This is a genomic window from Rurimicrobium arvi, assembly GCF_039540495.1.
In the GTDB taxonomy this organism is placed as follows: domain Bacteria; phylum Bacteroidota; class Bacteroidia; order Chitinophagales; family Chitinophagaceae; genus Rurimicrobium; species Rurimicrobium arvi.
Genome location: NZ_BAABEZ010000022.1, coordinates 1253437 through 1311107, shown reverse-complemented (window position 1 = coordinate 1311107; position 57671 = coordinate 1253437). Strand labels below are relative to the sequence as shown.

Sequence of the window (57671 nt, the reverse complement as noted above, 5' to 3'; positions counted from 1 at the left end):
AGCCTGTGCCACCGCTTGCTGTAGTGTACCAGAGCAGGGACGTTCCTGTCGCAGTAAGCGCGCTTGTTATGTCGTCTTTACAATAAATTACCGGACTAACCACGGCAGGTGCCGCAGGTACGGTATTTATATTTACAGTGATTGACGTACGAGGTCCTTCGCAGCCGTCGGCGCTCGTCTGACTTACATAATAAGTAGTCGTTCCAGCCGTTGCGGTAGAAGGTGTGGGAGCAGTGGTTGTTGCGGTTCCCCCGCTTGCCACGGTATACCATTTCAGTGAAGTGCCCGATGCGGACAGGGCGCTTGCTGTAGCGCCAACGCAATAATTTACCGGGCTCGTTGCAGTTGGTGCAGCAGGCAGTGCATTTACCGTAACAGTGATCGCTGTGCGCGGTCCTTCACAACCATTGCTGTTTGTCTGGCTTACATAGAAAATTGTTGTTCCCGCGGTTGCGGTGGATGGAGTAAGTGCTACAGTTGCGCCTGTTCCGCCGGTGGCGGTTGTATACCATCTCAGAGAGGTGCCGGTAGCACTGAGCGACGAAGGTCCTGCTCCCACGCAATAGGTGATGCTTGCGGATGGTACGGTTGGCGCCGCAGGCAACGCATTTACATTTACGATAAGCATGGCACGGCCACTTTCTCCGCATCCGCCTGTCGACACTGTCTGAGTGACATAAAATGTATCTGAATGAGCGGTGGTGGTGGAAGGCGTCGGAGCAGTCGCGGATCCTGTACCTCCGGTAGCCGAAGTGTACCAGCGTAAACTGGTGCCGGTAGCCGTGACAGCGCTCGCGGTCTCTCCCACGCAATAATTCACCGGACTTGAGACGGTAGGTGCCGGAGTAGCTGTGGCCACGTTTACCGTAATAGACGCCCGGGGACTTTCGCATCCGCTTACAGTTTGCGTTACATAATAAGTGTTGCTGCCGGCACTTGCTGTAGAAGGTGTAGGTGCGGCAGAAGATCCGGTACCTCCACTTGAAGCAGTGTACCAAAGCAGGCTGCTGCCTGTGGCTGTAAGTGCAGTGGCAGTAGCGCCCACGCAATAAGTTACCGGTGTGGTAACTGTCGGTGCAACGGGGATAGCGTTAATGTTTACAGTAATGGAATCCCTGGGGCTTTCACAGCCAAAGCTGCTTGTCTGGGAAACATAATATTTTAAAGTTGTGATGGTACTTGTTGAGGGTGTCGGTGCGGTTGTTGATCCGGTACCGCCTGTAGCTGCAGTGTACCATTTCAGGGAGGTGCCTGTAGCAGTCAATGCTGTGGCGGTTGCTCCGATACAATAGTTGACAGGTGTTGTAAATGTTGGCCTGGCAGGTATCGGATTAATCGTAACGGATATGGAAGCTCTGGGGCTTTCGCCGCAGCCATACTGAGAGGTTGCACTTACCCAATAAGTTGTGGTGCCCGTGGTGGCAGAGCTGGGTGTCGGTGCGGTCAGGCTACCGGTACCACCTGTAGCCGTCGTGTACCATTTGATCGTGTCGCCCGCAGTAACTGATGCCGTCAGCGTAGCGGTGCTGGCGCCCTGGCAATAGTTGACTGTACTGGTTACGGTGGGAGCCGATGGGGTTGCATGTACCATAACCACAATGGGTGCACGGAGACTGGGACAGGCCGCGGTGTCGGTCTGACTTACATAATAAGTTGTGTTTCCGGCTGTGGCTGTCGACGGAGTGGGTGCTGTGCTGCTGCCCGTGCCGCCATAAGGTACTGTGTACCATACCAGGCCGGTTCCGGTAGCCGTTAAAGGAGTTGCTGTTGCGCCTACACAATAATGGATAGGATTTACTACCGTTGGTGCTGCCGGAGCCGGATTAATAGTTACTACGATAGCGGAGCGCTCACTTTCACATCCATAAGCATTGGTCTGGCTTACATAGTAGGTGAAAGTGCCTGTCGCGTGGGTGCTGGGTGTTGGCGCTGAACTTGAACCCGTACCGCCTGTGCGGCTGGTATACCATTTAAGAGAGGTGCCGGTGGCAGATAGTGCAGATGCGGTGGGATCCCCCTGACAATAAGTGACCGGACTGACTACTGTCGGGCTGTCCGGCTTTGGAGTGACATTCACCGTAATTGACGATCTCGGGCTTTCACAGCCGTAAGTATTGCTCTGGCTTACGTAGTAAACCGTTGTGCCGGCAGTCGAAGTGGAAGGTGTCGGAGCGGTCAGAGAACCGACTCCGCCCGATGCGGAAGTATACCAGGTAAGTGAAGTTCCGGTAGCTGTGAGCGCCGAAGCGGTTGCTCCCAAACAATAATTGACCGGCGAGCTTACAGCCGGAGCAGTTGGTAAAGGATTCACTGTTACGGTAATGGCTGCACGAGGGCCTTCACATCCGTCGGCGGAAGTCTGACTTACATAATAAGTGGTAGTGCCCGCACTTGCGGTGGATGGTGTTGGCGCTGTGGTTGATCCGGTGCCCCCTGTAGCCGCAGTGTACCATTTCAGGGAAGTTCCTGTGGCGGTAAGGGCAGATGCGGTTGCACCCGCACAATAGGTTACAGGGCTGGTCACTGAAGGCGCAGCCGGTAAAGGATTTACGGTTACGGTAATGGCCGTGCGCGGACTTTCACAGCCCGAGCTGGTCTGGCTTACATAATATGTTGTAGTACCGGAACTGGCCGTGGAGGGTGTAGGTGCAGTGGTTGAACCTGTACCTCCTGTAGCTGTTGTGTACCATTTGAGGGATGTTCCGGTAGCGGATAATGCGGTAGCCGTTGCTCCCTGGCAATAAGCGATGGAGCTTGAACTTACTGTCGGTGCAGCGGGCACTGCATTCACGGTTACGGTAATGGCTGTGCGTGGGCTTTCGCAACCTGCTGCGGAAGTCTGACTTACATAGTAAGTGGTACTGCCCGTTGCAGATGTGGAGGGGGTGGGAGCGGTTGAAGAACCCGTACCGCCAGTCGCGGCAGTGTACCAGAGCAGGGAAGTTCCAGTGGCAGTGAGCGCGCTGGCCGTGGCTCCGGCGCAATAGGTTACGGGGCTCACAGAAGGAGCGGCCGGGATTGCGTTGATGTTTACAACAATCGATGCCCTCAGGCCTTCGCAACCCGTGCTGTTTGTCTGACTTACGTAATAGGTTGTGGTGCCGGCGGTGGTTGTGGAAGGTGTTGGTGCTGTGATCGATGCTGTACCTCCGGTAGCTGTCGTGTACCACTTCAGAGATGTTCCGGTGGCACTCAATGCGGTTGCCGTAGCTCCCACACAATAATTAACCGGCGAGCTCACTGTCGGTAATCCGGGTGAAGCATTAACATTGACGGTGATAGACGCCCTGTCGCTCTCGCAACCTGTGGAAGATGATGTCTGGCTTACATAGTAGATGGTGCTGCCGGTGGCGCTTGTAGAGGGCGTGATGGCGGTTGAAGAACCCGTGCCACCTGTAGCGCTGGTGTACCATTTCAATGAGGTACCTGTAGCTGTAAGTGCACTTGCTGTGGCATACTGGCAATAGTCAAGCGGGCTGCTGACTGTTGGTGCGGAAGGTTTTGCATTTACGGTTACCGAAATGCCCGCCCTCGGGCCTTCGCCGCAACTGTTTGTCTGACTTACATAATAAGTTGTCGAGCCGGCGCTTGCAGTGGACGGTATAGGAGCGGTTGAGGAACCGGTACCGCCAGTCGCGGCAGTATACCATAACAGTGAAGTTCCGGTCGCGGTTAAAGCAGTGGCGGGTACTCCTTCACAAAGGTTCACCGGGGAGCTTACCGTTGGAGCTGCCGGGTAAGAATTAATTGTTACCACTATTGCAGCTCTGGGGCTTTCACAGCCGGAACTGTTCGTCTGGCTTACATAATAAGTTGTGGAGCCGGCTGTGGTGGTGGAGGGTGTGGGAGCAGACGTTGAGCCTGTTCCTCCGGTTGCCGCGGTGTACCATTTCAGGGAAGAACCTGTCGCACTTAATGCGGAAGCCGTTGCCCCCACGCAATAAGTAACCGGTGTTGTTACCGTTGGTGTCGCAGGTAACGCATTCACCGTTACAGAGATCGAGTCGCGGGGACCCTCGCAACCGTAAGGGGATACTGCGGCCACATAATATTTGGTTGTTCCGGCTGTGGCTGTGGAAGGCGTAGGGGCGGCAGGAGATCCGGTACCGCCTGTGGCGCTGGTGTACCATCTCAGAGAACTTCCGCCTGTTGCTGATAATGCTGTGGCGGTTGCGCCTACGCAATAGCTGACAGGAGTAGTTACTGTTGGTTTTACGTCATAGTTGCATATGAAACGGATACGGTGGTTTTCGCGATCGGCGACATACAGGTTACCCCCGCCATCTGACGTCAGTCCGGAGGGATAGTTCAGATTGGCTGCCGTTGCCAGGCCTCCGTCTCCGCTATATCCGGCAGTGCCTGTTCCGGCCATGGTGGATATAACTCCGGTTGCCGCGCGCACACGGCGGATACGGTGGCTGTACTGCACGGCAATGTAGATATTGCCGGAATCATCCACGTCCACATCTACGGGATAATTCAGGTTTGCCGAAGTGGCCGATCCTCCGTCTCCGCTGAAACCGGATGTACCGCTTCCTGCCACTGTTGAGATATAGCCTGTGGAGGCAGTGATCTTGCGGATAACGTGGTTGAATAAGTCGGCAACGAAAATATTCCCGGATGCATCCACGCGGAGGCCCGCCGGGTTCTTCAGTGTCGCGGAAGTAGCCGCGCCGCCGTCTCCGGAATAGCCGTAAGTGCCCGTTCCGGCAACCGTAGAGATATTTCCCGTTGACGCTGTTATTTTACGGATGCGCTGATTGTACTGATCGGAGATGTAGACATTACCCGAACCATCGACAGCTACAGCCACAGGGTTGTTCAGCTGAGCGGAACTCGCTGCGGAGCCATCCCCGCTGAATCCAGCGGTACCCGTTCCGGCAATGGTGGTGATCACTCCGGTGGAAGCCGTTACTTTGCGAACCCGCTGGTTTGCCTGATCGGCGATATAGACGTTTCCTGAACCATCTACGGCTATTCCAGCCGGATAATACAGCTTGGCAGAAGTGGCTGCGCCGCCGTCACCGCTGTACCCGGAGGTACTGGATCCTGCGATCGTGGTAATAACCCCGGTGCTGACTGTAACTTTTCGTATCCGGTGATTTCCCTGGTCAGAGATATAGATATTGCCGGAAGCGTCTTTCGCTACGCTAACAGGCTGTGCTAGTTCCGCAAGTGTTGCGGCGGCGCCATCCCCGCTGAAACTGGAGGTCCCCACACCGGCTACGGTGTTGATAGTTTGGGCTCGTGCAGTTAATGTGATGTTCAGCAGTAGACATAGCAAGGCGATCTTCCTCATAGGAAAGTAGCTTTGAATCATATACAGTTATTGGTTTGGTATCCCAAAGATAACTATAGAATATTACATTCATAGCTTTGATAATAGAAACTTTACAATCAGGGATATATCAAATAACCAATTTTTTATTGAATGGAATCATAACAAAAAAACAGAAGCCACTCAGTTGATTGAGTGGCTTCTGCTTAGATACTTGTGCTATTTATTGATTACTCTTCGCGATGCGGGTAATCTGAACTATATTTTTGTTTTCGTCAAGTATGCTCAGGAAGTATATTCCGTCGCTCAGATCGGTAATATCACACCGATTTGCGTTCACTTCACGGATGATTTTGCCGGTAAGATCGCTGATACGGAGGCTTACCGATGCGGCGGCATCCACGCGAACCAATCCGGTTGTCGGGTTAGGATACACCCTGATCTGATTGTCTGTGCTGAAATTGCTTACAGAGCTTGGTTTCTCGATCGTTACGGTATCAGATAATTCTGAACATCCGTAGATATTGTCAACTTCCACATGGAAATTACCATAGCCCGTTGCTACATAAGTGCGGCTGTTGGCACCGATGATCATCGAACCATCTTTAAACCACTGATAATAGCTGTAGCCGCTTGGTACGGATAAAGTCGGGCTTGCGTTGGTGATGGTCGGTTTCGCAGGTTTTGCATAGAAAGAAACGACAGCATCGCCGGTGTTGTAGATACAGCCATAGGTATTCGTAACCACTACTCCGTAAGTTCCGGAGCTTGTTACGCCTTTAGAATCATCTGAAGGTGTGGAAGGGAATACCGGAACACCGTCTTTATACCAGTCGAACGTATAGCCTGCAAAACGAGGGGACACATTCAGCAGAACGGTGTTTCCTTCACATACCGAAATAACGGAAGGAGTAAGCACCGGGCGTGGTGACGGATCTTCCTGAGCATACAGCTCTGCATAGTTTTTACAACCGTAGATATCTGTTACTTCAACACCTGTAAAACCGGTTGTGCCTACGGCGTAAGTTGCACTGATAGCTCCCGGAACATCTGTTCCTTCTGTCTGCCACTGGTAAGAAACTGCAGTTGGAGCGGTTGCTTCAAAAGTGATTGTTTTACCGGGACAGAAGATCAGTCCTGATGTGGCAAGCGATGCTACAGACACTACAGGGGATGGCTGTACATTTACCTGGATCGATGCGCGTGAACCTTCGCATGATCCGGTTGCAGCAGAAGATGTCTGACTTACGTAGTAATAATAAGTGCCTGTGCTTGCTGTAGCAGGAGAAGGAGAGATAGTCGCTCCGGTTCCGCCGGTTGCCGCACTGTACCAGAGCAGGCTTGTACCTGTAGCCGACAAAGATGGGGCAGGAACACCAACACAAAGATCGATAGGGCTGGTGACTACCGGTTTGTCCGGACGTGCATTAACGGTTACCGCGATTGCCGTACGACCGCTTTCACAACCACCCGCTGAAGCGGCCAAGGATTGTGACACATAATAGGTAGTAGTACCTACAGCAGCAGTTGCAGGAGTGGGGGCAGCTGAAAGCAGTGTGCCCGCAGTTGCATCATCATACCATTTCAGGTTGGAGCCGGATGCAGTTAAAACGCTGCTTGGGCCGTCCACACACAGGTTGATGCTGGAAGCAGGCACTGTAGGAGCAGAAGGGAAAGAATTTACTGTTACCGCAATACTTGCGCGGGGACCTTCGCAGGAACCAACGCTTGGGTCTGAAGTCTGGGAAACATAATAAGTTGTGGTTCCGGATCCGCTGGTGGAAGGGGTTGGAGCTGTTGTGCTCGCTGTGCCACCTGTAGCGGCCGTATACCATTGTAAAGAAGTTCCGGTTGCGCTCAGAGTAGTTGCCGTTGCGCCTACACAGTACACAATGGATGAAGTAACTGTCGGTGCGGTCGGTAAAGGATTGATCACAACATCAATTTGTGTTCTGGGTCCTTCGCAGAATCCGGGACCATCTTCTGTCTGGGCAACAAAATAAGAAGTTGTACCCGCTGAAGCTGTGGAAGGTGTTGGAGCGGTAGTGGAGGCTGTTCCGCCTGTAGCCACCGTATACCATTTCAGGGAAGATCCTGTAGCAGCGAGTGCAGTGGCAGTCGCTCCTTTACAATAGCTGAGACTCGTAGTTGCTACCGGAGCAGGAATCGTCGGCTCAATCACGTTTATGGTCATAGCCGCACGCGGGCTTTCGCATGTCGGTTCGAAGCTTGTCTGACTTACGTAGTAAGTAGTGAACCCGGCAGTGGCGGTAGAAGGAGTGGGTGCCGCAGTGAGCACAGTGCCGCCGCTTGCATCGGTATACCATTTCAGATTTGTTCCGTTTGCAGTGAGGGCACTTGCGGTAGCCGCTTTACACAGGTAGGTAGTGTCTCTCACCAGCGGTGCGGAAGGGTCGCAGATCATGCGCAACACGTTTGCATTGAAATCACTCAGGAACAGATTGCCGTTCATGAACGCAATGTCATAGGGACGGCGGAATGTAGCCAGTTCAGGATCTCCTCCGTCGCCGGAGTAGCCTGCAGTTCCGGTACCGGCAACTGTGCTGATATAACCGGAAGCATCTACTTTACGTACAAAACGTCCTACTGCTTCAACGATGTATAGATTACCGGAAGCGTCAAAAGCAAGACCTGTCGGTTGACGGATTTTGGCAGCCGTTGCAAGTCCTCCGTCTCCGTCACTTGCCGCAGCACCTGTTCCTGCGTATGTGTACACATTGCCGGAACTCATTTCTATCTTACGCACACGATTACCGTTCTGCTCAGCGATGTAAAGATTACCGGAGGCATCAAAAGCCATCTCAGCAGGACGGCGGATCTTCGCGTTGACCGCGAGATTGCTGTCACCTGCGCTGGACGCAGTACCATCGCCGATCACTGTGGAAATGGTGCCTGATGTGTTGATTTTTCTTACGCGATTACCTGTTCCTTCGGCGATATAAATATTTCCCGAAGCATCTACAATGATACCGGTAGGACCATTCAGCGTAGCTGATGTAGCGGCAGAACCGTCGCCGGTGCTGCTCGCGGTGCCATCACCTGCGATAGTGGAGATCACACCCGAGGTGTTGATCTTGCGAACGCGGTTGCCCGCAGTTTCCACCACATACATGTTACCCGAGCCGTCAAAAGCAATTCCGGCAGGCCCGTTCAGGGATGCAGCAGAAGCAGCAGAACCGTCACCGGTGCTTCCCGCAGTACCCGTGCCCACAACAGTGGAGATGACGCGGGTGCTGACGTCCACTTTGCGGACTACGTTTTCCAGGTTGTCTGTGAAGTATAGATTTCCGGCTGCATCCAGCGTAATGCTGTAAGGGCTGTTCAGCTTGGCGCTTGTTGCAGCTCCACCATCTCCCGAATAACCGGACGCTCCTGTCCCGGCGATGGTGTAAATAGTTTGAGCGGTTACTTTGTGAGTACCGCAAATTCCGGCGGCGCAGAGCACGCCGGTAAGCAATAGCTTCCGCATAAAGTACTTTTTTGTTTTCAAAATGAATTGTTTAGACACAAGTGCCAAAACGTTGGGTTTGGCGCCGCAAAGGTCACCTATTTATATTAGACGATCAAACTTTTTAAAAAGTTTGTAATTTTTTAACCTATTCAGTTATAATTCGTAAGGTACTTGCCATAAAAAAAGCCGCGTCCCTTTACAGACGCGGCTTTCATTGTCAGAAAAAAATCTATTGCGTAATCTTATTTATTTTATCAATAGAGATCAATTGACGGTTTTCGTCAAATATGCGTAAAATATATGTTGCGTCCGGAAGATTCACCAGATTGATAGAGCTGGCATTTTCCTGATAGATCATACGTCTTCCCATCATATCTGAAAGTTCGGCATTTACTTTCACCGGCGACTCGATCTGTAACATACCGCTTGTTGGGTTAGGGTACACTCTGATCGATTTATCGGTTCCTGCAATTTGCTGAACGGAAGTATTCGTGACATTCAGCGTATCGGAATACGCGAGACATCCGTTCGCATCAGTTACCTGTGCATGGTATTTTCCGTCACTCGTGTACGTGTAATGATCTGCGATAGCACTGAAGATCGGAGATCCGTTCCGGTACCACTGGTAATGGATATAACCGCTGGTCGGTGTAAGGGACAACGTCGTTCCGGATGCTACGATAAGCGGTTTCACAGGTTTCGGATACAGATATACGGTGGCTGTATTCGTTGTATTCACGCATCCGTAAAGATTGGTAACGGTAACTTTATAGGTTCCGGCCTGATTTACAATACGGGTGTTGGACTTAGGTGTAGCGGGCGTCATAGAAACCCCATCCTGAATCCAGTCGAATACAAATCCTGTGTAACCCGGATGACAATACAACAGTGTAGATCCTTCTTCACAGATATAAGCTTCTGTCGGGGACATCGTCGGGAGGGTGGTGGTATCCGGTTGTACAAATACCGTTGCTTCACCTTTACATCCGTAGATGCTTGTCACTACCACTTTAAAGTTGTTTTTCGTTCCGGCAGCGAGCGTATCGTAAGTTGCTCCTGTCAGCGCCGTGCTTTCGCGGTACCATTGGTAAGTTACCGTTGCGGAAGCTGTAGCTTTCAGGGTGACTGTTTTGCCTGCGCAATAGAAGAAGCCCGGCAGATCCTTCGGAGTGATTGTTACTGTTGGCAGCGGTTGTACCACAACGGCAATTACCGCACGCGATCCTTCACACCCTACGGATGAGGTCTGGCTTACGTAGTAATTGGTTGTTCCGAGAACAGTTGTTGAAGGAACCGGCGCAGTTGTACTACCTGTACCACCGGTAGCGGATGTGTACCATTTAAGATTTGTACCTGTTGCGGTGAGTGCACCGGCAACGGAACCCTGACAGAGGTTCAGCGGTGAAGTTACGGTCGGTGCAGCTGGCAGTGGGTTCACCACTACGCTGATGCTTGCTTTCTGACTTTCACAACCGGTGCTCGGGTCGGTCTGGGTTACGTAATAAACAGTGGTTCCGGTCGGGCTTGTTGCCGGTGTAGGTGCTGTACTGCTACCTGTTCCGGTAAGCGACGTATACCAGAGTAATCCGGTGCCTGTAGCCGTAAGTGCGGAAGAAGAACCTCCGAGACACAGATTCACAGGGCTTGTCACCGTTGGAGTGGCAGGCAGCGGGTTTACGGTAACCGTGATCGTTGATCTCGGACCTTCACAGCCGAATGTGTTTTTCAGAGATACATAATAGCTTGTGGTGCCCGCCGTTGCAGTTGAAGGAACCGGTGTGGTAACGGAGCCTGTTCCGCCCGTGGCAACGGTGTACCATTTCAGTGTGTCGCTCACCGATACTTTGGATGCGCTCAGCGTTGTTGCTGTTGCATTCTGGCAATAGATCACCGGAGTGGTTACAGAAGGAGCGGAAGGTGTTGGATTCACGTTTACGGAAAGTGCCGCTCTGAGTGTTCCTTCACAGCCGTACTGGGATTTCGCCGATACATAATATACGGTGGTACCCGTGGTTGCTGTTGCGGGAACCGGTGCGGTACTGCTTCCGGTGCCACCTGTTGCGGTGGTGTACCAGTAAAGCGTATCCGTAGCACTTGGTTTGGTTGCCGTTAATGCAACTGCAGTTGTTCCCTGGCAATAAGTTACGGGACTCACCACGGTCGGAGCAACAGGGAGTGAATTGATCGTTACGGTGATTGCCGCTCTGCTTCCTTCACAACCCGAAGCATTGGTCTGACTAACGTAATAGATAGTCGTGCCGGCAACGGTTGTGGATGGGGTAGGTGCGGTTGTGCTACCAGTTCCGCCTGCGGCAAATGAGTACCATTTGAGACTCGTTCCGGTTGCGGTAAGGGCTGCTGTTGCACCACCGATACACAGATTCACCGGTGTGGTGACGGTGGGTGCAGCCGGAGTTGCATTTACGGTAACGGTTAGCGCCACTCTCGGACTTTCGCAGCGATTCGTATTACGCTCGCTTACGTAGTACGTGGTGGTACCGGCGCTGGCAGTAGACGGAGTCGGTGCCGTTGTAGTGCCTGTACCTCCGGTGGCAGCCGTGTACCAGTAGAGCGTATCTGTTGTTGCAGCTCTGGTAGCTGTAAGTGCCACTGCTGTAGCTCCCTGACAGTAAGTGACAGCAGAAACGGTCGGGCTCGACGGTTTGGCGTTCACCACCACATTCAGTGACGCGCGGTTGCTTTCGCAGTTCGCGGTTGATTTCTCACTCACATAATAAGTAGTGCTTCCTGCCGCTGACGTAACAGGTGTAGGTGCTGTAACTGATCCCGTACCGCCGGTGGCAGCGGTGTACCACAACAGGGTATCTGTACTGCCGGATTTGGTAGCGGTAAGTGCCGTAGCTGCATCGTCCTGGCAATAAGTAACCGGAGAGGATACTGTAGGATTGCCTGGTTTCGCGTTCACCACCACACTGATGGAAGAGCGGCTGCCCTCACAACCTGCTGCCGATTTCACGCTCACCCAATAATTGGTGGTGCCGGCGGAAGCAGTGGAAGGAGTCGGTGTGAAGTAGCTGGCAGTGCCGCCTGTTGCTGCGCCATACCAAAGCAGCGTATCTGTGGCACCTTTAGAGGCAGTCAGAACTGCAGAAGATGATCCCTGGCAATAAGTGATCGGTGTGGTTACGGTTGGTGCAGCGGGGATCGGATTAACGGTTACCACAGTTCCGCTTGATGTGCGGCTGCAACCCAGTGAGTTGGTTGCCGTAACTGTGTACGTGCCTCCTGTTTTTACTTTGATCTGGTCTGCAGTGTCGCTTGTAGACCAGGAATAGGTATAAGAGAAGGCTCCTACTGGTGTATAGTTGAGCGCCACGCTGCTGGAATAACCGAGTGTTCCTGAGAGCATACCGGTTGCAACATGTCCCGCAGGAACCCAGATGGTACCGGAAGTCCATGGAGAGAATGCTCCGTAGATGCTGGTCAGCGTGGTAGGCGAAGATGTAGGATCACCCGCGCTGCTGATGTAGGACAGTGTTTGTCCCTGAGCCTGTATGCCGCTAAGGTAATATCCTCCGGAGAAGCCGGTCTGAGCAGCGTTCAGTCCCACCAGGAATGTACCGGAGCTGAATGAGTAAGGGCCGTTCGGTCCTCCACCCAGTCCGCCGTTCAGTGCAGTGGAATCGAATCCTGAACCAATGACTCCGTAGCGGTTGATCGGAACGCAGATAAATTTAAATCCGTCAAGGATGTCACCCGTACGGCCGTTGTATCCGGCGATCGCATAACCGCTCGGGCAGTTGCACGATTTTGTGCCGTCGCTCTGACCGTATGCCGTATAGAAGGCAGTAGTACCTGCAGCCATATTCACTTTCGCACTCACTTTGAGGGTCACGGAATCTCCGTTACAGAAAGTAGTGGAACTGAGCGGGCTGATGATTACGCTGTCCGGGCGCGGATTGATATTGGTCTGTATCTGTGTGCGGGCTCCTTCGCAACCATACACATTCACCTGTGAAACGTAATAATAAGTGACACCTGTGCTCGCCGTGGAAGGTGTAGGAGCAGTTGTGCTCGCTGTACCGCCTGAAGCTGCCGTGTACCACTTCAGCGTATCGGTGGCTGAAGTTTTTGTAGCCGAAAGCGCAGAAGCTGTTGCAGCGTTACAGAAGTTGACAGGAGAAGTAACCGTCGGCGCGGTTGGCAATGGGTTTACCGTAACAGCAATCGCTGTACGACCGCTTTCGCATGATCCGGAAGCGTCTGCCGACTGGCTTACATAGTAAGTGGTTGTTCCGGTTGCCGCAGTGGATGGGGTAGGGGCTGTTGTGCTTGCCGTACCACCTGTGGCCACTGTGTACCAGCGGAGATTAGTGCCACTTGCCGTCAATGCACTTGCTGTTGCACCAATACAATAGTTGATTGTTGCCGTAGCAGAGGGTGCAGTCATTGCACTGTAAACAGTTGCGGTGAGGGTAGCCCTCGGGCTTTCGCATCCGCTTACGGTCTGGCTTACATAATAGTTGGTAGATCCGGCCGTAGCGGTGGATGGAGTTGGAGCTGTAGCGCTTCCTGATCCTCCGGTTGCTGCGGTATACCACAGCAAACCTGTCCCTGTAGCCGTCAGTGCGCTTGCAGAGAAGCCGAGGCAATAGGTAACAGGGCTGGATACTGAAGGCATAGACGGAACACTGTTAACCGTTACCGCGATGGTAGCACGCGAACCTTCACAACCGCTTACGGTCTGGCTTACATAGTAGTTTGTTGTTCCTGCTGAAGCCGTGGATGGAGTAGGGGCTGTGGCGCTTCCTGTTCCGCCTGTGGCAACGCTGTACCACAAAAGTCCTGATCCGGTTGCGCTCAATGCCGTTGCGGTTGCGCCGGCACAGTAAGTAACAGGGCTTGTTACTGAAGGCGCGGCTGGCAGACTGTTTACAGTGACCGCAATATTTGCGCGCGGACTTTCACATCCGCTTACAGTTTGGCTTACATAATAGTTGGTCGTTCCGGCAGATACTGTGGATGGTGTCGGGGCGGTTGTCGCACCCGATCCTCCGGTGGCTGCGGTATACCAGAGCAAACCGGTGCCGCTTGCTGTAAGTGCAGACGGAGTAGCTCCGGCGCAGTAAGTAACAGGAGATGAAACCGTTGGTGCAGACGGAATACTGTTGACGTTAACTGTGATGGAAGCACGTGGGCTTTCACATCCGCTCACCGTCTGACTCACATAATAAGTAGTGGTTCCGGCAGAAGCAGTGGAAGGAGTTGGAGCGGTAGCGCTTCCCGTTCCTCCGGTTGCCGCACTGTACCAAAGCAATCCCGTACCTGTTGCCGTAAGTGCAGATGATGAAGCACCAACGCAATAATTCACAGGACTGGATACGGTAGGAGCCGCAACAGAAGATACTACATTTACGGTGATCGTTGCTCTCGGGCTTTCGCAACCGCTTACTGTCTGACTGACATAATAATTAGTTGATCCTATTGCCGCAGTGGACGGAGTTGGTGCTGTAGTGCTTCCCGAACCTCCGGTTGCTGCACTGTACCAAAGTAATCCCGTTCCGGTTGCCGTAAGCGCAGATGCAGTGCTGCTGAGGCAGAGCGCTACCGGACTGGTAACGGTAGGAGCAGACGGAATTGCATTTACATTTACCACAATTGCAGCGCGCGGGCTTTCGCAACCGCCTGTTGTCTGCGAAACATAATAAGTTGTTGAACCGGCTGTTGCAGTGGATGGAGTGGGAGCCGTACTGCTTCCAACGCCGCCCGAAGCACTTGTGTACCAAAGCAGGCTGGTGCCTGTTGCAGAAAGCGCAGATGCAGAAGCTCCGGCACAATACGCAACGGGAGAAGTAACTGCAGGTGCTGCAGGAGCGGTAGTTATATTCACAACGATAGCCTTGCGATCGCTTTCACACGTTGCAGAGGCATCTCCGGATTGTGTTACATAATAGGTAGTCGAACCTGCAGACGCCGTAGACGGTGTCGGAGCAGTGCTGCTTCCGGTACCGCCTGTGGCGGCTGTGTACCATTTCAGGTTGGATCCTGTAGCTGTAAGCGCCGTAGCGGTGGCACCGGCACAATAAGCAATAGGAGTGGTAGCGGTAGGAGTATCAGATACTACATAGATACCATAATCTTCTGCCTGTCCGTAAGTGTAAGGACCACAGGCATAATCGCTGGGTGTGGCTCCGGAATATACAGAAACCACGCGCATACGCAGATAAGTACATGTGGTAATGGAGCTGGGAATCGTGATCGATCCGCTATGCACTTCAGATGTTGTCGTTCCGTTGTGGCTGAACACCTGTTCGCCTGCATCCGAGAAGTCGCCATCGTTATTCATGTCAATAAACGCGCGTACATTTTGCACGTTTACAGCGGTAGTTACATTCAACGTGTAGGAACTGCCTTTTTTCACCGTGGTCTGCTGGTTGTAGGCATGGTCTACATATCCTGCATTTTCCAGGTAGCTGTCGCCCGTCCACACTTTCATGCCGTTAAACTCCACAACAACCGGTCCGATATTAACGGCAAGTGTTCCAACGGAAGGAATACAGGCAGCCGTGGCGATCGTTCCGGATGGAGCGGTAAGTCCGAGAGACGTTTTATAACCGACACGTTCATTATCCAGTGTATTCAGTACCCTTGTTCTCTGACCCGCAGTAAAGCGGTTGGGAGGACAAGTGGTATAGTCCATGATGTTATACTGCGTGTTGTTGTAAGAGAGCCCTGTACAGGAGTTCACGTCTGTGGGCGGACACCAGGTGGAAGGAAAGGCAGAGCTTTCGCGGATATGCGGTTCCGTATCACACACCAGGTCGCCTGTAGTAGAGCAGGAAGTAGTAGAAGGACAGGTCGTCCCTCCGGCATCACCTTCAAAAGTATGGTACAGGCTGAACGCATGTCCGAATTCATGAGAAACGGTAGTGCTTCCCGATTTGATCTGGGACGCGGCAACGATCATACCATCAATGTAAGGGGTGCCTGGGAAATAAGCGAATCCAGCAATCCCGCCCGTGGAATACAGGTCATTACCGTCGATCTTATTAACAGAGTATACATTGTAATAATCCGCCGGAGGCCATCTGCTGAGCGCCATAATGTTTTGCGGATCCACACCTGTGGTTGTTGCTGCATTCGCACCATATGCGGTGTAGCCCGAAAGCGAGCTGCCGTTCACGCGAACAATACCATTCGTGGAAGCGCCGGTAGGAGATCTTTTTGCAAGAACGAATTTTAGCGGAATGCGGCATCCTCCATGCGCAGTGTCGGGGAAAGGACTCTGAGCAGCATATGCGTTATTCATGTAATCGATCATCTGCGCGATCTTGGTGCTGTCGGGATTATAGGAAGAGCCGACGGTGTCTCCGGTATGAATCACGTGCACCACGGTGGGTATCTCGTAAACATATCCTGCAGATGTGTACGTCAGCAAAGCAGATGAAACGAGCGCACTGTACTTGATCCAGCGATCATCATGCTGCCTGACTGCACTGTCATAGCGTTTGTCTGCGGTTCTCAGACGCTGATGCACAGCATCGAATCCGCAAGGATCGACGTGCTGGGCCATCATGGGCAGAGCGCACAGTACTGTGAGAAAACTTAATAGCAGTTTTTTCATGTGGTGTCTTTTAAAAATGACTGTTAAGGAAATAGAGTGAACAAACGAACGTTTTCAGGGTAGGTTTAGCCGGCGACCATATTTCGCTCCGAAGGGGGTAGGGCAATAAAGCGGGGAGTGACCATCGATGGATCATCACTCCCCGCATACTTTTACTGATTGCTTATTTTGTTGATTTTCTCAACGCCGATCAATGTTCCTTCTTCGTTGAATACACGGAAGAAATACACACCGTCAGACAAACGGGTCAGATCAACGGATGCAGCTTTTTGTGCTGATAACACTTCTTTTCCGACCATGTCCAGTACTGTCACATTTACTGCGAAAGGAGCATCAATGTGTACCGTTCCCGTACTCGGATTCGGATAGATCTTCACAGATGCATCGCTGGCCAGGTTTTTCACACTCAGCTGAGCTACTTCTACCGTGTCGGATACTGTAAAACAGTCATTGTTATCCGTAACTTCTGCATAGTAAATGCCGTCGAAGCTCATTGTGTACGTAGACGAAGTGGCTCCGGGGATCTGTTTGTAGTTGCGGTACCACTGATATTTTGCATAGCTGCGGTTCAGTTTCAGTACCGGATCCATACGTACGATCACCGGACGGATCAGTGCAGGATAATTGCTCACGATAGAGAAGTTCGTGTTGCGTACACAGGTATAATAATCCGTAACGGTAACATAATAAGCACCGTCCGCACTCACAGGCGTGTTGTCTGTTGTCGGAGGCAGCAGCATCGGGTTGCCGTTGTAGAACCATTCGTAGGTGTAGGTAGGAACCACAGGTTTGGCGTACAGCACAATATCCACGCCCTGACAGATCTGAACGTCTGTTGGGGACAACGTTGGCATCGGCAGTGGATTGTCTTTTACAAGAACGGAATCTTTGCGTATACAACCGTAAACGCTGGATACCGTTACGCCGTAATAAGCTTTTGTTCCCGCTTTGAGACTATCGTTTGTTTCGCCCGGAATATTCACCCCGGTTTTGAACCATTGGAAAGATGTACCGATATCGGTGTTCGCTTTTAATGTTACTGTACGGGAATCGCAGAATACGAAATCCGGAACTCCCACCGGAGTGATGGTAAGTGTAGGGGAAGGATTTACAATAACCGAGATGGAAGAACGGTTGCCCTCACATCCTACAGAAGAGGTCTGACTTACATAGTAAGTTGTTGTACCCAGCGTGGTTGTGGAAGGTACGGGGGCTGTCGTATTGCCAACGCCGCCCGTCGGGGCCACATACCATTTCAGGTTAGAACCCGTGGCGGTGAGCGCACCGGGTATAACATCGATACAAAGGTTTACAGGAGTTACCACGGTAGGTGCAGCAGGCAATGCATTTACCACAACAGTCAGGGTAGCTCTTGTTCCCTCACAACCTACAGAAGAGGTCTGGCTTACATAGTAATTGGTACTGCCCACGCTTGCGGTGCTCGGAGTAGGAGCGGTTGTGCTTCCTGTTCCGCCGGTAGCAGCAGTGTACCATTTCAGCGTTGTGCCGGTAGCGGTAAGCGCGCTGCTGGAACCACCCACGCAAAGGTTGAGCGGTGATGCCACAACTGGAGCTGCAGGCAGATCGTTCACGATAACGGAGATAGCTGATCTCTGGCTTTCACATCCGGTAGTACTGCTTGTCTGACTTACGTAGTAAACGGTTGTGCCGACAGTTGCGGTAGTCGGTGTGGGAGCAGTAGAACTTGATGTGCCGCCGGTAGCCACGGTATACCATTTGATATTGGTTCCTGTGGCTGTGAGCGCACTGCTTGGTCCGCCGATACACAGGTTCACCGGAGTAGTAACGGTAGGAGCTGCCGGCAATGCATTTACGGTCACCACAATGGAAGCTCTCGGACCTTCACATCCCAACGGTGTTTTTTCGCTTACATAGTAAGTGGTCGTTCCGGCTGTGGCAGTAGACGGGGTAGGAGTGGCTGAGCTTCCGGTACCGCCTGTTGCAGCAGTGTACCAGAGCAATGTGTCTGCGGTCAGGGCTTTGGTCGCAACCAAGGCGCTTGCCGTAGCGTTAAGACAGTAAGTAACGGGAGTCGTCACCACAGGTGCAACCGGTGTAGGGTTGATCGTTACGGTGATTGCTGCTCTCGGACCTTCGCATGAACCTGATGAAGGGTCGCTGCTCTGGCTCACATAATAAGTAAAGGTTCCTGCTGTAGCTGTGCTTGGAACAGGCGCAGTAGTGCTTGCGGTGCCACCCGTCGCAACAGTGTACCACTTAAGGTTTGTGCCTGTGGCGGAAAGAGCGGTTGCTGTTGCATTCTGGCAATAAGTAACCGGAGTGGTTACCAGCGGAGCTACCGGAAGCGGATTCACATTTACCGTAATGGTCGCGCGTGAACCTTCGCAGCCGAGGTTTGTTTTAAGGCTCGGATAATAGTTAGTGCTGCCGATTGTTGCAGTGCTTGGAACCGGAGCCGTTGTTGAACCTGTTCCGCCGCTTGGCGCTGTGTACCACATAATGGTATCCGTCGGGGAAGATTTGGTTGCCGTCAATGCTGAAGCAGAGCCGCCAAGACAAAGATTCACCGGACTTGTTACCACCGGTGCGGAAGGAGTAGGATTCACCGTGATTGTAATTGCCGTTCTGGGCCCTTCACAACCTGTAGCGGTGATCAGCTGGCTTACATAGTAAGTAGTAGTGCCGGTGATGCTGGTAGACGGAGTGGGCGCTGAAGCAAGCGGCGTGCCGCCTGTTGCCACCGTGTACCATCTGAGCGTATTTCCGGAAGCGGCAGTAGCAGTAAGTGTGGTGGCGGTTACGCCCTGGCAATAAGTGTAAGATGTGGTAGTGGCCGGTGCAAGTGGCAACGGGTTCACATTCACCAGTACTTTATTGGTATTTGTACACCCGTTAGCGCTGCTTGTGGATGTAAGCGTATACGTTGTGGTAGCAGATGGATTGGCTACTACAGGGCTTCCCGTGGCCGGAGTAAGACCTGTGGCAGGAGACCATGCGTAAGTGATTGTTCCGCTTGTTGCGGCGATCATCGGAGCTGTTGACGGCTTCTCGCGACCGACGGTGTTGGTAAGCGTTCCGTGATTGTTTCCGGCTGTAAGGTCATAGAAGTACTTGCCGTTGTTTTCATCGAAACGCCAGTAGGCTTTAAGGTTTGCGCTGCCCGGATCAATGACGTTTTTGTAAGTGCCGCTGATCTCGGATGCAGACCTGGTTTTGTTCCAGATACGCACTTCATCCAGTTTGCCATTCATCGGGACGCGGCCGCCGCAGCCCGGGTCAAATCCGAAATATAATTTTTCCGTAGAGTTCCAGGGTACACCGGACGCGGCTCTTGTCGCGTTCAGTACACCGTTTACGTATAGTTTAAGGTTGGAACCATCGTAGGTCACCGCGATGTGTGCCCATTGATTGGTTACAACAGTGTCTGCACTTGCCACATAATTAACACCTGATCCGTTTCCGGTAAGGAAGGAGAACCACCATTTTTTCGGAGTCCATTCGTTGCCCGCTTCAAAGCCGCCGATGCCCATGGTCCAGTTGTGCCAGCTGGAGCAGCCGAGGGAGTGGAACAGGATGTTCTGATGTTTGTTTTCACGTGGGTACACCCAGGCTTCAACGGTAAATGCGCTGGAGCCGCTCAGGGATATATCGGATGAATTCGGAACAGAACCGTAATAACCGTAAGCGCCGCTGAAATCAAGTGCATTGCCTTTTGTGCCGGATGCCGCTGTAAGCGTTACAGACTGGCCTGCACATATTTCCGGAGACGAGGTGTCGACCATAGTCAGCGGAATAGCGAGCGGTTTTACAGTAAGCGTGATGGTGTCGTTGAGAGAACAGGTTGCAGATAAAGGTGTTCCGACAAAAGAATATGTTACGGTAGAATCGGCACGTGCAATCAGGGAGAAGGAATATGCACTGCCCGAAGCGAGTCCAGCGGGGAAAGTATAAGCGTAAGCGCCTCCGTTTTCAATAGTCATGCTCAGCGTAGAACCCGCGCAGACGCTGACCGTATCACCGTTCTTGTACTTGTTCGATCCTTGTGCAAAATTCGGTTTGATGTTGTTCAGCGCGCTGTCCAGATCAGGTTGTCTGAGGATATAGGCATAGGAACAGGTGGTGCTGTCTCCGGCAGCAAGATTGCCGAGATTGAAAACTACACCGATGAAATTATTTTGTCCTGATGCGCCCCCCGAAAAATAGTGTCCGTTAGATCCATCGCCGGCGTAGATACCTGAAAGCAGTGTGCTTGTAATAAAAGGAGAGGTAGCGCTAAAATTAAAGCGGAACACTTTCGCGCGGCAGTCTTTGGAACCCAGCCCCAGGTAGGCACCCGAATTCCCGCGGGCACTGACAAGAGATCGGTTGGCAGTGTTGGGAGTCTGATACACAACCGTGTCGGCAGTGTTCAGGTCTCCGGTTGCGCCGGCATCGTTGTCCGGATTCACACCCTGACCGAAATAGATTCCGTTCAGTGCAGTGGCACCTGTATTTTTTACCTTCACTTTTTCGACGAAGTAAAGAGAGGTCGTATCGATATAAATATCCTTGGTGATGGAAAGCGCTCCTATTGTACCCTTCCATATAATATGCTTTTCTCTTCCGGCAACGTAATAAGTATCGACCGCACCGGTAACACCTGCAGGAAAGGTAGTACCGCCGGCAGAAGATGCCGTATAGCGGTTCATCGTATAAACGGTTCCGTTGATCTCGATTGCCCAACTCTGGTATTCGGATGCCGGCATGAAATAGTCGCCGACATAAGTGGGAATACCGGTTGTCCAGCCATCTTTATCCGGGTCGGCCACAAAACCAATTGCCGCAGCGGGAGAATATGTGGCAAGAGACCGGCCGTGGAACCCTAGTGGAGCTCCATACTGGGAACCGAAACATCCGTTCGGAGCAATGCCAACCTCTACATATTGCCCCTTAAGGAATCCGTCGCCGGATACCTTCTGAGCTTTGGCATATGAGGCGCCCAAAACCACTACCGCACTGATTAGTGCGGTCTTACAAGTAAACCTTAATCCCATAAATGTGTTGTTAGATAGTTCTGTAAACTAAATAGTTTGTAAAATGATTGTTTGTTTTGCTAAATGGAGACAGTATTAAAATCATACATATGTTTTGCAAGATATGAATTAAAATTCTGTAAAGGAAAATTTAACAACAATAAATTATATTGATAATGTATATACGCTGTAGATCAGCATGAATGGGCGAATTTTGCATGCACAAAAAAGCCCTCTCCGCAGAGAGGGCTTTAACATATGCTTTTTAGGAGATAACTAATCTATGTAATCTTACAAATTTTGTAGAATAAACCGCGTCATCCGGTCATACAGGTGCAGTCGTGTGTTGCCGCCGCTGATACCATGATTCTTGTTCGGGTAGTAAGCGTCTTCAAATGCTTTGTTATTCTGAATCAGTTGCTCTGCCAGCATCACTGAATTCTGAAAGTGCACGTTATCGTCTGCAGTACCATGAACCAGTAGGAACTTGCCCTTCAGCCGGGAGGCCATTTTTTCAGGTGCATTTTCATCATAGCCTTCCGGGTTTTCAACTGGCGTCTGCATATACCGCTCTGTATAAATATTATCATAGTAACGCCAGTTCGTCACCGGGGCCACGGCAATCGCCATTTTGAAAACGTCGTTTCCTTTCAGGATACAGGTTGAACTCATAAAGCCGCCGAAGCTCCAGCCCCATATACCAATTCTTGCTCCGTCCACAAAAGGCAGTTTGGCCAGGTTGCGCGCCACCGCTATCTGGTCTTCGCTTTCCAGCTTGCCAAGTTGCTTGTAGGTCTGCTTTTTGAATGATTCCCCGCGGAATCCCGTTCCGGTACCATCCGCACAGAATATAATATATCCTTTCTGCGCAAGCATCTGGTGCCAGAAAAAATCGCCGACAGGAAATTTATCACCTACCATCTGAGATCCCGGACCACTATACTGGTACATCAGTACAGGGTATTTTTTTGTGGAATCGAAACCGGGCGGGGTGATCATCCAGGCGTTCAGTTCTTCCTTAACGCCCATGATACGGGTAAACCGGATGTTTCCCAATTGATATTCATCCATTTTTTTACGCAGTGCAGCATTGTCTTCCAGGCTGCGTACGATCTTCCCGCGTGCATCCCGCAGGTAAAATACAGGCACCTGGTTCAGGCCGCTGTACTTATCCAGGAAATAGCGGTTCCCCTGGCAGAATGCCACTCCGTGCGTGCCTGGTTCAGGCGTAATACATTTGCGCGATTTGCCGTTCCAGTCGGCAACATATTGCTGCCGTTCCATGGGGGAGTTCACCGCAGCGCTGTAATAGACCAGTTTCTTTTGTTCGTCAATGCCGGTTATCGATTCTATGTCACTGCCGGCGGCGCTTATCGGCTGCATCAGTTTTGCTTTCCAATCGTAACGGTACAATTGGTTATTGCCGCTTTTCTCGCTGCTGATCAGGAAAGATCTGTTATCGGGAAGGAACGCAAAATTGTCCGTTACGTCTATATAATATTGATTACGCTCCTGGTAAACGCTGCTCAGTTTGCCATCAGGCAGATGTGCAAACAGCAACTCCAGTTCGTTCTGATGGCGGTTCATGCGGAATACTCCCAGCATCGAGTCGGTTTGCGACCATTTAATGCGCGGAATATATTGATCCTGCTCTTCATGCAGGTCGAGATGGATATTGGTTTTAGCCGCGAGGTCGTACACATAGATTCCTACTGTGGAGTTCCGCTCTCCGGCTTTCGGGTATTTATATTTATAAGGTGTGGGGTAGAGCGCGTCGTAAACGGTCATGGTGTACTCCGGCACAGCCGATTCGTCAAACTTATAATAGGCCAGGTGCTTTCCTTCGGGCGACCATTGATAGGCCTGGGTAAATTCAAACTCTTCCTCGTACACCCAGTCGCAGTTACCATTGATGATTTTATTCCGTTGCCCGTCATTGGTTACCTGCGTGGTGCCGCCGTTTGCAAGGTCTTTATAAAACAGGTTGTTCTCTTTTACAAATGCAACTTTGGTGCCGTCCGGACTGAAGCTGGCGTGCAATATCTTACCCGTGTCTATCTGCGTCAGCTTTTTAGCCGTCAGGTCATATGCATATACTTTCCACAGTACCGATCGGCGATAGATGTTCTCTCCCTCGCAATACAGCAGCAGACGGCGTTCGTCTGTGCTCAGGCTGTAATCCGCAAAGGCGAGCGGTTTGCCGCCTGCACCAAATACTTCGTTATCAAACAGTGTCTTCAGTTTTTTTCCGGTAGCCAGGTCATAAACATTGATTACGGATTTGCCGCCTTCGTTATCGGTTTGCAGGTAGGTCTTTCCGTCCTTCATTGCATTGAAGCCCGGAACAGATTTCATGCGGAAGGTTCCGTTCTTCCAGATATCCTCCAGTGTGATCTGTTTGTTCTGGGCTGTTGTTACTTTGCCGAGCAGACAAAGACTGCCGAATAAAAATAGTTTGCGCATAGCGTATCAGGATAATGTCGTTTCAAAGATACCGGATGTTTCCCTTGTTATCCGGGTGAGGAACAGCGGGATTTTAGTGGATCATCAGACTTCTGTCCGTGTCCAGTTTCAGCAGGATAAAGATCAGGATGCTGAATGAGAGCAGGGAAGTTCCTCCGTAACTGATGAACGGAAGTGTAATGCCGATAACAGGTGCCAGCCCGATCGTCATCGAAATATTGATTGCAAAGTGAAAGAATAAAACCGATGCCACACAATAGCCATAGATACGGCTGAACGGGGATTTCTGTCTTTCGGCAACCGTAAGTATGCGCAGCATCAGCAGTATATACAGACCAATCACCACAAAGCTGCCGAGAAAACCGAATTGCTCGCCGATAGAGCAAAAGATGAAATCCGTATTCTGTTCCGGTACAAATGAGTTTTTGGTGGAAGTACCGTTCAGGTAGCCTTTTCCCCAGAATCCTCCGGATCCGATCGCAATCATCGACTGACGGACGTTGTAGCCCGGGTCTTTTTTCTTCCCGGAAGATTCTTCATCGTATTTGACATATTCGTCGGGAACATCCCTTCCGAGCATTGTGTAAATGCGCTCAATCTGGTAATTCTTCAATACTTTTTTAAATGCCAGCGGGATCATCACCTGCGAAAAAAGTAACGCAAATAATAAAGATCCGATAAATACGATACGCGCCGCACCCTCCCTGCGTAACGAGTGGCGCAGCAGCAATCCTATCCCGGTTGCTAGCATAAGGATAAGGATCAGCATCACGGTATGGCTCAGTAACAGGGTGGATATTGTGAGGAAGCCCAGTGCGAAAATAGTGATGAGAATCGCGTTGGGTAAGCCTTCGCGGTACATTACAAGGATAAAGGAAAAATATACGAGCGCAAGCCCGGTCTCATTTTGCAGGATAATCACCATCGCCGGTACCAGCGCAATGGCCAGCCCGATAAAGCGATCCTTTGTTCTGCGGAAATCTGTTTCCCCCAGCGAAAGGAAGCGCGCCAGCGCCAGTGAGGTAAATATCTTGCCGATCTCTCCCGGCTGAAACCGGATTCCGCCACCCAGCGAAAGCCAGCTGTGCGAGCCCTTCATATTCTGTCCGATGAAGATCGTAGCAATCATCAGCAACAGACAGACGGTGTAGGAGAGAAAAGCGAATGAGGAGAAAAATTTGGAATCGGTGAAAATGATGATCATCCCGACGAAAAGAGAGATGCCCAGCCAGATGGTTTGCTTCATATGGCTTTTGCTCATCATAAAAATAGTAGGATCTGTGGATCTGTATTCCACCGAGAACACTGCCACAATGCCGATCACCACCAGCGCCATATACAGCCAGAAAGTAGCGGCGTCAATGCGGCTCGTTACCGATTTCTGTGAGGTTGCGTTACTGCTCATTCAAAAACTCTTTGCTTATTGTGAATCGGAAGTCTGCCAGCGTTTCAGCTTCGGAATACCCTTTACCATCATGCGTGCCATCATTTCCGGAAACCCTCTTTTGGTGAGCACCTGTACCACATAGCGTTGCATATCTGCCGCTATCCAGCCGGGTTGTACAAAACTGCCATTCTGGTAGCAATAGCTGCAATAATCTTCATTTCTGGAGCCGTCTGCATTGGAACCACCCTTTTGCGGATCTTTGTCCCATGGCAGTCCGCAGCTCTGACAGCACTTTATCCCGATCATATACTTATTGAAAGGTCAAAAATACTTACAGAAGTTCAGATTTACAGGAGCGCTGTCATTCTTTAGGTCTATAACCACGAAAATTTCTGGAAAAGCTCATCCCGCTTGGCACGTGCCACCGGAATTTCGATATTGTCTTTCAGGAGTACCGTGCTTTCCTGCCGGTTGAAGGAGCGCACATAGTCAATATTCACGAGGTATTGCCGGTGAATGCGGATGAATTTGTCGGGGTCCGTAATATCTTCCAGATCTTTCAGGCTTTTGCTCATCAGCACTTTTTTGCCGGTTTGCAGCAGCAGCTCTGCATAGCTGTTTTTAGCTTCCGCCATCACAATGTCGGCCAGCCGTATAAAAGAAACGTCTTGTTGTGTGGCAATAGCGATCCTGTCGATAGTTCTGTTCTGAAAGGAGTTTTTGGCAGATTCGAGCCGTTCGCTCAATTGCTGTCTGAGATTCGACTGTACTTTGTTCACTACTTCTATCAGCTCCGACTCCTGAACGGGTTTGGTGAGGAAGTCAAGCGCATTGGCACGGAATGCCTTTACGGCATACTCATTAAAGGCTGTTACGAAGACCACCTGCGCGCCGGCAGGCCTTGCCCGCTGCATGAGTTCCAGTCCTGTCATGCGCGGCATTTCAATATCACTGAAAATGAGATCCGGTTCAAAGCTTCCCATCTGCGCCATCGCCGTGAGCGGATCATTGAACGTTGCCAGCACATGTACCTGCGGGCAATGTTTTTTTAACTGTATCTGTAATAATTCGATACTGTCGGCTTCATCATCTACGATAATTGTATTTATTGGCTTCATTGTTTATCGATTTTTACCGGATTGGTTGCTCGTACGACGGGGTAAAGATCGTTATTTTGCAGCAGTATACTGTACTGATAGCCAGATTGTCAGAGCGGCATCTGGATAAACACCCTGGTGCCTGCTGCATTCCCGTGATTGTCAAACAGATCGGTTATCACCACCTGGGTTTCCTCGTCATTGTCCTTTTTGTTCATTCTGCTCACGCGTTCCTCATTGATACGTGTGGCAAGCGACTGATGCTGTTTGCTGCGTTGCTGGTTGATAACAGCAGATGCAGCACGTCCTATACCGTTGTCTTCGATCACGATTCTGAGGAGTTCTTTGTCCGTGTCTTCTTCAAAACGTATGCTCAGTTCTCCCGGAGTATCGCGATGCATCAGGCCATGCCATATTGCATTCTCTACATAAGGTTGCAGGAACATCGAAGGAATCTCCAGGAAATCCAGATCCATTGCTTCGTCGTGGGTGATGGTCCAGCGTACTTTATCTTTAATCCGCAGCGATTCCATTTCCAGGTAGAGTTGCAGGGTCTGTATCTCGAAACGCAATGAGTTACGGTCGCTGCGGGCCTGTTCCAGGTTATTCCGGATGAGCTTGGAGAACTTTCCCAGATAAGCCGAAGCCGCTTCCGATTCATGCTTTTCGGTCAGCAGCCGGATGGAGTTAAGGCAATTGAATATAAAATGCGGATTCATCTGCGCACGCAGGGATGCGAGCTCCACACGGTTCAGTTCGTTCTCGTATCTGACTGCTTTGAGATCACCTTCTATTTTCCTTTTACGCGCAAGCAGGATCACGATCACCGCGCCTGTGATCAGCAGGAAAATAATGCCTGCCATCGTCAAAATTCCTAATGCTACCTGCGAGTACATACCGCTCTCTGACTTTCTTTTTTTGCAAGTAACAAACAAATGATCATAAAAATGCCCTTAAGATTTGAAAATCCAAGTACAAGGATGTCTGCCAGCCGCTCATCCGCGGGGCGTGATTCTTTCACGAAGTAGTGAAGCACGGACCAGTAATGTGCACTGCAGCCATAAAAGAATATGATACCCAGCGATACGTACAATACCGGTTGTTTCAGAAAATTGCCATCTGTGGAAATCGCCGTGCGGTAGAGAATGACAAAAAACTGCATGACGAGCAGCAGGGCATGTACTCCGAAAAACAGCGAGAGAAACTTATCAGGGCCTACCTGGTACAGATTAAATACCCATGCAGCAATTGCAATGGGTATTCCTGCCAGGTAGGCCTTTTTATTTTGATCATAGGTGAAGCAGAAAAAAGAAAGGACGATGTAAGCGCAGATTCCGTATACCGAAAATAAAAACGTGTTCAGTATATGGAATTCGTTCATAACCGATCCGCTGATCTCCGCTACGCCCGTAATAATAGCGTATACTGCCAGAAGCCTGTATTGTTTTGAAAGCTTCGGGAATAAAAAGAGTGCTATAAACAGTCCTACTGCATCAACGCCCAGAGTGGTGAGGATTTTCGTAAACACTGTTAGGGTCTTTTAAAATGTTGATGATGTCGCAATGTGTCGGACAATTGGTTGAATAATCTGCCCCGTCTCCGGTAAAGGTATTGATAGCCGGACTATTCTGACCGATTTTATAATTCACGACAACGTGCATTTTGAAATTCCCCTGAGGTTCCATCTGATTAGCCGCAATCGTAAAATTGATGCGGTCAGCCATAGACGGCGTTGTGACATTGGCGCAATACATACCGAAGATTTCCTGGAATGTCATGATCATAGAACGGGTGTCTCCGTCAGGACCGTCCGAGTTGATAAACGTATGGATCTCCGGGTTTGCCGGATGGTCGATATAAATAGGACTCATCGGACTGCAGAGCGAATTCACAAGTTCCAGTGCCGATGCCGAATCCAGCACGATCATGGAAGCGGACGGTTGCGATTTGAAATAAGAGCAACTGCTCGTTATCGTACAAAGGTTGGAATCCTCGGCCGTTGGCTTTAATACCACCGGTTCAAAAATCAGCAGCACTTTTTTGCCATCCATACCCACGCTCATTTTTAAAGCTGCATAATCATAGCTCGGATTGTAACCCAGCGACTGGTTTTGTTTGAGCAGATTATACATGTCCACCAGGTCCTGCACACGCAGCGACTGATTCGGGGTGTCCAGTTCGATCGTCTGCTGGTTGGCCCTATACTTGTAGTAAGTGAAGAAGTTAGCCACACCTGAGTCCAGTTCCGATATAGTGTACAGATACCGGTTGCTGTCTGCTGCGTAAGACAAATAGAAATCAATAGGCTTTTCGCCCTGGGGAATAGAACAGATCGCCGTCGGACCTTTAGGTGGTTTGGGGTGTTTGGGGCCTCCGTCTCCATGACAGGAAGCGATCAGTGCTGCTCCGGCAGCGATTAACATCAATCGGGAAAACATTGCTACACGCATATACAGGTTTTTTTACGGCCGCAAATTACTCCCATAAAAATAAAAAACCCATTATTTACCGTATAAATTGCTATCAATCGATGAGAAAAGTATATGTTTTTACTAAAATAATTGTTTTTTCAAATTGGTTATCAGGCCGTTGCTATAGTTTATTACGCTGAAATACATATGGAAACCAGCGGGAACGGTGTAACTTGCGGCGATATGAAAAGAGCTGAAATTGTTTCCCAGATCCATCAGAAAAAATCTGTGTTATGTGTAGGCCTGGACACTGATCTGACAAAGATTCCGTCCCATTTGCTGCAGGAAGAAGACCCGGTTTTTGCATTCAATAAGGCGATCATCGACGCCACGCAGGAGTTTGCCGTATCCTACAAGATCAACACGGCTTTTTATGAAGCTCAGGGCCTCAAAGGCTGGCAAAGTCTGGAGCGTACGCTGGCTTACATCCCGCGGAATATTTTCACCATTGCAGATGCAAAACGTGGCGATATCGGCAATACTTCCACCCAATATGCGAAGACTTTTTTTGAAACCTATGAATTCGACAGTGTGACCATTGCCCCTTACATGGGTAAAGACAGTGTCGCTCCTTTTCTGGAATTCCGCGATAAATGGGGGATTGTATTGGGTATTACCTCCAACGAAGGCAGTCTGGACTTTCAGCATCTCCTGGTGGATGGAAGACCATTGTATGAGCATGTGCTGGAAAGAGTGGCCTCCTGGGGTACTCCGGAAAATATCATGTTTGTGGTAGGTGCGACCCGCAAAGAACAACTGGCCCATGTAAGAAGCCTTTGTCCCGATCATTTCTTTCTGATACCGGGCGTGGGTGCACAGGGTGGAGACGTGGACACCGTTTGCCGGAATACGCTGAACAGCGATGCCGGTGTGCTGATCAATGTTTCGCGCGGTGTGATTTATGCCGGTAACGACGAGCATTTCGCAGAAGCCGCTGCCGCTGCTGCAAGGCAATACCAGAAGGAGATGAGCGTTTACCTGTAGCGAACCGCAGATAAAATATTGCAGCCGGACACACGTCCGGCTTTTTTATTGCAGCTCGTTTACATTTCCTTCATGCTATTGTCATCATGCGTTAACTATTTGGCAACATTCGGACTTGAATTTTGTGGCAAATAATGAAACGACAAATGAAAAAAGCTGTACTTGCTGCAATGTGTCTTCCGCTGTTACACGCGGCAGAAGCCAATGCCCAGACGGTAGTGAAAGGCCCCAGCTCTTCCTCCGCTCCTTATGTGCTGCCGGTTGCTCCCGGCGTGAAAATTACCTCTGTTCTGACAGTAGGCGACACCATCTCCGGCTACCGTATGACGGGTATTCCGGACGGACTCGGTGCGTTCGATAACAATGACGGTACATTTACCCTGCTCATGAACCATGAGCTCGGAAAGACATCCGGCACCACACGTGCACACGGTTCTACCGGCACCTTCGTATCCCGCTGGATCATCCGTAAATCTGATCTGAAAGTATTAAGCGGCAGCGATCTCATGCAACGTGTGAATCTCTGGAACGTAGCAGCCGGAAGATATTTCACTTACTATTCTTCCGCACCGTCTGCATCAGCGGCATTCGACCGTTTTTGTTCCGGTGATCTGGCACCTGTTTCCGCATATTACAATGCTAAAACAGGTAAAGGAACACTTGCCCGTATTTATATGAATGGTGAGGAAACAGGCGCGGAAGGCCGCGCTATGGCGCACGTGGCTTCCGGTCCCGATGCCGGTTCTTCTTACGAAGTACCCCGCCTCGGTAAAGCGTCCTGGGAAAACTTTGTGGGTCACGGATATGAATCAGATTCAACGGTGCTCATCGGTATGGATGATGCCACCCCGGGCCAGGTGTACGTATATATAGGCGCAAAAACCAACAGCGGTCTGGAAATTGAAAAGGCCGGACTTACCAACGGTAAACTGTTCGGTATTGCCGTGTCCGGTCTCGCTGCAGAATCCGGTTCCTCTGTTCCCACTCCGGGCACAGCGTTCTCGCTTGTGGATCTGGGCGATGTCTCTTCCATGACAGGTGCTACGATCAACACAAACAGTAATTCACTGGGTATAACCACCTTCCTGCGTCCTGAAGACGGATCATGGGATCCTGCCAACGACAGCGTTTTCTACTTCAACACCACCAACTCACTTACCGGCCCGAGCCGTTTGTGGAAACTGCAATTCACTAATCCTGCCAGTCCTTCTCTGGGTGGTAAGATCACTGCTGTTCTGGACGGAACCGAAGGTCAGAAAATGATGGACAACCTTACAGTGGACCATTTCGGTCATGCATTGATCGTTGAGGACGTAGGTAACAACGTACACCTCGGTCGCGTAATGCAGTACGATTTTGCAAAAGATACACTCACTGTCCTGGCTCAGCACGACTCAGCCATGTTCCTGTCCGGAGGTTCCAAATACCTCACTCAAGATGAAGAAGCTTCCGGTATCCTCGATGTACAGGAAATTCTCGGAGCAGGTATGTACCTGTGCGCAGATCAGGCGCACTATTCAATCGCAGGCGAACTGGCAGAAGGTGGTCAGCTGTTTGCATTGTTCAATCCGGATTCGTACAACGCGAACCCCGAAATCAGCATCAGCGGTAACGGTCTGAACATCAGCAACGGCGACCTGTTCCCTACTTCTATGGATAATACCGATTTCGGAAATATCGATACAGGTATGACCGTTACAAAAGCATTCTATGTGAAAAATGCGGGCCCTGCAGCGCTTAAAGTAAGCGGTGTAAGCTTTGGCGGTGCACACGCCGGAGACTTCTCCCTGACAGCTCCGGCTACTTTCCCGGCAACAGTTGCTGCCGGCGATTCACTGCGACTGAACGTGAAGTTCGCTCCTATGGTCGTAGGACTGCGTACGGCGTCTATCCAGATCAACAGTAACGACTTCGACGAAAAAGTATATAGCTTCTCGCTTCAGGGTGTGGCGCTGAACAATCGTACGAGTGTTGCCGGCCTGACTGCCGATGCTTCTTTCCTGAAATTGTTCCCGAATCCTACCGGTGACGCTGCTACCGTTTCCATCAGCCTTAAAAAGGCAGAGCATTACGAATTCACGATCGTGGATATGAATGGTCGCCAGGTAATGGAAACCGTATCCCGCGATCTGAATGCAGGAGACAATCAGGTGCACATCAATACATCAACACTGCCGAACGGCAACTATATCGTGCGTGTAGCTTCCGCTAACCAAACCGTAAGCGTTAAGATGGTGATCGCACACTAAGTAGAATTATTCTGTTTGTAAAATGAAAATTTATCCGTGGGAGCGCCTTTTCAGGTGCTCCCGTCCGGATTTTCAGAACATGCTATGAGTGTAAAGAAATTAATTGTACTGGTCTTGCTGACACTGCTTATAGGTGGTGCTTTTTCGTTTAAGCCGGCTAAGCCGGAAGGAGCGTATCACACGCTTTACCGCGCACGTATGGATTCTTTGCATACCTGCCTCAGCGGACTGCTCCGTATCAGCGACACGATTGACTATACAAGTGAGCAGGGTAGGGACGCGTTGAAGCAGGCCATCCGTCAGTGTCGCATCGTGATGAAACGTTGCGATATCTGGCTGCGCTATATGGAACCGCTTGCACAAAAGCAGATCAATGGCCCGCTGCCGGTGGAATGGGAGACAGAGGTGTTCGAAAAATTTGAAAAGCCTTACCGCAGAGAGGGAGCAGGATTGTTATTGGCCGAACAATACCTGGACGGTGAGCTGGTGGTACGCGACACATTCAGACAGCTGATTGCACGTGCCGTTAGCGCGTCGCAGGTGTATCTCCACGACTCCATATTACAGCGCACGGCAGAGTTTGATCATTTCCTGTTCTGCAATCGCCTGCACCTGCTGAATCTGGCATCATTGTACACCACAGGTTTCGAAAACGCAGACCCCGGCCAGGTAATTCCGGAACTGCACATGATGATGAGCGCGATGCAGTCCGTTTATCAGCATTACAACGAAACCTATCCTTCCGAGGCTTTGTCCGGCGAGTATATCGACTTATACCGACGCGCGGTATCATTTGTGTCAGCACAGCCCGGAGATATTACCTTATTCGATCACTATACCTTCCTGCGTGATTATATCAACCCCTTATACCGTCTGAACGCAAAGCGTATCAGGGAAACACACGCGGTAAGCCACAGTACACTGGACTATGCGCTCAATAAGACAGCGGAGTCGATATTTGATAAGCAGCTGTATGAGGGTCAGTCTGTAAAAGGCATTTATGTAAATGTTACCGATGAAGACGTGCTCGCGAAGATCGATAAGGTGGGTAAGCTGCTGTTCTTCGATCCGATACTTTCCGGTAATGGGGAACGCTCCTGCGCGTCTTGTCATAAGTCGGACCAGTTCTTCACGGATACAACGGCTGCCACGCCGGAGCAGTTTGATCATAAAGGCTTCCTGAGCCGCAATGCTCCCTCCCTGATCAATGCGCAATACAATCATCTTGCAATGGCCGATGGATCGCACATCACGCTGCAGGATCAAACAGTGGGAGTGCTGACCAACCCGGACGAAATGAGCGGCAATGTTGCCGACATAGTATCCCGTGTACTGTCCTGCGCTGAATACAGACGTATTTTTGAATCGCTGTTGCCGTACACGCCGCATTTGAAAACGGTTTCCATAGAGCATATCAGTTCTGCACTCACGTACTATTACGGTAAATTCAGCGAAGCTTCCGCACCATTCGATCTGGCAATGGATCAAAAGACACAGTTGCACGATGATGCGCGTAAAGGGTTCAACCTGTTTATGGGAAAAGCACAGTGCGCCACCTGCCACTTCGTGCCACAGTTCAACGGCGTGAAGCCTCCGTTTATAGGATCCGAATTTGAAGTGCTCGGCACCCCTTCCGATAAGGCTTATGCAGCTTTGAGCAAAGATCCCGGAAGATACAAAGTGAATCCCGCGCCTGAAACTATGCATGCTTTCCGCACCGGAAGTCTCCGGAACAGTATGCACACTGCGCCCTACATGCATAACGGCGTTTTCCGCTCGATGGACGAGGTGATCGATTTCTATGACTTCGGCGGCGGGCAGGGACACGGTCTGGACGTGCCGAACCAGACGCTGTCGGCAGACTCATTACATCTTACCGCAAATGAAAAGCAACTGCTTAAGGCATTTCTGCACTCGCTTACAGAATCGGTGCAACCTGAGCGGGCACCGCATAAACTACCTGTTTCAGCAGACAATCGTTTTAAAACAAGAATTATTGGCGGACGTTACTAAACGCCGCTCTATGCAGATGATGAAAAAATACTGTACCCTGTTATTGCTCATTTCCGGCATTGCCGCATGTGCCACGCATAAACAAGTAATCGAATACCAGTTCCCAACCGCTATGAGTCCGTCTGTGAAAGCACAGTATGCGGACTTATGTGCGCAGGGCGCTGTTTTGTACGACCGGCATTGTTCCGGCTGCCATAACATCAAAGTAAAAGGGAAGACGATCATCCCCGATTTTACGGAAGAGAAAATGAACGGATATGCCATCCGCGTCGCGAACAGGACGCATGAAGAACATATGCCCGACAGCCTGGTGTCTGCAGAAGATCTGGGCCTGATCTCAACATTTTTCCTGTATAAGAAAAAGAATGCCGCGCGCTAACCCGTGCAATAATTGAGGTCACGGTCCGTTATTAGAGCCGCGATAATGACGTACCTTTCCCTCATGAAACGCATAGCTGCCGGTCTGATTTTGTTTTTTTGTGCCGCGTCTGATCTTCACGCGCAGGAAACCTATTTCAATAAAGCGGATTATGAACGCAAGGTTTTTTTCGGGTCGATCGTATTGGGCATGAATGCAGCACAGATAGACGGCGACACGTATTCCGGCTTTCATAAAGCCGGTTTGAATATGGGAGTAGGAGCATACACGCGCCTTAGCCCGAAATGGCTTGCAAATATTGAATTGCTGTATTCACAGAAGGGAGCGCGTCAGATCAACGTGTACGAGTCTCCGGCTGTAGGAACCATACCATTGGGCTACCGTGCACGACTGAATTATGTGGAGATCCCGCTCACCATTCAGTACCTGGTGTATCCGAAACTGCATCTCGGTGGCGGTTTGTCGTACAGCAGGCTCATCAGCGATAAGGAAGAGATCGACTCCTATACCGCTTATACGACACAAACCACAGAAGGTACTTTCCGCAAACAGGATATTAACTACCTCGTATCACTGCAATACCAGCTTTACGATAATCTTTTCGCGAGGGTACGCTACCAGTATTCCATGCTCAGCATCCGCGATGGCTCCAGAATTCCCGTCGATTTTCATTCCGGAAGTCAGTTCAATAATCTGTTCGCGTTTCATTTAATTTGCGTGTTTTAAAGCTGCCCTATGAAAATAAGTGAAGTCGTTGCTTTGTTCGGACAACATGCTCCGTTCCTCTATCAGGAATCTTACGATAATTCGGGCCTTCAGGTGGGAGATCCGGACGCGACCATAACCGGTGCCTTGCTGACCCTCGACGTGACAGAGCAGGTGTTGGATGAGGCAATTGCGCAGAACTGTAACCTGATCATCGCGCACCATCCGCTGATATTTTCGGGACTGAAGCAGCTCGCCGGCAAAAATTATGTGCAGAGAATAGTGGCCCGTGCTGTTAAAGCGGACCTTAATATCCTGGCGATACATACGAACCTGGACAATATGCATAACGGTGTGAATGCGGTGATCGCGCATCGTCTCGGATTGCAACAGTGCCGGATACTGCAACCCCGGAAAGGCGGACTCCTTAAGTTGTCCGTGTTGGTACCGGACACCCATCTCGAACCGGTTCGGGAAGCTTTGTTTGCTGCCGGCGCGGGAGCTATCGGGGATTACAAAGAGTGCTCGTTCCAGACAAAGGGCGAAGGCACGTTTCGTCCGGAGGCTGCTGCACAACCGTTTATCGGAACGTCCGGCGGCGAAAGAGAATCCGTGCAGGAAACAAAGGTCGAAGTGATCGTGCCGGTGCACCTGCAGTCATATGTTACCGCTGCATTGCGGGCTGCACACCCGTATGAGGAGCCTGCATTCGACTGGTTGGTTCCGGATCAACCTAACGCCCTTATCGGCGCTGGTATGATCGGAGAACTGGAAACGCCTCTGACGGAACAGGATTTTTTAAAAATGCTGAAAATCAATATGAAAGCAGAGGTTGTACGCCACACTTCTTTTTGCGGCCGTATGGTGAAGTGTGTTGCTGTTTGCGGTGGCTCCGGCAGCTTTCTGCTGAATGATGCCATACGCTCCGGTGCCGATGTGTTTGTAAGTGCAGATTTTAAATATCATCAGTTCTTTGATGCAGAGGGGCGTATCGTTATTGCAGACATCGGACACTATGAAACAGAACAGTTTACCCCCGAAATATTTAGTGACATACTTAAGAAAAAAAATGTTACCTTCGCCGTTCTTTTATCCACAGTGGATACCAATCCGATAAAATATTTTTAAAAAAATATGGCAACAGTCAAAGATTTTTCAATTGAAGAAAAATTGAGTGCAGTACTTACCCTGCAAAAAATCGATTCCAAAATCGATGAGATCAAAACGCTCAAAGGTGAACTGCCGATGGAAGTTAAGGATCTGGAGGATGAAATCGCCGGATTGCAGACACGTATCTCCAATATCGACACCGATATCGAGAATATCAACAATTACATCGGACAGCGTACCGAAGCTAAGAAGGATGCGATCGCGCTGGCTAAAAAATACGAAAAACAACAGGACAATGTAAAGAACAACCGCGAGTTCGAAGCATTGACCAAAGAAATTGAAATGCAGGAACTGGAGGCAAAATTGTGTGATAAGCACATCAAAGATGCCAACTTCGAACTGAAAGAGCGCATGGCGCAACGTACGCAGACAGAAGAGAAAGTTTCGATTGTGGAAGAAACGCTGAAAGCGAAAAAGAAAGAGCTCGAGAAGATCATCGTGGATACTGAGAAAGAAGAGAAAATGCTCACGGAGCTTTCCAATGAAGCAAAAGAGAAAGTCGATGAGCGTCTGCTCACTGCTTATGAGCGTATCCGCGGAAGCTATTCCAACGGACTTGCAGTAGTGCCTATTCATCGTGATTCATGCGGAGGATGCTTCAATGTGATCCCTCCCCAGCGACAATCAGAAATCCGCCAGCACAAAAAGATTATCGTTTGCGAACATTGCGGACGTATTCTGGTAGACGCCGAACTGGATGATAAAACAAAAGTAAATGCCGGTTAATCTGTAACCGACCGAAAATAAAAACACCCCGGATAGCAATGCTTCCGGGGTGTTTTATTAGGTGCTTTTTCCAAAGCCGGTTAGAATAATCCGTCGTCTTCAGTCTGTTGGTTTGAAGACAGGAAATTATCCACCACACCGTGCATCATCGGCGGTAATTTCTCTTTGATGAATTGTACCACGGCTTCTATTGCCTTTGCCGCCTGCTCTTCGTTAACGCCTGCGGTTTCAGTGATTTTTTTTATCAGGTCTTCCATGCCCGTTTATTTTAAGGTGTGAGAAATTATGCAGCAGAAATAAGTCCTAAGCGTCCGCCCTCAAGCTTGTCGATCGCGTATTCTTTGGACAGTGTAAATGATTTTTCGTTTTCTTCTGCAGATGGTAACTCATACATCGCATCGGTAAGGATCATTTCACAGATTGCACGCAGACCACGTCCGCCGAGTTTATACTGGATGGCTTTTTCAACCATGTAGTCCAGCGCATCGTCGGTAACGTCCAGTTTGATATGCTCGTAGTCGAACAGCTTTTTATATTGTTTGATCAGCGCATTTTTAGGTTCGGTGAGGATACGCTTCAGCGCATCGCGGTCCAGCGGATTCAGATAAGTAACAATCGGTAAACGTCCGAGCAGTTCCGGTATCAGTCCGAAGCTGCGCAGATCCTGTGCATTTACATATTGCAGCAGGTTTGCCCTGTCGATGTCGGTTGCAGATTTGATTGCGTTGTATCCGATGGCAGAAGATTGCACACGGCGGGCGATCATTTTGTCAATGCCTTCAAAGGCGCCTCCGCAGATAAACAGGATGTTCTGTGTGTTTACTTTCACCATCTTCTGATCGGGATGCTTGCGGCCTCCCTGTGGCGGAACAAGCACCTCACTGCCCTCCAGTAATTTCAGCATAGCCTGCTGTACACCTTCTCCGCTTACGTCTCTCGTAATGGAAGGATTGTCGCCTTTGCGCCCGATCTTGTCAATTTCATCAATGTATACAATGCCTCTTTCGGCAGCAGCCACATCATAATTGCAGCTCTGAAGCAGGCGCGACAGGATGCTTTCCACGTCCTCGCCCACATAGCCGGCCTCGGTAAATACCGTTGCGTCCACCACCACGAATGGCAGCTGCATGAGTCGCGCGAGCGACTTTGCGAGCAGGGTTTTACCGGTACCGGTTTCTCCCACCATTATGATATTCGATTTCTCGATCTCCACCTCATCCTGGCTTGGATTCATCAGGCGTTTGTAGTGGTTGTATACGGCAACAGCCATTATTTTTTTCGCCTCATCCTGACCGATCACATACTGATCCAGGAACGCTTTGATTTCTTTGGGTTTGTAGAGGTTGTGTTTGGCGAGGTCTGCAAAACGTTGCTTCTGATCTGCTTTCGGTTCTTCTTCTTCACCAAGCGTTTGTTTCAATACCAGGTAGGCGTTTTCGATGCAGGCATCACAAATGCTGCCGTCCATACCGGTAAAAAGAATATTTACATCCTCTTCTTTGCGACCACAGATCGCACATTTTCCCTGAGGTTTCTTTGACATAATCTGAATTAAATAATTGCGAAGGTACTTATCCGTGCATTTTGCGTCGTGGAGCAGTATCCCAAAATTTAGCCAAACCGGCGTCGCGGCTGTTATTTGGCGTATTGAACAGGGGCCTTTTTGTTGTTTAACGGAGTTTCCGGCTGCGTTGCGGGTTTTTCGGTCGCATTGCCTGTCTGGTAAAACTCATATGCTTTGCGGAAAAATTTCTCAAAGCTCAGACGCTGCAACAGCAAAGTGTCTTTTTGGATCAGATCCACCGCGTACAGACGTTCGATATCGGTAGGCCTGTTATTCGGATCGGTGGATGTCTGACTGGTAAGGTCTGCATAGCGGTCGTCTTTCTCGATCCAGTAAACGTCCAGGTCTTTCTTTGCGCCGGACTTAAGCGTCAGCGTGAGTCGTGCACGCAGTGTGGAATGACTGATGATCGAATCCAGGTGTTCTGCACCGTTCAGATGCCCTTCCGCATTCACGTTTCCGAACAGCGTAAGGAAAATGTTGGCACGTCCCTGGTTCAGTTGCGTTACGGTTTTACCCAGTTCCGGATCGATCTGCACGGTCGCCTTGCTGCCGCTGTTATCAATAGTAAACGAGTTCAGCGGATCGCCGGGATAGCTAACGGAAAACGAACGGATCTCATAGTCCGCCGCGTGGAACACCGAGCGGCTTCTCCATTCGGCTTCATCGGTGGTGTAGCGCGGAGTCAGGTAGCCTTCAAAACCGCGGATCTCCACGAGATACGGATCCTGGGAGCCTTCCATCAGCATATATGAGCCGTGGTAGTTAGGGCCCTGTCCGGCGACGTAGAAACAGCGGAGCTTTTTGCCGGACCTGTCGTACAATTCCACCTTCACACCCATGCCCGCCAGCAGCTTGATCACGCGATCGCGGTCTTTCTCCGGAACGGGGCTGAGCGCCGTCTGCTTGTTCAGGCAGGTGAGGATATTGATGATCTGGATCGGCATTGCCGGATATTTTTTATTCAGCGTCCAGGAATTGTCCGGATTGCGTTCGAGTAAAACGGAAACGCCGTTTGTTTCTGCAAGGAAAATGCGACCGATCGACGCGGTGTCTTTATATCCGAAGTCTGCATCTTTGCTGCTGTAAAGGTTATCGCTGTTCTGAAAAAAGAACCAGTAAACACCACAGCCGAGAATAGCCAGAACAACCAGGTAGACTAACGTTTTTTTCATTATTCTTTAAAAAATTAAGCCGACGGTTTTTCAAAACGTCTTTTACGGAAGAAAATGTAGGCAGAGGCAAATATCAATACAAGACCTATAGGCAAAGCAATATTGATCCATTGCCACTTGGTTTGCTCATCTTTTACACGTCCGCTATCCAGCAAACGCAGTTTTACATCTTTCGAGCGGCTTTCCAGCAGGCCGGAACGGTCTGTCAGGTACTCCATACAGTTGAGCATAAATGCTTTGTTCGAAAAGAAATTTCCGGTAAAGCGCCAGTAACCCATATCCATGGTACCCTCGCGCTGGGAATAATCGTTTTCAAAAACATCTCCGTCAGAAATGATGATCATTTTAGCTGGTGTATCGCACTGACCTTTGAACGGCATCTTGAGCGAATCGCGCAGCACGGCCAGGAAACTTGCAGGGAAGCGGTTGTTGAACGTGGATTTGAATTTTCCTTCCGCCAATACCGCTACCGGCTGATATCCCTTATTGAACAATTTGTTATCCGGTTTGTAGGCCATCATGCTCAGACTTACACGCGCAGGGTGGGGCGTTACGCGACTGTATTTGGACGATGCAAGCAGAACGGTTTTACGGATGTCGGGGTTGGCAATCGTATCGATGCTGCTCGTAAACATGGTTTTTACCGGATCGAGGTTATGCACGATCGGATGTTTGGCAGAAGGCATCAGCACCGGGAAATAGATCCAGGGGCGCAACTCGGCCTGCGGCTGGTCGCCCGTCATGCCTACCACAACAGGTATCGGGTTGCAATCCATGTCTTCGATCAGGTTCGCATTCACCCGTACTCCGCAGTTAAACAGCAGGTCGTCGAGATTTAAGGGTAATTCCTGTGTCAGGAATGATTCATTGCTGCCTTTCAGGCTATCCATTGTCGCTATCACTCCGTCCAGAGCCCAGAGTACCGAGCCGCCGCGCATCACAAACTGATCGATCTTGAATTTTTCTTTATCATCGAAGGCCGCACGGGGCTTATTGATGATGATCGCATCGAACAGACCGGTGCCTGGTCCTTTAATGCTCAGCTCCCCAGGCAGATAAAGGGTATCTACACGGTAAATAGTGGACAAGGTCATCAGCATATCGCGGGTCTGAGGGCCCAGCATCTCATCATGACCTACTATATAGGCGATCCTTGTCTGATCGGGGCGCGAAAGGAAGTTCAGCGCGCTCGCAAATTTGTATTCCAGCAGGGATTCGGAATAGTTCAGTACTTCCATCGGAGACATACCCTGACGGTCGTTTTCCAGGAGGTTGATCGGGAATTCCCTGCCTTTGTATTTTACCAGTGCACAGGGGAAGATAATTTTTTCGGAATAGCCTTCGTCCGTTTTCAGCTGAAGGTTGGTACCGTTGATTCCCTTTTTCGCAAGTGCCTGGAATATCGGCCCTTTTTCATCTTCCCTTTTACCTTCAAACGGATCGGAAAAACGGAATACGAGGTTTTTGCCGGCGATCTCTTTAAAATATGACAGACGCTCCCTGGTGGTTGCGGCCAGACGCTGAAAGCCCGAAGGTAATTCTCCTTTCAGGTATACTTCCACTACCGCAACCTCATCCATGTTTTTCAACAGGCGCTTGGTGGACGGGGACAATGTGAAGCGTTTCTCTTCTGTGAGGTCAATGCCGAAATGTAGCCGTGAAGCAATAAGATTCACGCAAATGAGTATTGCTGTAAGTAGGAGCAGGCGAACAGTCGCCTGACGTTGCTGGTTTTTTCTGGTGGAACTTCCTTGCTTTGCCATCTTCTTAGCGATGAAAATAAATTAACCCTGTTTTGCAGTATCCCATGTGCGACGGTTCAGTGACAGTTGCGTGAGGGAAATGAACAAAATAATGACAGACAGGAAATAGACAACGTCGCGCGTGTCTATAATACCCCTGCTGATGGAATTATAATGAAAGGACAGTCCTATCATCGCGAGGTAATAATCCGCGCCTGCATAAAAGGCAGGTATTTTACTTAATGCGTCAAAACCGGTATACAACAGGTAACAGGCAAATACGGCAACGAGAAAACCAACGATCTGGTTGCTGGTAAGCGATGAGCAGAACAGGCCGATAGAGGCAAAAGTAGCGGCCATGAAACCGAGTCCCACATAAGACCCGATAATGCCGCCTGTATCCAGATTGTGCGCTATTACGGAGAGATTACCTATGGTGTAGACGTAGATAAGCGTCGGGAACAGTGCGAAGCCTACCAGCAACAGTACGGCAAGGTATTTGCCCATGATGATCTGTAAGGAGGTGAGCGGCTTGGTAGACAGCCATTCGATTGTCCCTGAGCGGAATTCGTCCGGGAAAGCCCGCATCGTTACCGCCGGGATCAGGAACATCAGGAGCCAGGGTGCCAGCTCAAAATACTTATCCAGCGTGGCATATCCGTAATCCAGGATACTGGTTTGCGGGACGACCCACAGAATGAAGCCACAGGCCATCAGGAATACAATGACGGCTACATAGCCCACAACGGAGCTGAAAAAAGAGTTAATCTCTTTGACAAATATGCTGTACATATCCGGAAAGGAAATTTTCGAAGCGATGAGCCGCAAACCTACATGAAAATGCTGAGTTTTTTGCTGTTGCAGCACAATTGAAATGCTGGCTGTGCGTTTGTCTTTTCTGTAGGTGAATGTTATATCTTTGCTGTCCTTAAATACACCTTAAAAGGTATTATGAATAAAATTATCAGATGGGCCGGCGGCCTCGCTTGTATTGTGCTGGCTGCTTCGTGTAACGACAAACTGGAGATCGCAGCACCCTATAAGAATATCACCGTAGTGTATGGCTTGCTCGATATGACCGACTCCGCCCATTATATCAGGATCGAAAAGGCGTTCATGGACGGAAATCAAAGCGCGGTCGATATGGCAAAAGTGCCGGATTCAAGCTTCTATAATGCGCTGACTGTTTCTATGAAGGAATTCAATGCAGGAGGCACGCTTATCAATACCTATGCACTTTCCCGTGTGAACCTCGACAATGAGGGATATGCTAAAGATACCGGAGCTTTTTTCTCCACACCGAATTACGCCTATAAATTCAAAGGCCTGCTTAACTCAGGTAATACCTACCGCCTGATGATCTATAATACGGCCACGGGTGTGATGGATTCTGCGGAAACCAATGTGATCGACAGTAACACTGCCTCTTTCGGACTTACCGAATGGAAACTCGCTGCACAGACCATCTCGTTTGCGAGAGAATATACCTTCGACGGTGATAAACTGTATCAGAAAACCTATACGGTGAATGTGCCCAAAAACGCTTCCGTATTTCAGTTGTACCTCCGCTTCAACTGGGTGGATTCCAATATCGCGACCCACACGTCTGTAGCGCACTCAGCCGATTTTTCCACGTTCTATGCGTCCGGATCCAATACGCTTACGGTTACCAACCGGGATATCTACGATTTCCTGCGATCCACGCTCGGAGTTCCCTCCGACGCAAACCAATACCGGTACTTCGATTCCTGCGATATGATCTTATATGCTGCAGGCTCTGAATACAAACGCTATCAGGAGCTCAATCAGAATACCGGCGGGCTGACGGCTAACGAGATAAAACAGCAATACACCAATATCAAAGGAGAAAATGTAATGGGGCTGTTCTCCACCCGTGCGCATGTTCAGAAACTTCAGGTGCCTTTCTCGGATGATACAAAAGATTCTGTGGCGATCAACCGGCGCACAGCTGATCTGAATATCCGTTTCAGATAAGAATATAAATAAAAAAGCTGATTATTGGAATGGTTCCCGCAAGGGGACCATTTTTATTAGCGCGAAAAAATACCCTCAATGGCCGAAGCTTTCAGCCGGGTTTCTTCCCACTCCTGCAGCGCAACGCTGTCGTACGTAATAGCGCCCCCGGTCTGGTAGCCCAGTAGTCCCGTGTCTCTGTTATAAAACAGACTGCGGATCATCACGTTCAGGTCAAAATCACCATCTGGCGTAATATAGCCTAAGCTACCGGAAAACAGTTCCCTGCGCGTTGTTTCATAACGGTCTATCAATTGCATCACCTTTATTTTAGGTGCGCCGGTCATGCTGCCCATCGGAAACGTGCAGCGCAGGATGTCATAAAAGGAAACCTCTTTTTTCAGCGTCCCGCTTATCGTTGATATCATCTGATGCACTTTCGGAAAAGAATACAATCCGAAAAGCTCTTCAACGGTTACGCTGCCGGTTTCGCAGACACGGGCGAGATCGTTTCGCATCAGGTCGGTGATCATAACGTTTTCAGCGCGCTCTTTGATGCTCTCCGCCAATTGCTGTTTCGATATGGCATCCCGGATCGGGTCTGGGCTTCGGGCTGTGGTGCCTTTTATCGGTTGCGCAGTAAGGGTATCGCCCTGCCGGAGCAGGAAGCGTTCCGGAGACGCACAGATGGCATACAAATCGTGCCGTTTGTAAAACGCAGCAAAGGGATTGGGTGCTGCCCGGTTCAGCGAAAGGAATACCTGCAGTGGGTCCAGCTCAATAGATCCGGAACCGGTATTGCTGTTACAGAAATTGATTTCGTAACAATCACCTTCGCGGATATGCATCCTGAGCTGCTCCACGATCCGGATATAGGTATCACGATCGGGCTGTTGCTCCCAGGATATTTTCGGCAGCGGAGCGGGAAAAAAAGTGTCCGGTGTGCGGAGAATATCCGACAGCGTCTGTTCCGGCGCCGAGGAAAAGACTTGCAGCACCTGCGTGCCGCGCTCCACGAATACAAGTTCCGCCGGTACAAAAAGTTGTGCAGGCCTGAATCCGAAGCGCGCTTTGTGTTGCGACTCCATGCGTGCTTCCAGCCGATTTTTCAGGTCGTAAGACAAATGCCCCATTAGCCATTTACCGGATGGGTGGGCAATCGCAGGCAGGTCTTCAGCCTGATATATCTGGTCTGCACCTTTCCCGCAGATACATTCGTATCTGCCCTTGGTATGTGTATAGCCATTGCTATCTAAAAAAAGGAAAATGTTGCTTTGGTTAGCCCATTGCAACATTTTCCTTTTCAGTATATCCCAATCCGAGATATCGAATGAGTAGGATATAGATTTTGAACTCAAGACATTGTTTTTTTAGAAATCATCATCATCATCATCTCCGAAGTTGTCTTCAGAAAAGAATCCGAGATCTTTGAAATCGTCATCGAAATCATCATCACCACCTGCTTTTCCCGGTTTTTTAGGTCCGGATTTTGTTTTGGATTTAGGCAGATCAAATTCTTCAAACTCTTTATCCAGATCAAATTCTTCGTCGGCAAACTCGTCGTCTATATCCCCGTCCGCATCATCAAAATCTTCATCGTCCTCATCTTCATCATCCAGATCATCTTCGTCTTTCTTCGCTTTGGTTGTGGTTTTCTTCGCGGCAGTAGCTTTCTTTTTAGGCTCGTCGTCCTCAAGCAGCCCCTCTTCTTCGTCCTCATCCACCTCATTCTTCTTCGAAACAGCTTTTTTTGCTGTCTTCTTTTCGGCCGGAGCTGCAGCCTTTTTGGTGGTCGTTTTTTTAATTGGGTTCGATTTCATATCTCGTGTTCTTGTTACCGTAAAATTTTAACTGTTTCGTGAAATTGCCAAATTTTTTTTCCTAAAAAAAATTAAGATTACAGGTTGCTAAGTAATTGGTTCCGACCCGTTCCGTTAGATATGTACGCAATTTTTGTGCCAAGATATTGTTCCACAAAATCCAGGTACTTTGTAAAGTTTACCGGAAGCTCCTGTATGCTTTTACATTCGCTGATCGGCTTTTCCCAACCATCAAATGATTGGTACACGGGATTGAGAGTTGCGGTGCAGATGTCGAAAGGAAATTCTTTTGTCGTATCGCCGTCGATTTCGTAGGCAGTTGCCGCCTTGATCGATTTGAAACCATCGAGCACGTCCGCTTTGGTGAGGATGATTTTAGTAACACCGCTCAGCATAACGGTGTAACGTAAAGCTACCAGGTCGATCCAGCCACAACGGCGGGAACGTCCGGTTACTGCTCCGAACTCATTTCCTGCTTTACGCAACGCTTCTCCGGTAGGGTCGTCCAGCTCAGTAGGGAAAGGACCGCTTCCCACACGTGTGCAATACGCTTTTGATATACCGTATACATCGCCGATGCGGGACGGGGCCACACCCAGTCCGTTACATACGCCCGAAGCGATTGTGTTGGATGAGGTAACGAAAGGATACGTGCCGTAATCGATATCCAGCATGCTTCCCTGCGCACCTTCCGCAAGTATTTTTTTGCCGTTGCGCAGGTGCTCGTCAATCCAGTACTCAGCGTTCACGATCTGAAGCCCGCGCATATACTCAATTGCGGCGAAGAAATCCGCTTCCCAGTTCTGCCACTCGCTGTCGTGATTATAGTGCTGCAGCATAGCGATATGTTTCGCTTTCAGCTGCTCATATTTCTTTTCAAAAGAAGGAGACAGTATATCGCCCACGCGCAAACCGTTACGACCGGTTTTATCCATATAGGCAGGTCCGATACCCTTAAGCGTGGATCCGATTTTATCGGCACCCTTTGCCGCTTCGGAAGCCGCGTCCAGTGCCCTGTGCGTAGGAAGGATCAGGTGTGCTTTCTGAGACAGGAACAGTCGGCTCAGTACATCAGGACGGATGTCCGTGAGTTGCTGGAGTTCGGCCTGAAGCGCAACGGGATCAATCACCACGCCATTCCCGATCAGGTTCAGGCAATGGTCCTGAAATACGCCCGAGGGAATAGTGCGCAGCACCACTTTTTTGCCGTCTACATACAGGGTGTGTCCCGCGTTGGGACCGCCCTGGAAACGGGCAATAATATCATACTGAGCCGCCAGATAATCGACAATTTTTCCCTTGCCTTCATCGCCCCATTGCAGCCCCAATAATACGTCTACCATATTGTGTTTTGAAAATTAAAGAGCGAAAATAGTATTGAAATTTCAAATAGCCATTTCAAATTTCATTTTCCGCGGATTTCAAAGATTCCACCTGCGTATTTGGGCTATATTAGGCAATAAGCCTTACATTTGAACGCATCAAAAAAATAACCTAAACGCATATAGTCGCATGAAAAAAATAATTTTATTTACCTCCCTGTTGCTCGTTACCGCACCGGGATGGGCTCAGAAAAAAAGCAAAAAAGCAGCCAAAGCCGAAACGCAGGAAGCAGCTCTTCCTCCGGGTGCCGTAAACCCCGAAGAAGCCGAACGCCGGCGCTCTGAAATGGAGGCGCGCATGCTGAGCCCGATGCACCATATGCTGATGACCACTGCCGGACACTGGCAGCTGGAAATGAAGGTGTGGAGTTCTCCCAAATCACAAGAGGTAATGACCAGTTTGTTTGAATGCGATACCCGCCCTATGGCGGAAGGTCGTTTCCTTGTTTCGGAAATCCGCGGTATGTCCGGGAACATGCTGTACGAAGCACAAAGCGTCATGGGCTACAATGCAACCACTCAGAAGTTTGAGCGCCTGTGGTTCGACAACCTGAGCTCCGGAATGCTCATGCTGGAAGGAACTTATGACGATGCATCCAAAAAGATCAACTTCACCGGCGCTACCACAGATCCGCGCACGCACGAACGCATACCTATGAGACAGGTGTTGCACCTTGCCGATCCCGCTAAGATCGTGCTGGAAGTATTCATGCAGTTCAAAGAGGGTAAAGAGTTCAAGTCAATGGAAATTAACTACAATCGCCGTTAACCAATTTAGCTAACAATAATTACTACCATAAATCATGCAAGTCTGGAAAGAATACATTGATCAGAACAAAGACAGATTTTTAGAAGAGTTGTTCACGTTGCTGCGCATACCGTCTATCAGCGCAGACAGCGCTTATAAGCCGGACGTGGCCCGTTGTGCCGAAGCTGTAAAGCAAAGCCTGATCGATGCCGGGGTCGACAAAGCAGAAGTATGTCCTACCGCCGGACACCCGATTGTGTACGCAGAAAAAATTATCAGTCCTTCAGCACCCACTGTTCTCGTGTACGGTCACTACGATGTACAACCCGCAGATCCGCTGGAGCTATGGCACAGCGGACCGTTTGAACCTGTGGTTAAAGACGGGAAGATATACGCCCGCGGAGCATGCGACGATAAAGGTCAGATGTTCATGCATGTAAAAGCTTTTGAAGTGCTCTCCCGGACAAATACGCTCGCCTGCAATGTGAAATTCATGATCGAAGGAGAAGAAGAAGTGGGGTCATCCAATCTCGGTACGTTCCTGGAGCAGAATAAAGAACTGCTGAAAGCGGATATCGTTCTGGTTTCTGATACTTCTATGATCAGTATGGAGCATCCGAGCCTGGAAACAGGTCTGCGCGGGCTCGCGTACATGGAAGTTGAAGTGGTTGGGCCAAACCGTGATCTGCATTCAGGAGTGTACGGAGGTGCCGTCGCAAATCCGATCAATATCCTCTGTAACATGATCGCATCACTGCACGACGAAAACAACCATATCACCATACCTGGTTTCTACAGTAATGTGGCGGAAATGAGTACCTCCGACAGGGAGGCATTGAATGCTGCACCATTCGATCTGGAAGCATATAAGCAGGACCTCGGAGTAAAAGACGTGCTCGGAGAAAAAGGATATACCACACTGGAACGTACCGGTATCCGGCCAACGCTGGATGTGAACGGCATCTGGGGCGGTTATACAGGGGAGGGTGCAAAAACGGTACTCCCTTCAAAAGCAAACGCGAAAATCTCCATGCGACTCGTTCCGCATCAGTCTTCACAGGAAATAGCCGGGTTGTTCCAAAAGCATTTTGAAAGCATTGCTCCCGATTCGGTAAGCGTAAAGGTGACGGCACATCATGGCGGCGAGCCTGTTGTAACACCTACGGATTCTGTAGCATACAAAGCCGCAGCGAAAGCGATAGAAACGGCATTCGGCAAATCGCCGATCCCTACCCGTGGCGGCGGAAGTATTCCGATCATTGCATTGTTCGAAAAAGTACTGGGATTAAAAACAGTGTTGATGGGCTTCGGTCTCGATAATGACAATATCCATTCTCCGAACGAAAAGTATGATGTGGCCAATTACTATAAAGGCATAGAAACCATACCTTATTTCCACAGGTATTTTGCGGAAATGAGCAACTAACGGAGCGTGTCGTGACAAATAAATTTCCTGGCCGTGCATTGTCTTTTGCACGGCCAAAATTTTGAAATAAACAGTCGGTGTATGGACCTTAAATCGATGATCGCTAAATATTGCGCCTATCAGGACAGATGCCAGCAGGAAGTGAAGAATAAGCTGTATGAAAGCGGCGCATCCCGCGACGAGGTGGAAGACCTGCTCGTATGGCTGATACAGGAAAAATTTCTTGATGAGGAGCGCTACGCCCGTTCCTTTGCACGTGGTAAATTCCGCATCAAGAACTGGGGACGCAGGAAAATCGTATATGAACTCAAGCAGCACCAGATCTCTGAATACTGCATCAGAAAGGGACTCTCGGAAATAGATGAAACGGAGTACCTCCAGACCTTGCAGACGCTTACAGAAAAGAAATTACCGGATCTGCGTTCTTCCGGAAACATTTGGGCGAAGCGTGCGAAACTGCAACGCTATCTGAACAGCAAAGGGTTTGAAACGGAATTAGTGAACGAAATGTTGAATCGCTATCTCGGAAGTTAGATCAGATTCAGAAAGAATGTACATTTACAAAAACACGCAGGGATATGGTTCAGAAAGTAACCAATGATGTAAACATAGTGGTGGAGACGTTTTATCAGGAGGCACACAGCAATCCGATTCAATCGGAGTACCTGTTTGCCTATCGCATCACTATTGAAAATCTGGGCTCTGTGCCTGTAAAATTGCTGAGGCGCTACTGGCATATAGTCGATAGCAATGGGGAGATCCGCGAAGTGGAAGGAGATGGCGTTGTGGGACAGCAACCGGTTATAGAGCCCAATCACCAATACCAGTATGTATCCTCCTGTAATCTCAACAGTGACATGGGTAAGATGTCCGGTATATACACGATGCTCGATCTGTTTACGAATAAGCAAATACAGGTGCTGATACCGGAATTTTTGCTGATCGCTCCGTTTAAAGAAAATTAATGATACGCTTATTTTGTACAAAGTAAAGGCTCACCGGACAGTGAGCCTTTGCTTTTATAACGTAGACGGTTAAGCAATCAGATCCTTTAGTTTGCTGATCACCGCATCCACTTCCTCTTTCTTATTGTGTTTACTGAAGGAAAAGCGGATCGGAACCATAAATTCGGATTGCCCGTTGTAAAGACATTTGATCACATGGCTTACGGAAGTGCTTCCGCTGGAACAGGCGCTGCCGCCGCTCACGCAAATGCCCGCCATATCCAGGTTGAACAGCAGCATTTCGCTTTTTTCGTTCTTAGGGAAAGAAATATTCAGCACGGTGTACAGGCAGTCTCCGAAGGTGTCTCCATTGGTACGGATGTCCGGAAATGCCGACTTCAGCTGATCGTGCATATAGGTTTTCAGGTCAAGGATGTATTGTTTATCCTCTTCATGCTTAGCCATTGCCATATCCAAAGCTTTCGCGAAACCGACGATACCATAGAGGTTTTCCGTTCCGGCGCGCATGTTTCTTTCCTGCGCACCACCGTGGATCATAGGCTTCACCTGTATGTGCGCATTCACATATAATACGCCCACGCCTTTGGGACCGTGGAACTTGTGTCCCGCAGCGCTCGCAAAATGCACTTTGAGAGCAGGCAGGTTCATAGGGTAGTGCCCGATTGTCTGTACCATATCGCAATGAAACACGGCACCGTACTGTTCGCAGAGATTGCCTACTGCAGCCACATCGAGCAGATTGCCGATTTCATTGTTGGCATGCATCAGGGTCACCAGAGTTTTGCCTTTATGGTCACGGAGCAAACCTGTAAGATGTTCCAGGTCGATATGTCCGTTCGGCAGCACCTGTACATAATGCAGCGGGATATTACGATCGCGCGCCACTTCTTCGGCGCAATGCAGCGTTGCATGATGCTCAAGCGGAGAGGTGATAATATGGTCGCATCCGAGATCCCGCACAGCGGTAGTGATCGCGGTATTGCTGCTTTCAGTTCCTCCCGAGGTGAAGAAAATTTCTCCCGGTGTGACACCCAGATGTTTCGCTACCTGCTTACGCGCATTCTCGATGGCCATTTTTGTTTCGCGGCCATAAGAGTAGACTGAAGACGGATTTCCGAATTTTTCAGTGAGATAAGGCATCATTGCCTCCAGTACCTCACTGTCCAGCGCCGTGGTGGCCGCGTTATCGAAGTAGATTCTTGTCATTACCTGGTTCTAAAAATGAACCGCAAAGTTACACTTTTTTAATGTTTTTACGACAATTGCCGGATTCATGTCATCCGCCGCCGCACGGCATTTCAAGGTGTTAACGCTCTGTTATCCAGTTTTTATAAAAATCATTTAAGCAGCATTGCGAATGTATTTTCATAAATGAGTGTTCCCGCTGGTCAGACGGTAATTTACTGGTATGACAAGTGTATCCGTCATTTGGGAAACATGATTTGCGAAACAGCATAAATGAGGTATTGGGTCTGAAAAGTGACAAGATTATCTGGCACGTTTTTTGATCACAATTATGCTATTGTACGCCGGCCTGCAGGATCCGGTCGTAGATGCGTACGGTATTGATTTTCGATTAAATAACTTGTTGTATCTATGGTTCGAAAGGGTACCCTTTTGAGGTTTATTATTCTGTTTTTGGCAATAACACTTTTTTTTCTCATCAACATTGTTGGCTGCTGACAGACAATACACCTGATAATATAGCGCAAATAAGAAGCCCCGGGACAATGTGCCGGGGCTTAACGTTTTGGTCGTATATTATGCTACAGGTTATTTTTAAATGCGGTATATCCGGTGATATCCTCATCGTCCTGGATCTGAGAGACGCACTTGCCGTCGGCTGCATACTGCTCGATCTGTGCAACCCGGTTGTCCGGGTTAGGATGGGTGCTCAAAAACTCAGGGGGATTTGAAGCTCCGGAATTGATAATTTTCTGGAAGAAATAGGCAGCCCCGTCTGAATGGTAGCGGGTAGGGCAGAGGTAGATAACAGAATAATGGTCGGCCTCGCTTTCATCCGCTCTGCTGAAACGGAGGTTTACCAGACCCTGGGCGATTTCGGTGATCATATTCTGATTTTTACCGAGAACGACGTCCAACAGCGTCTGCACACCATATTGCTTCGTCATCTGATTGGTGCTGTGACGTCTGTCTGCATGCGCCATTTCATGGCCCATTACTCCGGCGAGTGCCGATTTACGGTCCAGGTATTTTATCAGACCCGTGTAAACGTAAATATATCCGCCGGGTGTGCAGAATGCATTCTGTATGTCATCGTTGGCAATGATCTTCACCTCCCAGAGAAAGTCGTCCTTATGCGTCACCATTCCGGAATTCAGAATGTCGTCACGCAGCGCATTGATATAAGTATACGCAGCCTGATGTGTGGAAGGGTCGAGTATCGGATATTGGGAAGGGTCGGCTTCTATCTGTTGTTTTGCCTGGAGTCCGAGCTGTTTGTCATCATCAATGGTGAAAATATTGAACCCGGTGCTGTTTTTACCACAGGAACCGGCAAGAACGGAACTTCCTAATATTCCCGCAAAGAGTAGCGCTTTTGAGTATTTCATAGGGCATCGATTTTAATTGGATGCCGCTAATATATTACTTTTTGTGGTCTCATTTTCACTGTTAAATTCTTTTAAGCTAATCATGCGCTGGGTTTCCGGATCCCAGAGTTTCAGACGCAGGCAGGCAGCAATATCCTGTAGCTTGAAAGAGGTTTCTTTTGCATGACGCAGTTCGGGTATCGCAGCATAAACTTCCGGCAATCTGTAGAAAGGTATACGCGCGTTCAGATGGTGAATGTGGTGAAACCCGATATTGCCTGAAAACCATTGCATCATTTTGTTAGTGCGTAGATAGCTGGAAGACTCAAGCGCTGCCTTTTCATAGGTCCAGTCTTCATTGCAGTTAAACATAACACCGGGAAAATTGTGCTGGGCATAGAAAAGATAAGATCCCATTGCACAGGTAAGCAGAAATGGCAGGAAAATCAGGAACATCCAGGTACTTACGCCTGCGAAAGCAATAATGAGCACAGTGTAAGCTGCATGCAATAATAAGGCGATCAGGGAATCAAAGTGTTTTTTGGGAGTGCTGATGAAAGAACCCACGCACATGCCATATATAAATATGGTGAGGTAACCTGAAAGAATGGACAACGGATGCCTGTTGGCCAGGTAGGTAAAGCGCTCCCCGCGGGTCATTGCGGCAAATTTCTTACGCGTGGCTATCGGGTAGGATCCGATGCTGGCGCTGAACAGTTTAGAATTGTTTTTGTGGTGATAATCGTGTGAGCGTTTCCAGATGCTGGGAGGTGTAAGCATATAATAGCCATACGCCGACATGATCAGTTTCGCGGCTTTTGACTTTTGCAGTATCGTATGATGTTCGTAATCGTGGTAAATGATGAACATGCGCATCATCAGCAAGGCCATAAAAATGCTGCCTGTAAGCCTGAGCGGCCAGAAAACGCCGTATGCAGCCACAAATCCGGCGGCAAATAAAGCGCACAATGTTACAATAAGCTCATACCAAGAGCGTGCACGCTGCTCCTGTGCGTATGGCTTAGTTGCCAGAATAAGTTGTTTCCCAGTTAACATCTAATTTTTTCGGGGTGTCTAAATATACAAAAATTTTTATCTCCTCTTATGTTTCCATCGCTTGTGGGTCCAGAGCCATGTTTCCGGTTGCGCAATAATATCCGCTTCCAGCCGGCGTGTATGAGCAGCCGTGAGCTCTTCTTCCGAAAATTGTTCCGGATTCCAGATTTCAGGGTCGATTGACAACTCGTAAAATCCGCGTTTCTTCCGTCGGACAGAGACGTACAGAACTTTTCTGTTCAGCTTTTTCGCCAGTTTTTCAGTGCCGGGAAATACAGCCGTATCCTGATTCAGAAACCTCACCCAGTGCGCGTTTTGCGGAACAGGAGATTGGTCTGCTATAAACGCAGTGGCAGTGAGTTCGGATTTATGACGCACCATTTCCCGGAACGTATCGTTCATCGCAATAAGCCTGGAGCCAAAGCGCGAACGCATCCGGTACATCAGACTGTTGAAATGAGGATTAGTTAAAGGGTGGTAGATAACGTAAAGCTGATGCGGACTGCAAAGGCTGAATGTATTGCCGCCCCATTCCCAGTTGCCGAAATGGCCCAGTACAAGAATAACACTTTCGCGCTGATCTGCAAGTCGCTGCAACATATCCCGGGACGCCTGATCCATACTACACCTTCTGAGCATTTCCTGCCTGCTGATCGTTAGTGTCTTGAATGTTTCCAACAACACATCACAAAGAAAACGGTAAAAGCGCCGCTCTATTGTGGCAATCTCCATATTAGTTTTTTCAGGAAAGGCGTTGCTGAGGTTTTCCCATACAACGGAACGGCGGTATCTGACGACATGAAACAGCAGGAAAAATGTAATGTCAGAAATTCCGTAAAGTATGCCAAAAGGAATCACAGCCAGCAAGTAAATGAAAGGAATTGCCAGATAGTAAGTAATCGTTCTGATGGCCTGGTGCAAATTTAGTGATGTACGCTTTTCCGGTACCTTACGGAAACCGGGATGACAAAAATAGGCAAATTTTTAAATAATTTTAGCAAATCGGGTTGTTTTTCCGGGGAATCCGTTAATTTACCACCCGCGTCAACAGCGTATACGGCAAACATTGTTTTTAAAGTTAAAATGCTATATTTGCCCACTTTTATTTTTAACATAATACCATTGATTTAACCCCTGAAGACCTATGCAATTAAAAGGTTTGGTAAAGTTTTTTACCGTCGCGTTAATCCTTATCTCTCTGTACCAGCTCTCGTTCACGTTTGTAGTAAGGAATGTTGAGAACAAGGCCCGGGCGTCGGCACGTAGCTATGTGTTGTCGCGCCAGCCTGAATTGGCTAATAATGCAGAAGAGCTGCAGAAAGCGGTGGATAACCGTTTTGATCAGATCAGCGATAGCCTTCAGGGCGAAACTGTTTTCAACGCTATTTTCAAAAAATACACTTTCCAGGAAGCCAAAGATCAGGAGATCAACCTCGGTCTGGATCTTCAGGGTGGTATGAACGTTACGCTGGAAGTAGGCCTGGACGGACTTGTCCGCTCTATGAGCAACAACCCTAAGGACCCTGCCCTGAATAAAGCAATCGCAGAAGCTAACGCATTGAAAGCGAACAGCGATGCTGATTTTATCAAACTCTTCGGTGATGCTTATCAAAAAAGCAACGGCGGCAATCTGGCGGCTTTGTTTACCAAGCCTTCAGAAAAAGATATTACGCTGAATTCCACTCCTGATCAGGTGCTTGCCAAAATCCGTACAGAAGCGGATGAAGCGATCGTGCGTACTTATAATGTTATTCAAACCCGTATCGACAAATTCGGTGTATCCAACCCGAACGTAAGTCTGGACAAAAGAAAAGGAATCATTTCTGTAGAACTTGCCGGTGTGCGTAATCCGGAACGCGTGCGCAATTTCCTGCAATCCACTGCCCGTCTGCAATTCTGGTCTGTATATGTACCTGACAATACGCTGGGCGATGCTCTGCTGAAAGCTGACGAAGCGCTGTCTGCTTATCTGAACGGAAATACGGCTCCGGCTGCAACCGACAGTGCTGCTGTTGCAACGCTGGATTCAGCCGGTGCTCCTGCTGCCGATTCTGCCAAAACAACTGCTGCTGCAGATACAAAAGATACTTCCAGCCTTTCTTCCCTGATGAGCACATCCGGTACTAAAGATGGTACTGCGAATAAAAAGGATACTGCGGGACTGTCTGCAAAAAATAAAAATCCGTTGCTGTCTTTGCTGGCAGGATCTCAGGCAGGTAATCCTGCGTTCGCCTTCATCGAAAAGAAGAACGCTAAGAAGTTCATGGAATACCTGGAACTGGATGTTGTAAAAAGCAAATTGCCGGCCAACGTACGTATCCTGCTTGAAGCGGAAAACGGACGCAACAAATTCAATCCTAATGCTCCGCTCGGACTGTATGCAATCAAACTGGTTCCGGGTAAAGACGGTGCGCTGCTGGAAGGTGATCAGATCACTGAGGCTGGTCGTGATTATGATCAGCTGACCGGTAAACCTGAAGTGCGTATGAACTTCAATAACACCGGCGAGCGCCTGTTTAAAAAACTGACCGGTGAAAACGTCGGAGGTTTTATTGCTATTGTACTCGATGACCGCGTCTACTCTGCTCCTTCTGTTGCACAGGAGATCGCGGGCGGTTCCTGCTCTATCAGCGGTAGCTTTACCCTGGACGAAGCAACGGATCTCGCAAATATTTTGAAATCAGGTAAACTGTCTGCCCCGGCACATATTGTTCAGGAGCAGGTGGTAGGACCGACCCTGGGCGCGGAATCTATCGCAGCCGGTAAAAACTCCCTGATCCTTTCGTTCATCGTGATCTTCGCGCTGATGCTGCTGTATTACAATACTGCCGGTATCGTTGCGAACATCGCCCTGATCCTCAACCTGTTCTTTACAATCGCTATTCTTGCTTCCGCTCACGCCACGCTTACAATGGCGAGCATCGCGGGTCTTGTACTCACGATCGGTATGGCGGTCGATACGAACGTAATCGTGTTTGAGCGTATTAAAGAAGAGTTATCTGCAGGTAAAAGCTATCATCAGGCAGTCGATGACGGTTATAAACGTTCTTATGCTCCCGTGCTCGATGGTCACATTTCCCAGTTCATTACTGCGGTGATCCTGTTTGTATTCGGTCTTGGTCCGGTGAAAGGATTTGCGTACACACAGATGTGGGGTCTGTTCCTTTCCGTATTCTGCGGATTGATGGTTTCCCGCCTGATTACAGACATCTGGATGAAAAAAGAAAGACACTTCAACTACTTCACGAAATTGTCTTCTTCTATCTTCCGTAAAGCACACTTCCACTTTATCGAGGCTCGTAAGATCACTTACGTGATCAGCGGAATCATCTTTGTTTTAGGTATCGCGTCTGTTTTCCACGGCTTCAACTATGGTGTTGAGTTTGCCGGAGGTCGCAGCTACACAGTGAAATTTGCTGAAAAGCATCAGGTAAGTGAAGTGAAAGACAAGCTGAAAAAGCATTTTGACGATGAGTTCCCTATTGTAAAAACGATTGGTACCAAAGGAAGTCTGAATATCACTACGGCTTACATGATCGAAAAGCAGGGTGAAGAAATCACTACCGCCGTACGTAAACGTCTGTATGATGGTTTGAAAACAGAGCAACTGATTCCGGCTTCTGTAAGCTACGAAACGTTTGCCGACAGCTATATTGAAGAAGAGAAAACGGTATTGCCTACCATCTCCGATGATCTGAAACGTGGAGCGGTTTATGCTACATTGTTCGCTGTCGCCGCGATCTTCCTGTATATCCTGCTGCGTTTCCGCAAATGGCAATATTCACTCGGAACGATTATCTCCCTGTTGCACGACGTTTGCGTAACATTTGCTGTGTTCTCATTCTTCAAAGACATTACTCCGTTCGCACTCGAAATTGACCAGCACTTTATTGCTGCAGTACTTACGGTAATCGGATTCTCGATGAACGATACCGTGATCGTATTCGACCGCGTACGTGAGTACTTCCGTAAGAATCCGGGTGAGGGTAAAGTAAGCGTGATCAACCGCGCGATCAATGATACCCTGAGCCGTACGGTAATGACGTCTCTGACGGTATTCCTGACGATCCTGATCCTGTTCGTGTTCGGAGGTGAAGCTACACGTGGTTTTGCGTTCGCAATGCTGATCGGTGTGATCACCGGTACCTATTCTTCTATCTTCGTTGCGGCTCCGGTACTGGTAGACCTCGACAAGAGCGATAAATTGTCTGAAGAAGTAGACCGTGAAGCGTATGTTTCTGCCCTGAAGAACGAAGCATAAGCAACTCCTGAAATAAATAAGCGAAAGCCTGGT

General features: G+C 49.4%; 36 protein-coding genes (1 of these 36 running past the window's edge). 13 read left to right on the top strand and 23 right to left on the bottom strand.

The genetic code is table 11. The features are described from left to right. From ABD846_RS12440 to ABD846_RS12390, 11 genes are all read right to left on the bottom strand, one after another. Nucleotides 1–5299, bottom strand: the 5' end (the start) of a protein-coding gene (locus ABD846_RS12440; protein WP_344827463.1) for an Ig-like domain-containing protein. The gene continues 5885 nt to the left of window position 1, outside the view; the window shows 5299 of its 11184 coding nt (coding positions 1–5299); it begins with the start codon at nucleotides 5297–5299; the stop codon falls past the left edge of the window. 202 nt (nucleotides 5300–5501) lie between these two features. After that, nucleotides 5502–8768, bottom strand: a complete 3267-nt coding sequence (locus ABD846_RS12435; protein WP_344827461.1) for an Ig-like domain-containing protein — start codon at nucleotides 8766–8768, stop codon at nucleotides 5502–5504. A gap of 211 nt (nucleotides 8769–8979) precedes the next feature. Beyond that, nucleotides 8980–16335, bottom strand: a complete 7356-nt coding sequence (locus ABD846_RS12430) for an Ig-like domain-containing protein (protein WP_344827458.1) — start codon at nucleotides 16333–16335, stop codon at nucleotides 8980–8982. Between the two features lie 152 nt (nucleotides 16336–16487). Beyond that, complete coding sequence (locus ABD846_RS12425; RefSeq protein ID WP_344827455.1) at nucleotides 16488–21350, bottom strand: Ig-like domain-containing protein; 4863 nt, start codon at nucleotides 21348–21350, stop codon at nucleotides 16488–16490. A 270-nt stretch (nucleotides 21351–21620) separates the two neighbouring features. Then, on the bottom strand, nucleotides 21621–23792 hold the full coding sequence (locus ABD846_RS12420; protein WP_344827452.1) for a DPP IV N-terminal domain-containing protein: 2172 nt from the start codon (nucleotides 23790–23792) through the stop codon (nucleotides 21621–21623). 73 nt (nucleotides 23793–23865) lie between these two features. Then, nucleotides 23866–25197: a rod shape-determining protein RodA gene (gene rodA, locus ABD846_RS12415; RefSeq protein WP_344827449.1), complete on the bottom strand. Its 1332-nt coding sequence runs from the start codon at nucleotides 25195–25197 to the stop codon at nucleotides 23866–23868. A 15-nt stretch (nucleotides 25198–25212) separates the two neighbouring features. Then, a complete protein-coding gene (locus ABD846_RS12410) occupies nucleotides 25213–25485 on the bottom strand; it encodes a zinc ribbon domain-containing protein (protein WP_344827447.1) in 273 nt (90 codons plus the stop codon). Between the two features lie 68 nt (nucleotides 25486–25553). Further along, the gene (locus ABD846_RS12405) at nucleotides 25554–26297 is read right to left on the bottom strand and encodes a LytR/AlgR family response regulator transcription factor (protein ID WP_344827444.1); all 744 of its coding nucleotides are present in this window, start codon (nucleotides 26295–26297) and stop codon (nucleotides 25554–25556) included. 89 nt (nucleotides 26298–26386) lie between these two features. Next, nucleotides 26387–27172: a sensor histidine kinase gene (locus tag ABD846_RS12400; protein ID WP_344827441.1), complete on the bottom strand. Its 786-nt coding sequence runs from the start codon at nucleotides 27170–27172 to the stop codon at nucleotides 26387–26389. After that, a complete protein-coding gene (locus ABD846_RS12395; protein WP_344827438.1) occupies nucleotides 27157–27804 on the bottom strand; it encodes a hypothetical protein in 648 nt (215 codons plus the stop codon). Before ABD846_RS12395 ends, ABD846_RS12400 begins: the two co-directional genes overlap by 16 nt. Continuing rightward, on the bottom strand, nucleotides 27770–28726 hold the full coding sequence (locus ABD846_RS12390; protein WP_344827435.1) for a hypothetical protein: 957 nt from the start codon (nucleotides 28724–28726) through the stop codon (nucleotides 27770–27772). Before ABD846_RS12390 ends, ABD846_RS12395 begins: the two co-directional genes overlap by 35 nt. A 204-nt stretch (nucleotides 28727–28930) precedes the next feature. Here ABD846_RS12390 and pyrF point away from each other — a divergent pair, with 204 nt between their 5' ends. From pyrF to ABD846_RS12355, 7 genes are all read left to right on the top strand, one after another. Beyond that, complete coding sequence (gene pyrF / locus ABD846_RS12385) at nucleotides 28931–29731, top strand: orotidine-5'-phosphate decarboxylase (RefSeq protein WP_344827433.1); 801 nt, start codon at nucleotides 28931–28933, stop codon at nucleotides 29729–29731. 146 nt (nucleotides 29732–29877) lie between these two features. Then, nucleotides 29878–31980, top strand: a complete 2103-nt coding sequence (locus ABD846_RS12380) for a T9SS type A sorting domain-containing protein (protein ID WP_344827431.1) — start codon at nucleotides 29878–29880, stop codon at nucleotides 31978–31980. A gap of 84 nt (nucleotides 31981–32064) precedes the next feature. Next, on the top strand, nucleotides 32065–33993 hold the full coding sequence (locus ABD846_RS12375) for a cytochrome-c peroxidase (protein ID WP_344827427.1): 1929 nt from the start codon (nucleotides 32065–32067) through the stop codon (nucleotides 33991–33993). Between the two features lie 10 nt (nucleotides 33994–34003). Next, on the top strand, nucleotides 34004–34372 hold the full coding sequence (locus ABD846_RS12370) for a c-type cytochrome (protein ID WP_344827424.1): 369 nt from the start codon (nucleotides 34004–34006) through the stop codon (nucleotides 34370–34372). Between the two features lie 63 nt (nucleotides 34373–34435). Continuing rightward, on the top strand, nucleotides 34436–35098 hold the full coding sequence (locus ABD846_RS12365; protein ID WP_344827421.1) for an outer membrane beta-barrel protein: 663 nt from the start codon (nucleotides 34436–34438) through the stop codon (nucleotides 35096–35098). A 9-nt stretch (nucleotides 35099–35107) separates the two neighbouring features. Further along, the gene (locus ABD846_RS12360; RefSeq protein WP_344827419.1) at nucleotides 35108–36205 is read left to right on the top strand and encodes a Nif3-like dinuclear metal center hexameric protein; all 1098 of its coding nucleotides are present in this window, start codon (nucleotides 35108–35110) and stop codon (nucleotides 36203–36205) included. A gap of 6 nt (nucleotides 36206–36211) precedes the next feature. Continuing rightward, entirely contained in the window at nucleotides 36212–36973 is a 762-nt protein-coding gene (locus ABD846_RS12355; RefSeq protein WP_344827416.1) for a zinc ribbon domain-containing protein, read from the top strand. An 80-nt stretch (nucleotides 36974–37053) separates the two neighbouring features. Here the strand turns inward: ABD846_RS12355 and ABD846_RS12350 are convergent, their stop codons facing one another. The 5 genes from ABD846_RS12350 to gldF all read right to left on the bottom strand — a co-directional run bounded on the left by ABD846_RS12350 (nucleotide 37054) and on the right by gldF (nucleotide 42246). After that, nucleotides 37054–37230, bottom strand: a complete 177-nt coding sequence (locus ABD846_RS12350) for an HU family DNA-binding protein (protein ID WP_344827413.1) — start codon at nucleotides 37228–37230, stop codon at nucleotides 37054–37056. Between the two features lie 26 nt (nucleotides 37231–37256). Beyond that, nucleotides 37257–38516 (bottom strand): ATP-dependent Clp protease ATP-binding subunit ClpX, encoded by a 1260-nt coding sequence (clpX, locus tag ABD846_RS12345; protein WP_344827411.1) that lies wholly within the window; start codon nucleotides 38514–38516, stop codon nucleotides 37257–37259. A 92-nt stretch (nucleotides 38517–38608) separates the two neighbouring features. Continuing rightward, nucleotides 38609–39712 (bottom strand): hypothetical protein, encoded by a 1104-nt coding sequence (locus tag ABD846_RS12340; RefSeq protein ID WP_344827408.1) that lies wholly within the window; start codon nucleotides 39710–39712, stop codon nucleotides 38609–38611. 14 nt (nucleotides 39713–39726) lie between these two features. Then, nucleotides 39727–41475: a gliding motility-associated ABC transporter substrate-binding protein GldG gene (gene gldG, locus ABD846_RS12335; protein ID WP_344827405.1), complete on the bottom strand. Its 1749-nt coding sequence runs from the start codon at nucleotides 41473–41475 to the stop codon at nucleotides 39727–39729. Nucleotides 41476–41496: 21 nt separating this feature from the next. Then, nucleotides 41497–42246 carry a gliding motility-associated ABC transporter permease subunit GldF gene (gene gldF, locus ABD846_RS12330; RefSeq protein WP_344827402.1) on the bottom strand — a complete coding sequence of 250 codons (750 nt, stop codon included), beginning with the start codon at nucleotides 42244–42246 and terminating at the stop codon, nucleotides 41497–41499. A gap of 159 nt (nucleotides 42247–42405) precedes the next feature. On the opposite strand from gldF, the gene ABD846_RS12325 reads away from it, so the two are divergent. Continuing rightward, nucleotides 42406–43449: a hypothetical protein gene (locus ABD846_RS12325; RefSeq protein WP_344827400.1), complete on the top strand. Its 1044-nt coding sequence runs from the start codon at nucleotides 42406–42408 to the stop codon at nucleotides 43447–43449. A gap of 56 nt (nucleotides 43450–43505) precedes the next feature. Here the strand turns inward: ABD846_RS12325 and ABD846_RS12320 are convergent, their stop codons facing one another. From ABD846_RS12320 to ABD846_RS12310, 3 genes are all read right to left on the bottom strand, one after another. Continuing rightward, on the bottom strand, nucleotides 43506–44786 hold the full coding sequence (locus tag ABD846_RS12320; RefSeq protein WP_344827397.1) for an anthranilate synthase component I family protein: 1281 nt from the start codon (nucleotides 44784–44786) through the stop codon (nucleotides 43506–43508). A 12-nt stretch (nucleotides 44787–44798) separates the two neighbouring features. Next, nucleotides 44799–45248, bottom strand: a complete 450-nt coding sequence (locus ABD846_RS12315) for a hypothetical protein (protein WP_344827394.1) — start codon at nucleotides 45246–45248, stop codon at nucleotides 44799–44801. Nucleotides 45249–45325: 77 nt separating this feature from the next. Beyond that, on the bottom strand, nucleotides 45326–46591 hold the full coding sequence (locus ABD846_RS12310) for an adenylosuccinate synthase (RefSeq protein ID WP_344827391.1): 1266 nt from the start codon (nucleotides 46589–46591) through the stop codon (nucleotides 45326–45328). Between the two features lie 169 nt (nucleotides 46592–46760). Between ABD846_RS12310 and ABD846_RS12305 the strand changes: the two genes are divergently transcribed. The 4 genes from ABD846_RS12305 to apaG all read left to right on the top strand — a co-directional run bounded on the left by ABD846_RS12305 (nucleotide 46761) and on the right by apaG (nucleotide 49769). Next, on the top strand, nucleotides 46761–47399 hold the full coding sequence (locus tag ABD846_RS12305) for a DUF1579 family protein (protein ID WP_344827388.1): 639 nt from the start codon (nucleotides 46761–46763) through the stop codon (nucleotides 47397–47399). A gap of 34 nt (nucleotides 47400–47433) precedes the next feature. Continuing rightward, nucleotides 47434–48804, top strand: coding sequence for a dipeptidase (locus ABD846_RS12300; RefSeq protein ID WP_344827386.1), 1371 nt, complete (start codon nucleotides 47434–47436; stop codon nucleotides 48802–48804). Between the two features lie 81 nt (nucleotides 48805–48885). Beyond that, complete coding sequence (locus ABD846_RS12295; protein ID WP_344827383.1) at nucleotides 48886–49338, top strand: regulatory protein RecX; 453 nt, start codon at nucleotides 48886–48888, stop codon at nucleotides 49336–49338. A gap of 44 nt (nucleotides 49339–49382) precedes the next feature. Beyond that, entirely contained in the window at nucleotides 49383–49769 is a 387-nt protein-coding gene (gene apaG, locus ABD846_RS12290; RefSeq protein WP_344827380.1) for a Co2+/Mg2+ efflux protein ApaG, read from the top strand. A 69-nt stretch (nucleotides 49770–49838) separates the two neighbouring features. Here apaG and ABD846_RS12285 read toward each other — a convergent pair whose 3' ends face one another. The 4 genes from ABD846_RS12285 to ABD846_RS12270 all read right to left on the bottom strand — a co-directional run bounded on the left by ABD846_RS12285 (nucleotide 49839) and on the right by ABD846_RS12270 (nucleotide 54298). Further along, nucleotides 49839–50975 carry a cysteine desulfurase family protein gene (locus ABD846_RS12285; RefSeq protein WP_344827377.1) on the bottom strand — a complete coding sequence of 379 codons (1137 nt, stop codon included), beginning with the start codon at nucleotides 50973–50975 and terminating at the stop codon, nucleotides 49839–49841. Nucleotides 50976–51535: 560 nt separating this feature from the next. After that, entirely contained in the window at nucleotides 51536–52342 is an 807-nt protein-coding gene (locus ABD846_RS12280; RefSeq protein ID WP_344827376.1) for a M48 family metalloprotease, read from the bottom strand. Nucleotides 52343–52354: 12 nt separating this feature from the next. Beyond that, a complete protein-coding gene (locus tag ABD846_RS12275; RefSeq protein ID WP_344827372.1) occupies nucleotides 52355–53377 on the bottom strand; it encodes a fatty acid desaturase family protein in 1023 nt (340 codons plus the stop codon). A 36-nt stretch (nucleotides 53378–53413) separates the two neighbouring features. After that, nucleotides 53414–54298 carry a lysophospholipid acyltransferase family protein gene (locus ABD846_RS12270; protein ID WP_344827370.1) on the bottom strand — a complete coding sequence of 295 codons (885 nt, stop codon included), beginning with the start codon at nucleotides 54296–54298 and terminating at the stop codon, nucleotides 53414–53416. Nucleotides 54299–54521: 223 nt separating this feature from the next. On the opposite strand from ABD846_RS12270, the gene secDF reads away from it, so the two are divergent. Continuing rightward, nucleotides 54522–57638, top strand: a complete 3117-nt coding sequence (gene secDF, locus ABD846_RS12265; RefSeq protein WP_344827367.1) for a protein translocase subunit SecDF — start codon at nucleotides 54522–54524, stop codon at nucleotides 57636–57638. The last annotated feature ends 33 nt before the right edge of the window (nucleotides 57639–57671 follow it).

Coding starts and splice junctions, on each gene's coding strand:
- apaG (WP_344827380.1), top strand. CDS start 49,383: ATGGTTCAGAAAGTAACCAATGATGTAAACATAGTGGTGGAGACGTTT.
- gldG (WP_344827405.1), bottom strand. CDS start 41,475: ATGGCAAAGCAAGGAAGTTCCACCAGAAAAAACCAGCAACGTCAGGCG.
- secDF (WP_344827367.1), top strand. CDS start 54,522: ATGCAATTAAAAGGTTTGGTAAAGTTTTTTACCGTCGCGTTAATCCTT.
- ABD846_RS12390 (WP_344827435.1), bottom strand. CDS start 28,726: ATGCGTGTAGCAATGTTTTCCCGATTGATGTTAATCGCTGCCGGAGCA.
- ABD846_RS12340 (WP_344827408.1), bottom strand. CDS start 39,712: ATGAAAAAAACGTTAGTCTACCTGGTTGTTCTGGCTATTCTCGGCTGT.
- ABD846_RS12425 (WP_344827455.1), bottom strand. CDS start 21,350: ATGGGATTAAGGTTTACTTGTAAGACCGCACTAATCAGTGCGGTAGTG.
- ABD846_RS12280 (WP_344827376.1), bottom strand. CDS start 52,342: ATGAAATACTCAAAAGCGCTACTCTTTGCGGGAATATTAGGAAGTTCC.
- gldF (WP_344827402.1), bottom strand. CDS start 42,246: ATGTACAGCATATTTGTCAAAGAGATTAACTCTTTTTTCAGCTCCGTT.
- ABD846_RS12410 (WP_344827447.1), bottom strand. CDS start 25,485: ATGATCGGGATAAAGTGCTGTCAGAGCTGCGGACTGCCATGGGACAAA.
- ABD846_RS12420 (WP_344827452.1), bottom strand. CDS start 23,792: ATGCGCAAACTATTTTTATTCGGCAGTCTTTGTCTGCTCGGCAAAGTA.
- ABD846_RS12295 (WP_344827383.1), top strand. CDS start 48,886: ATGGACCTTAAATCGATGATCGCTAAATATTGCGCCTATCAGGACAGA.
- ABD846_RS12325 (WP_344827400.1), top strand. CDS start 42,406: ATGAATAAAATTATCAGATGGGCCGGCGGCCTCGCTTGTATTGTGCTG.
- ABD846_RS12350 (WP_344827413.1), bottom strand. CDS start 37,230: ATGGAAGACCTGATAAAAAAAATCACTGAAACCGCAGGCGTTAACGAA.
- ABD846_RS12315 (WP_344827394.1), bottom strand. CDS start 45,248: ATGAAATCGAACCCAATTAAAAAAACGACCACCAAAAAGGCTGCAGCT.
- ABD846_RS12285 (WP_344827377.1), bottom strand. CDS start 50,975: ATGACAAGAATCTACTTCGATAACGCGGCCACCACGGCGCTGGACAGT.
- ABD846_RS12400 (WP_344827441.1), bottom strand. CDS start 27,172: ATGTACTCGCAGGTAGCATTAGGAATTTTGACGATGGCAGGCATTATT.
- ABD846_RS12300 (WP_344827386.1), top strand. CDS start 47,434: ATGCAAGTCTGGAAAGAATACATTGATCAGAACAAAGACAGATTTTTA.
- rodA (WP_344827449.1), bottom strand. CDS start 25,197: ATGAGCAGTAACGCAACCTCACAGAAATCGGTAACGAGCCGCATTGAC.
- ABD846_RS12435 (WP_344827461.1), bottom strand. CDS start 8,768: ATGCGGAAGCTATTGCTTACCGGCGTGCTCTGCGCCGCCGGAATTTGC.
- ABD846_RS12365 (WP_344827421.1), top strand. CDS start 34,436: ATGAAACGCATAGCTGCCGGTCTGATTTTGTTTTTTTGTGCCGCGTCT.
- ABD846_RS12405 (WP_344827444.1), bottom strand. CDS start 26,297: ATGAAGCCAATAAATACAATTATCGTAGATGATGAAGCCGACAGTATC.
- ABD846_RS12305 (WP_344827388.1), top strand. CDS start 46,761: ATGAAAAAAATAATTTTATTTACCTCCCTGTTGCTCGTTACCGCACCG.
- pyrF (WP_344827433.1), top strand. CDS start 28,931: ATGAAAAGAGCTGAAATTGTTTCCCAGATCCATCAGAAAAAATCTGTG.
- ABD846_RS12380 (WP_344827431.1), top strand. CDS start 29,878: ATGAAAAAAGCTGTACTTGCTGCAATGTGTCTTCCGCTGTTACACGCG.
- ABD846_RS12430 (WP_344827458.1), bottom strand. CDS start 16,335: ATGAAAAAACTGCTATTAAGTTTTCTCACAGTACTGTGCGCTCTGCCC.
- ABD846_RS12375 (WP_344827427.1), top strand. CDS start 32,065: ATGAGTGTAAAGAAATTAATTGTACTGGTCTTGCTGACACTGCTTATA.
- ABD846_RS12310 (WP_344827391.1), bottom strand. CDS start 46,591: ATGGTAGACGTATTATTGGGGCTGCAATGGGGCGATGAAGGCAAGGGA.
- ABD846_RS12370 (WP_344827424.1), top strand. CDS start 34,004: ATGCAGATGATGAAAAAATACTGTACCCTGTTATTGCTCATTTCCGGC.
- ABD846_RS12360 (WP_344827419.1), top strand. CDS start 35,108: ATGAAAATAAGTGAAGTCGTTGCTTTGTTCGGACAACATGCTCCGTTC.
- ABD846_RS12355 (WP_344827416.1), top strand. CDS start 36,212: ATGGCAACAGTCAAAGATTTTTCAATTGAAGAAAAATTGAGTGCAGTA.
- ABD846_RS12275 (WP_344827372.1), bottom strand. CDS start 53,377: ATGTTAACTGGGAAACAACTTATTCTGGCAACTAAGCCATACGCACAG.
- clpX (WP_344827411.1), bottom strand. CDS start 38,516: ATGTCAAAGAAACCTCAGGGAAAATGTGCGATCTGTGGTCGCAAAGAA.